A 46,645-nucleotide genomic window follows, 5' to 3' on the forward strand; every position below is an offset into this window, starting at 1 on the left:
CGGTACAGCTCCTCGCGCGCGACCGTCCGGCCCGGCGCGGTGAGCGATTCGGCGGGGACCGGTTCCGCGGCCAGCGACTCGGAGATCACCCGGTTCAGCGCGACCTTGTGCTCGTGCCGGTGGAGCTGCCAGAAGCCCAGTTCGATCATCGTCGGGATGAGCGCGAGCATGATGAGGGTGAGGATCACCCACTGCCGGGACAACAGGAAGCGGTACACCCCACGACCGTACAACCGGGGCGCGGGGTGCGTTCGGTCGGGTACCGGGTCAGACCCTGTCGACGATCCCCGCTTTTCCCTCCGCCCGGGCGCAGTGCGCGCCGCAGTACCAGTGCCCCCCGGCGTCGACGCCCTGCCCGACGATCTGGACCCGGCAGTGCTCGCAGAGGGGTGCCATGCGGTGGATCGCGCAGGCGAAGCAGTCGAAGACGTGCACCGCGCCCTGCGCGTGCACCTCGAAGGTCATTCCGTAGCTGTTGCCGCACACTTCACATGTCGCCATGCGCCACAGGGTGGGCCGTCGCGGCGGTCCGGGCGAGGGGGCCGCGGGCGAGTCGCCCGGCAATCACCCGTCCGTACGGTCACTTCCCGTACGGTCATTTCTCCGACGCCGGTTCCACGTTCCCCAGGAGCTGTCCGAACGCCGCCTCGTCGACGACCGGCGTGCCGAACTGGCGCGCCTTGACCACCTTGGACGTACCCGAGTCCGGGTCGTTCGTGACGAGCAGGCTGGTCAGCCGGGACAGGCTCGTCGCGACGTGCAGCCCCGCCTCGACCGCACGGTCCTCCAGGAGGTCGCGCTCGGTCGAGGTGTCGCCGGAGAACGCGACCCGCATGCCCTGCTTGAGCTGCTTGCCCTGCTCGTACCTGCCGGGGTTCGGGAACGGGCAGGCGGGCCGCTTGCGGGAGGGGCGCCAGCTCCCCGAGGGATGGCCGCCGGGGGAGTGGCCGCCGGCCGGCCGTCCGGTGCGCGGCACCGCCCGGTCCGTCCACTCCGTCAGCGGCAGGCACTCCAGGAGCGGCAGCCGTACGCCGTCGCGCGCGGCGGCCCGCAGACTGGGCCGGAACGCCTCGGCGAGCACGCGCGCGTCGTCCAGCGCGTGGTGCGCGCGCCGCTGCACGACGCCGAAGTGCGCGGCCAGCGACTCCAGCTTGTGGTTGGCCAGCGGCAGGCGCAGCTCCTTGGACAGCGCGATGGTGCACAGCCGCTGGCGGACCGGCGCCTCGCGCTCCACGCGCGCGTACTCCCGCGCGATCATCGACCAGTCGAAGACGGCGTTGTGCGCGACGAGTACCCGCCCCTCCAGCCGGGACGCGAACTCCTCGGCGACGTCCCGGAACAGGGGCGCCCCTTCGAGGACGTCGCTCGTCAGGCCGTGGATCCACACCGGACCCGGGTCCCGCTCCGGGTTGACCAGCGTGTACCAGTGGTCCTCGACCTCGCCGCGCGCGTCCAGCCGGTAGACCGCGGCCGACACTATGCGGTCGTCGCGGGCCAGTCCGGTGGTCTCCACGTCGACGACCGCGTACCCCGGTGGGTACGAGGCCGGCCACGGGACGGCGGACGGTGCGGTCTGACGGTCTTCGAGCATGGTCACCGAGGATAAGGGGCGCGACTGACATTTCTCTCCCCGGATCCGGACCCGGGGACGCCCCGGGGACGCCCCGGAACCGGATTCCGCGCCGCCCCCGCCCGCCCGCACCCCGGTCACCAGCGCCTTCGCCGGACGGACGGACCGTCCGCCCGAACCCGTGCGGTTCGTGCCCGCACGGCTATGGACCATTGCCGCGCCCGGTGCGACCGTGCTGCGCGCCTGGAATGCACGCGACGCGAAGGGCGGTACGGCATGGCACGCGTACGGTACGGGGCGCGGACCGGGGCGGAGACCGCCGCCGCGCGCGCCGCCGCGTCCCGGTTGCCCGACATCTGGTCCACCGGGGTGGTGGCCGTCTGGGAGAGCGACCCGGACGCGGTCGCGGCGGTCCTGCCGCCTCCCCTGGAGCCCACGGGACGCCCGCTGGTGCGGGCGAACATCAGCAGGGTGGACCTGCCCGGACAGCCGCTGGGCGCGGGGTCGTTCGCGGTCGCCGCCGCGCACGACGGGATCGAGGGCTGGTACCCGCTGGTCATGCCGATGACCCGGGAGCGGGCCCTCGTCGGCGGCCGCGAGGTCTTCGGCGAGCCCAAGAAGCTCGGCGAGGTGACCGTCGAGCGCGACGGCCCCGCCGTACGCGCCGTGCTCGCCCGGCACGGCATCGCGTTCGTGGAGGTGCGCGGCGCCGTGAGCGGGCCGCTGCCGCTGCCCGGACCGGCGCGGAGGACCGACTTCTACTTCAAGTTCCTGCCCGCGGTGGACGGTTCGGGCGCGGACGGTTCGGGCTTCGACGCCGGTCCCGTCCTCGTGCACTGCGTGCGCGACGAGAAGGTGCGCAGGCTGGAGCGGATCACCGGGGAGGTCGTCCTGCGGGAGTCGGTGTACGACCCCGTCGCGGACCTCCCGGTCCGCGCACTCGTCGGCATCACCCTGGGTGAGAGGACGACGGACCAGAAGGGCACCGTCGTCGCACGGGTGGACGCGCGGGCGCTGCTGCCGTACGTCCACCAGCGGTACGACGACCCCCGCCAGCTCCTCGACGCGCCCCCTGCGCCCCCGGTGTCCCCTGCGCCCCCGGTGTCCGCTGCGCCCGCCGAGGGAGGTGCCTGATGGACCTGCGGGAAGGACAGGTCGCCGTCGTCACCGGTGCGGCGAGCGGCGTCGGGCTGGCCATGGCGCGGCGGTTCGCGGCCGAGGGGCTGAGGGTCGTCCTCGCCGACGTGGAGGAGGCCGCCCTGGAGGAGGCCGCCGCCGGACTGCGCGGGGACGGGGCCGCGGTGCACGCGCGCGTGGTGGACGTCGGGGAGCGCGAGGAGGTCCTCGCGCTCGCCGAGGAGACGTACGGGAGGTTCGGCGCCGTGCACGTCCTGTGCAACAACGCCGGAGTCGGTTCGGGCGCCGAGGGCCGGATGTGGGAGCACGACCCGAACGACTGGAGGTGGGCGTTCGCGGTCAACGTGTGGGGCGTCTTCCACGGCATCCAGGCATTCGTCCCGCGGATGCTGGCCGGCGGCGGACCCGGCCACGTCGTCAACACCTCGTCCGCCGACGGCGGCATCGCACCCCTGCCCACGGCGTCCGTGTACGCCGTCACCAAGGCGGCCGTCGTGACGATGACCGAGTCCCTGTACGCGCACCTGAGGGCGGACCGCGCGCCCGTGGGGGCCTCCGTGCTCTTCCCCGGGCCGCACATGCTCCGTACGGGACTGTGGGAGTCGCACCGCAACCGGCCCGCGCGGTACGCCAAGCAGCGGCCCCGCAGGACCCCGTACCGCAGCCTCGGGCAGTGGGAGGCCGCGATGCGGGAGGCGGGGCGCGAGGTGCGGTTCACGCCGGTCGAGGAGGTCGCCGCCCTCGTCGTGGACGGCATCCGCGCGGACCGCTTCTGGCTGCTGCCCGAGAGCGAGCACGGCGACGCGCAGATCCGCGCGCGCTCGCAGTCGATGCTCGACCGCGCCGATCCGGCGTACCTGGAGAACTTCATCCTGGACTGAGGAGCCCCTGTGGCCACTGCGACGGAGCCCTATCTGATCATCTCCTCCGACTGTCACGCCGGACTGCCCACCGAGGAGTACCGGCCCTATCTGGAGGCCCGTTTCCACCGGGACTTCGACGAGTTCCTCGCGGGAGGGCGCCGCCGCCGCGAGGAGATGACCCGTCTCGGCATCCGCAACGAGGTCTTCGCCGACCGGTGGTTCCACGACAACGAGGAGGGCCTGCGCGGCGGCTGGGACACCGCGCAGCGCCTCAAGGAACTGGACGGCGACGGCGTGGCCGCCGAGGTGGTCTTCCCGGACGCCGACGCGGTGGACAGCCGCACCGCCGCGCCCTTCGGGGTGGGCCTCGGACTCTCCGGCGACCACGACCCCGACCTGGGCATGGCGGGCGCGCGGGCCCACAACCGGTGGCTCGCCGAGTTCGTCGGCGAACACCCCGAACGGCACTGCGGAGTCGCCCTGCTGCCCGTCACGGCACCCGTCGACCGGGTCGTCGCCGAGGTGCGCCGGGCCAGGGAGTCGGGCCTCGGCGCCCTGATGATCCCCTCCATGTGGGTCGACAAGGAGCCCTACCACGACCGCCGTTACGACCCGGTGTGGGCCGCGGCGGCCGAGTGCGGCATGCCGGTGCTCACCCACTCCGGGGCCGCGCCGCGCCACGAGTACGGGGACCACCTCGGCATCTACGTGAGCGAGGTGACCTGGTGGCCCGCCCGGCCGCTCTGGTTCCTGCTCTGGTCGGGCGTCTTCGAACGGCACCCCGGACTGCGGTTCGGCGTGGCGGAGTCGGGGTGCTGGTGGCTGCCGAACCTGCTGTGGTTCATGGACCGGCTCTACCTCGGCGCGCACGGCGGCAAGAAGCTGTCCCCCTTCGCGGAGCTGCGGCGCCCGCCGCACGAGTACCTCGACCGCCAGGTCTTCGTCTGCGCGACCAACACCAAACGGCGCGAGCTGGCCCAGCGCTACGAGATCGGCGTCGACAACATCCTGTGGGGCAGCGACTTCCCGCACCCCGAGGGCACCTGGCCCGACACGCGCGGATGGCTGGCACGGACCTTCCACGACATCCCGGTGGCGGAGACCCGCCGCATGCTGGGCCTCGCCGCCGCGGAGGTCTTCGGCTTCGACACCGGCAGGCTGGCCCCGCTCGCCCGGCGCATCGGCCCGACCCCGGCGGACCTCGGCCAGTGCGCGGACCAGCCGGCGGTGGAGGCGTCCTGGGCGCGCTCGCGCGAGGTGGGCCGCCACTGGCTGACGGACCACGACTTCCCGGTACTGGGGGTGACCCCGTGAGCGCGGACCGCCGTGAGCCCCCGGAGCGCCACACCGTCGTCTCGGCCGACTGCCACGCGGGCGCCGACCTCCTGGACTACCGGCCGTACCTGGCGAAGGGGTTCCACGACGAGTTCGACGCCTGGGCGGCCGCGTACGTCAACCCGTACGAGGACCTGACGGCCGACACGGCCGACCGGAACTGGAACTCCGGCCTGCGCCTCGCCGAGCTGGAGCGGGACGGGATCGTCGCGGAGGTGGTCTTCCCCAACACCGTCCCGCCGTTCTTCCCGTCCGGCTCCCTGATGGCGCCGGCCCCGACGGCCGGGGAGTTCGAGCGGCGCTGGGCCGGCCTGCGCGCCCACAACCGCTGGCTGGCGGACTTCTGCGCGGCCGCGCCCGGCCGCCGGGCGGGCGTCTTCCAGATCCTCCTGAACGACGTCGGGGAGGCGGTGAGGGAGGTCCGGTGGGCCGTCGCGGCGGGCCTCAAGGGAGGGCTGCTGCTGCCCGGCACCCCGCCGGGTTCGGGGCTGCCCGAGCTGTACTCGTCGGCGTACGACCCGATCTGGGCGGTGTGCGAGGAGCTGGGCGTGCCGGTGAACCACCACGCGGGCTCGGCCTCGCCGCCGCTCGGCGAGGAGCCCGCGGCCCGGGCGGTCTTCATGGTCGAGACGACCTGGTTCTCGCACCGCGCGCTCTGGCACCTGATCTTCGGCGGCGCCTTCCGCCGCCACCCCGGTCTGCGGCTGGTGCTGACCGAGCAGGGCTCGGGCTGGATCCCCGGGGTGCTCGACATGCTGGACTACTACCACGGCCGCCTGGTGGCCGGGGCCTCGAAGGCGGTCACCGCCGAGTCCAGGTTCGGCGCGGGGCTCGCCGCCTCGATGGGCGAGGGTCCCTCGCGGGTGTGGCGGGACAACTGCTTCGTCGGCGCGAGCTTCATGCGCCCGCACGAGGTGCCGCTGCGGCACCGCATCGGCCTGGACAAGATCATGTGGGGCAGCGACTACCCGCACGACGAGGGCACGTACCCGTACAGCAGGGAGGGCCTGCGGGCGGCGTACGCGGGTCTGCCGGCCGCGGAGGTCGCGGCGATGGCCGGCGGCAACGCGGCCCGGGTGTACGGCTTCGACCTGGACCTCCTGGACGCCGTGGCGGCCGAGGTCGGCCCGACGGTCGAGGAGATCGCCGAACCGCTGGAGGAGCCCCCGGCGGACGCGACGAGTCCGGTGTTCGCACGGGGAGGAGCGGTGCGGGTGTGGTGACCGGGCCGGACGCCCACCGTGTTCCCGCGGGTGCCCGCCGGCGGGCGCTCACCAGCGGATCGGCACCGGCACCGCCGTGAGCACGGCCGAGACCCCCGTCACCAGGCCCAGCACCACGACCTCGGCCCGCGCGGGGGCGTAGGCGGTGAGCGGGTCCGGTGCCCGGTGCAGACGGCGGCGGGCCCACAGTGCGAGGAGCGCGACGGCGGCCACGAGCAGCACCTTCGCGAGCAGGACCCGCCCGTACGCCGTCGTCGTCAGCTGCTCCAGGACCGTGCCGGACGGCATCCGGCGCAGCGTGCTGCACACCCCCGTCGCGGTGATCAGGGCGAGCAGGACGGCCGCCACGCGCGCGTAGAGGCCCAGCAGCGCGGCGCCCGCACCGGGAGCGCTGTGCCGCCACCGCAGCAGCGTGCGCAGCACGTACAGCAGTCCGCCCGTCCACAGGGCCGCGCAGACGAGATGGACGAGGGTCAGGGCCGAACCGGTCAGCGGGCCGTACTCGGTCGTCGGATGGGCGCGCAGCGCCTCCGCGACGGCTATGGCGGCCAGCGGCCACACCTGGCGGGCCGGACGGCGCGACAGCGCACACAGGCCCAGTGCGGCGAACGCGTTGACCTCCAGCAGCGCGAGCATGCCGTCCCTGGACTGGTAGAGCCCGCCGACGTCCATGTCGGAGGGACTGCGCGGCACCAGGTTCCCGGTGGCCACCACCGAGGCGAGACCGAGCGCGGCGACGAAACCGGCGGCGGCCGCGGCCGGGGCCCAGGCGCGCGGCACGTCCCCGTGCGGCGCGCCGGGCACCCTGCGCGCCAGCCGGGTGACGAAGACCTCACCGGCCGACACGCCGACCGCCGTGAACAGGACCGTCCGCAGCAGTGCGATCCCGGCCGCCCCGGGCGCGGCGGCCTCCCCCGTGTCGCGCAGCGCCAGCGACGGGCCGAGCAGGGGGATCAGCGCGGCCAGGGCCACCAGGACGAGGACGGTGACGGAGCGCCGTACGGAGACCGCGCCCGCCCCGCCGTCCGTTCCGGCAGCCGGTCCTGTCGAACTCACCTTGAGATCCTCCGCGGTCGTTGCACCCTTCCATACGCTTGCGGCCGCCCCGCGACTCAGGTCCAGCGCGCCGGATCCGCGTTCCCGGGCGCCGGGCGGCAGGACGGAGGGGCCGGGCGGCACACGGCCGCCCGGCCCCTCACGGTGCGCTCTTCGTGCTTTCCGTGCTTTCCGTGCCTTCCGTGCTTTCCGTAGTTTTCGTGCTTTCAGTGCGCTGGGTTACCTCGTCACCGCGTCCAGCGCGTCCGCCGTGCCCCAGCCGTAGAAGCCGTTGCGGTTCTTCGAGCCCTCGCAGACCGCGTCGATCTTGCCGTCGCCGTCGATGTCGTACGGGTCCGTGCACGGGGTGGCGTCGGCCTGCGCGTACAGCAGCGCCTTGACCAGGGCCGCCGAGGCGCGCGGGTGGGTCGACTTGATGAGCGCGGCGACGCCCGCGACGTGCGGCGACGCCATCGACGTACCGGCCATGTACCCCCATGAGCCGCCCGGCAGCGGGCCGAGGATCAGGCCGCTGGTGGCGGGCGGGGCCGGGGTCTGGTAGCTCGTCGAGTCGCCGCCGGGGGCCGCGATGTCGACGACGCCCAGGCCGTGGTTGGAGAAGGATGACTTGATGCCCTTCGCGCCGGTCGAGGAGACCGTGACGACACCCGGGAGCTGGGTCGGGATGTCGAGGCACTCGGACGGGTCGATCACGCGCTCCGCGGGAGTCGTGTCGTTGGGCGAGGACGGGTCGGTGATCTCGTCCGCGGCCAGGTCGTAGTTCTCGTTGCCCGCCGCCGCGACGTTGACCGTGCCCTTCTTCTCCGCGTACCGCGTCGCCCGGGTGAGGGCCTCGACGAGCGCCTTCTGGTCCGGGTCGTTCTTGCAGTTGAAGTACCACGGGTCGGTGTAGTAGCTGTTGTTCGTGACGTCCACGCCGTGCTCGGCCGCCCACATGAAGCCGCACACCACGGCCTCCGTGTAGAAGAAGCCGGCCGTCGTGGAGACCTTGATGCCGGACACCTTCACGCCGGGCGCGACCCCCGTGACACCGACGCCGTTCTTCGCGGCGGCGATCTCGCCCGCCACGTGCGTGCCGTGCGGGCTCTCCTCGGCGCTCGGCCGCCAGGCCCCGTCGCCGGTGTCCGGCTTGCCCGTCACGCAGTTGACCGACGCCTCGCGGTCGAAGTTCGGCGCGATGTCGGGGTGGGTGTCGTCGACGCCGGTGTCGATCACGGCGACCGTGACCTTCCTGCTGCCGAGCGTCTTCTGGTGCGCCTTGTCCGCCTTGATGGCGGGCAGGTCCCACTGGAGCGGTTCCAGCGGGTCCTGGCCGGCCGCGGCCGCCGCCCCGGCGGCGGCGACGTCCTGTGCGCTGAGCGCCTTCGGGGTGCCGACGTCGGTCGTGGACTGCGCGGGCAGCGGCGCCGTACGCGTCGAGCCCGCCGACTCCACCCCGCGCACCTTGCGGACGGTCTTCGCGAAGTCCGCGTTCGACGAGTGGACGACGATCACGCCGATCCGGTCGTACGACGTCACGATCGTGCCGCCGGCCCGGGTGATGGCCTTCTTCACCTGGGAGGACACCCCGTGCCCGGCGCGGACGTTGACGACGTAGCTCAGCGGGGTGGCCTCCGCCGAGATCTTCCCGGCCGCGTCGGCCGCGTCGGCCGCCGGAGCCGCGGACGCGGTGACGTTCGGCAGGAAGGCGAGAGCCGTGGCCAGGGCCATCCCCAGCGGGATGGCTATGACGCGGCGCGAGCGCGTGGTGGACGCGGTCATGCTGTCTCCAGTTCGTTTTTTCGCGGATTCGTGCGGACGCCCCGGCAGGGGCGGTCGGACAGGGGTTACTTGACCGCCTTCAGCGCGTTGACGATGCCGAAGCCGTAGAAGCCGTTCACGCGCTTGCCGCCCTCGCAGGTGGCGTCCTGCGTGCCGTTGCCGTCCTGGTCGTAGGAGTCCGGGCAGCCCGGGTTGTCCGCCTGCGCCTTCAGCAGCGCCTGCAGCTGGGCCGGACCCGCCCACGGGTGCTCGGACTTCAGCAGCGCGGCGACACCGGCGGCGTGCGGCGACGCCATCGACGTGCCCTGCAGGAAGCCGTACTGGTTGTTCGGCATCGTGGAGAGGATGCGGCCGTTCTTCGACGGGGTGTCCGGGATCTGGTAGCGCCCGTCACCGCCCGGGGCGGCGACGTCGACGACACCCTTGCCGTACGTCGAGTAGTACGACTTGAGGTTCTGCACGCCGGTCGCGCTCACCGTGACGACACCCGGCAGCTGGGTCGGCACGTCGAAGCACTCGTGCGGGTCGATCGTGCGGGTGACCGGCGTCGTGTCGTTGGGGCTGCTGCTGTCGACGATCGCGTCCGAGTCCAGGTCGTGGTTGGAGTTGCCGGCCGACGCGAGGTGCAGGGTGCCCTTCTTCTGGGCGTAGAGCTGGGCCCGGTTCACCGCGTCGACGATCGCCCGCTGGTCGGGGTCGTCCATGCAGTTGTAGAGCCACGGGTCCACGTAGTAGCTGTTGTTCGTGATCTCCACGCCGTGGTCGGCGGCGAACACGAAGGCGCAGACCACGTTCTCCGGGTAGAAGAGGCCGTTGTCCGGGTCGCTGACCTTGATGCCGGCGACCTTCACACCGGGCGCGACACCGGCCACCCCGACCCCGTTGCGGGCGGCGGCGATCTCACCGGCGACATGCGTGCCGTGGTAGTCGTCGGCGGTGTACGGACGCCAGGCGCCCTCACTGGTGTCGGCCACGCCGCCCACGCAGTTCGCGGACTGCTTCGCGGAGAAGTTGGGGGCGAGGTCCGGGTGCGTGTCGTCGACGCCCGTGTCGATCACGGCGACCGTGACCTTCCTGCTGCCCGGGTTGATCTTCGCGGCCTTGTCGGCGCCGATCGCGCGCAGGTCCCACTGGTCGGCTTCCAGGGGCTCGCTGTCCGGGACGGCCGCGGCCTTCACCCGGGCGGCCTCGGCGGCCGACAGGTAGTCGGCGGCCCCCTGGTCCGTGGTGCCCGCCGCGGTCAGCGGGGCCGTGCGCGTGGCACCGGCGGACTGGACGCCGCGCACGGCGCGCATCCGCGGCCCGAAGGCGGGATCGGCCGAGTGGGCGACGACGACGCCGATTCTGTCGTACGTGGTGACGACGGTGCCGCCGGCCTCGACGACCGCCTTCTCGACCGACGCGATCGTGCGGCGGTCGGTCTTCGTGTTGACCACATAGGCGAGCTCCGGTCCGTCGGCCGCGGTGACGGCGGGCGCGGACTGCGGGGCGGCCGACGCGACGCCCGGAAGGAAGGCGAGCGAGGCGGTGAGGGACAGCGCGACGGGCACGGCCAGGGCGAGACGGCGGCTGGAGCGCAGATGAGCCATGGGGTCTCCACATCATCCGGAAAAGGGACCGGCCCGAACACAGGTGGTGCCCGGGCAGGTACATGACGGGGTGGTGCTGGGCCGAAACTATCTCCCGTCATCCCTGGCCAGCAATGACTTACGAGGACGTCTTGTGGAAGAGCGTGCGTGAGTTCCGAAAGAAGTGTCCGGAGTTGAACCGCTCCCCGTGCGCCGCCGTGACGTTGAGCAGGGAGCACGAGCACCGTCGAGCTCCTGTCGGATCGCGCCCGGGGCACTTGACACCGCCTCCCGGACCACGTGATCCACGTCACCGTGAGGTCAGAAACCAGCCATGTCCGTACCCAGTCCGTCCCCCGACCCCGACACACCCCCGTCCCACCCCGACACACCCACGTCCGACGCCGCACCGGCACCCGCAACGCGAGGAGACTCCGTGGCCACCGACGCATCGCCCCCCTCGAAAACCGAACCTCGTCTCCCGAGCACACAGGAGTTCGTAGAGGTGCAGGAGAGCGCCGAGTTCGGTGAACTGCGCCGCGCCCACCGCTCCTTCGCCTTTCCGCTGACCGTCGGCTTCATCAGCTGGTACCTGCTGTACGTCCTGCTGTCGATCTACGCCGACGACTTCATGGGCACCAAGCTGTTCGGCAACTTCAACGTCGCCTTCGTCCTGGGCCTCGCCCAGTTCCTCACCACGTTCCTCATCGCCTGGTGGTACGAGCGGCACTCCTCCGCCGAGCTCGACCCCAAGGCCGAGGCGATCAAGTCCCGGATGGAGGGCGGCGCATGAGCCCCGCGATCACCCAGGTCCAGCTCGCGCAGACGCAGTTCGCGCAGACGCACCTCGCGGCGGGGGAGGCCAGCGAGCACCGGCCGCTGATCATCTCCCTGTTCGCGGTGTTCGTCGTCGCCACGCTCGTCATCACCGTGTGGGCGGGCCGCCAGACCAAGGACGCCGCCGACTTCTACGCCGGCGGCCGTCAGTTCAGCGCCTTCCAGAACGGGCTCGCGGTCTCCGGCGACTACATGTCCGCCGCCTCGTTCCTCGGCATCGCGGGCGCCATCGCCCTCTTCGGGTACGACGGCTTCCTGTACTCCATCGGCTTCCTCGTCGCCTGGCTGGTGGCGCTGCTCCTGGTCGCCGAACCGCTGCGCAACTCCGGCCGGTACACGATGGGCGACGTGCTCGCCTACCGGATGCGCCAGCGCCCGGTGCGCACGGCCGCCGGCACCTCCACGATCGTCGTCTCGATCTTCTACCTGCTGGCCCAGATGGCGGGCGCGGGCGTCCTGGTCTCGCTGCTGCTCGGCATCACCAGCGACGCGGGGAAGGTCGGCATCGTCGCCCTGGTCGGCGTCCTGATGATCGTGTACGTCACCATCGGCGGCATGAAGGGCACCACCTGGGTCCAGATGGTCAAGGCCGTGCTGCTCATCGGCGGCACCCTGCTCATCACCTTCCTGGTGCTGCTCAAGTTCGACTTCAACGTCTCCGACCTGCTCGGCTCGGCCGCCAAGAACAGCGGCCAGGGTTCGGCCTTCCTGGAGCCCGGCCTGAAGTACGGGCTCACCACCACCTCCAGCATCGACTTCATCTCGCTGGGCATCGCCCTGGTGCTGGGCACGGCCGGTCTGCCGCACATCCTGATCCGCTTCTACACGGTGCCCAACGCCAAGGCCGCGCGGAAGTCCGTCAACTGGGCCATCGGCATCATCGGCGGCTTCTACCTGATGACCATCGCGCTCGGCTTCGGCGCGGCGGCCCTCATCTCGAAACAGGAGATCGTCGAGTCCAACCCCGCGGGCAACACGGCCGCGCCGCTCCTCGCCCTGCACCTGGGCGGCGTCGACTCGGCCTGGGGCGCGATCCTGCTCGCCACGATCTCCGCGGTGGCCTTCGCGACGATCCTCGCCGTGGTCGCCGGTCTGACCCTGGCCTCGTCCTCCTCGTTCGCCCACGACATCTACGCGAACGTCATCAAGAAGGGCCAGGCCACCGAGAAGGAGGAGATCAACGCCGCCCGCTACGCCACCATCGGCATCGGTGTCGTCTCCATCGGCCTCGGCGCCCTCGCCCGCGACCTGAACGTCGCCGGGCTGGTCGCCCTCGCCTTCGCGGTCGCCGCCTCCGCCAACCTGCCGACGATCCTCTACAGCCTCTTCTGGAAGCGGTTCACCACCCAGGGCGCGCTGTGGTCGATCTACGGAGGGCTCGTCACGGCGGTCGGCCTGGTGCTCTTCTCGCCGGTCGTCTCCGGCAAGGCCACCTCGATGTTCCCGGACGTCGACTTCCACTGGTTCCCGCTGGAGAACCCGGGCATCATCTCGATCCCGGTCGGCTTCCTGCTGGGCTTCGTCGGCACCCTCCTGTCCAAGGAGAAGGCGGACGCCGGCAAGTACGCCGAACTGGAGGTCCGCTCCCTCACCGGAACCGGGGCGCACTGACCCTCACGCATCGACGGTCACGCACCGCGGCCGCGCCGTAGTCCCTACGGCGCGGCCGCGGTGCGTCCGGTGGAATCGGGCCCCCGTGTTGTCGGTGCCGTCACGTAGGCTCATTGATGTCGGATCGACCGATCGTTCGAAGCTGCCGGCTCCGCGCCGCGGTCTGCATCGTCAGCGTCGTCTGTATCGTCCGTATCGAGGGAGGGGCCCTACGTGCTCATCGACACCTACGGCCGGGTGGCCACCGATCTGCGCGTCTCGCTGACGGACCGGTGCAACCTCAGGTGCACGTACTGCATGCCCGAGGAGGGCCTGCAGTGGCTGGCCAAGCCCGACCTGCTCACGGACGACGAGATCGTCCGGCTCATCGACATCGCGGTGACCCGGCTGGGCGTCACCGAGGTCCGCTTCACCGGCGGCGAGCCCCTGCTGCGCCCCGGCCTCGTGGGCATCGTGGAGCGCGTGGCCGCCCTCGGACCCCGCCCCCAGATGTCCCTGACGACCAACGGCATCGGCCTCAGGCGGACCGCGACCGCCCTCAGGGCGGCGGGCCTGGACCGGGTCAACGTCTCGCTGGACACCCTGCGCCCGGACGTCTTCAAAACGCTGACCCGCCGCGACCGCCACAAGGACGTCGTCGAGGGCCTGGAGGCGGCCCGCGCGGCGGGGCTGACGCCGGTCAAGGTCAATTCCGTCCTGATGCCGGGCCTGAACGAGGACGAGGCGCCGGACCTCCTCGCCTGGGCCGTGGAGCACGACTACGAACTGCGGTTCATCGAGCAGATGCCCCTCGACGCACAGCACGGCTGGAAGCGCGAGGGCATGGTCACCGCCGGCGACATCCTCACCTCGCTGCGCACGCGCTTCGAGCTCACGGAGGAGGGGTCCGAGGAGCGGGGCTCGGCGCCCGCCGAGCGCTGGATCGTGGACGGCGGACCGCACCGGGTCGGAGTGATCGCCTCGGTCACCCGCCCGTTCTGCTCGGCCTGCGACCGCACCCGCCTGACCGCCGACGGCCAGGTCCGCACCTGCCTCTTCGCCTCCGAGGAGACCGACCTGCGGGCGGCGCTCCGCTCGGAGGCGCCGGACGAGGAGATCGCCCGGATCTGGCGGCTGGCGATGTGGGGGAAGAAGGCCGGCGCGGGCCTGGACGACCCGTCGTTCGTCCAGCCGGACCGCCCGATGTCGGCGATCGGGGGCTGACCGGCCCGGCGCACGGACCGGGACCGGGACCGGGACTGGGGGAAGGGAAAGGTGAGGGGGAGCCGGAGGCTCATTCCGCGGGCGGTCGCTCCGCGGCCTCCCACTCCGCCAGGAGCACCACGTCCTTCAGGAACCCGCGGACGTCCAGGAACTTCGACAGGTGGTCGCGGTGCTCCTCGCACGCGAGCCAGGTCTTGCGCCGCTCCGGTGTGTGCAGCTTCGGGTTGTTCCACGCGAGCACCCACACCGCGTCGGCCCGGCAGCCCTTGGCGGAGCAGACGGGGGAGGACGGGGCCGAGGGGTCCGGCGGGTCGGAACCGGGGACGTTCAGGATCACGTCCCCGACACTAGCCGAGTCCCGGCAGGCCCGGAACAGGCCCGGAACGGGTCCGACGACAAGTCTCTGATAAGCCTCTGACAAGTCTCAAAAGGCGACGCCGAGCAGCCACGGGGGGAGCTGCCCGGCGTCGGTCTGTCGCTCCGACGGGGGATGCGGAGCGCGTGCCAAGTATGTCACGGGTGACCCATCGCCCTGCAACGGAACAACATGATTGATCTGAGCTTTTCCTGAGCTTGGCAGAGGGGTCGGATTCCGCTTCCGGCGGGCTCTCCGGTGCTCAGATCCGCCCGTGCGGCTCGTCCCGCGGACGTGTCCCGGGGCCGGCCGTCAGGTCCTCCGGGACGGGTTCCGCGACGCCCCCGGCGTGCGGTCCCGCGAGCATCGGACGGACGGGCGCGGTCATGAAGGAGGACGGCAGCGACGGCGCGTTCTCGCGGCCCGCGTTGGCGATCACCACCGAGATGTAGGGCAGCAGTACGCCCAGCACCAGGGCAACGACGGCGACATGCCGTTCGACGTTCCACAGGGTGGCCGCGAGGACCACGGAGACCGTGCGGACGGACATCGAGATGATGTAGCGGCGCTGCCGGCCGCGCACGTCGTCGGCCAGCCCTTGTCTGGCCCCCGTGATCCGGAAGACCTCGACGTCGTTCTGCTTCCGCATCACGTTCCACCACCTGCCCGCATCGGACGCTTCCACGGCCCGTACGGGAACAACGGTACGCCGTGGCTGCGCCGTGAACGAGACCGGGTCGGCTCCGGCCCGGGGCGGGACGGCTGCGCCGTACCGCGTACGGCCGTGCCCGACATGCGCCGTACGGGATGCGGACCGACACTGGGCGTAATGCTCGGACAGAGCCGTAGAGGAGGCAGCCATGGGCTGGTTGTGGGCGATCATCGTGGGACTCGTGCTGGGTTTGCTCGCCAAGGCGATCATTCCGGGCAAGCAGCACAGTCCGCTCTGGCTCACCACGATCTTCGGAATCATCGGCGCGATCGTGGGCAACGCGATCGCCCGCGGCCTCGGCATCGACGAGACCCGCGGCATCGACTGGGGCCGGCACATCCTCCAGCTCGTCGCCGCGGTGGCCGTCGTCTTCCTGGGCGACATGCTCTACACGGCGATGAAGGGCAGCAAACGCCGAGCCTGAACGAACGGGAGGGTGCGGCCCCGCAACGGACCCGCACCCTTCCCGCACGCCTGCTCAAGGGGGATCTCCAGGGGCGCGGGGAACGGCGCGATCTTCTGCCTTCAAGGGGCGCGGGGAACTGCACGACCAGCCGCAACGCACCCGCACCCGCACCCGACGAACTCCCGCCCCCGGAACCCGCTCCCCGGAGGGGAAGCGCTAGGGCGCGACCTCCACGGCGGCAAGGCTCTTCTTGCCCCGCCGAAGCACCAGCCACCGCCCGTGCAGCAGATCCTCCGCACCGGGAACGGCATCCTCCGAGGCGACCTTCACGTTGTTCACGTACGCCCCGCCCTCCTTCACCGTCCGCCGCGCGGCGGACTTGCTGGCCGCCAGCCCGACCTCGGCGAACAGGTCCACCACCGACACCGACCCCGGCCCGGCGATCCGCACCCGCGGCACCTCGGACAGCGCCGCGTCGAGCGTGGCCTCGTCGAGGTCGCCCAGCTCGCCCTGCCCGAAGAGCGCCCGCGAGGCGGCGATCACGGCCTCCGCCTGGTGGTCCCCGTGCACCAGCGCCGTCAGCTCCTCGGCCAGTGCCCGCTGCGCGGCCCGGGCCTGCGGCCGCTCCTGCGTCTGCCGCTCCAGCTCCTCCAGCTCCTCCCGGGACCGGAAGGACAGGATCCGCATGTATGTCGAGACGTCCCGGTCGTCCACGTTCAGCCAGAACTGGTAGAACGCGTACGGCGTCGTCAGCGCGGGGTCGAGCCAGACGGCCCCGCCCTCGCTCTTGCCGAACTTGGTGCCGTCCGCCTTGACCATCAGGGGCGTGGCGATGCAGTGCACGCGGGCGTCCGGCTCCAGCCGGTGGATCAGGTCCAGGCCCGCCGTGAGGTTGCCCCACTGGTCGCTGCCACCCTGCTGGAGCGTGCAGCCGTGCCTGCGGTACAGCTCCAGGAAGTCCATGCCCTGGAGCAGCTGGTAGCTGAACTCCGTGTAGCTGATGCCCTCCTGGGACTCCAGACGCCGGGCGACCGAGTCCTTGGTGAGCATCTTGTTGACGCGGAAGTGCTTGCCGATGTCCCGCAGGAACTCGATGGCCGACAGCCCGGCCGTCCAGTCCAGGTTGTTCACCATCACCGCGGCGTTCTCGCCCTCGAAGGACAGGAACGGCCTGATCTGCTCGCGCAGCCGGCCGACCCAGTCGGCGACCGTCTCCGGGTCGTTCAGGGTGCGCTCCGCCGTCGGGCGCGGGTCGCCGATCTGGCCGGTCGCCCCGCCCACCAGGGCGAGCGGGCGCAGGCCCGCCTGCTGGAGGCGGCGCATGGTGAGGACCTGCACCAGGTGCCCGACGTGCAGCGAGGCCGCGGTGGGGTCGAAGCCGCAATAGAACGTGACGGGACCGTCCGCGAGCGCCTGGCGCAATGCGTTCTCGTCGGTGGACAGGGCGAACAGCCCGCGCCACTTCAGCTCGTCGACGATGTCCGTCACGGTTCTCGTGTCTCCTCGGATGATCTTCACTGTGCGCGGTCGGCCGCAAGGAACGGCCGACCACGAGGCTATCGAGCCTATACGCCCTGGCTGACCGAGCTCATGTTGAAATCCGGCACCCGCAGCGCGGGCATCGCGGCCCTGGTGAACCAGTCGCTCCACTCGCGCGGCAGCGTCTTCTCCGTCCGCCCGGCCTCGGTCGCCCGCCCGAGCAGGTCCACCGGCGACTCGTTGAACCGGAAGTTGTTGACCTCACCGGTGACCTCGCCGTTCTCCACGAGGTAGACGCCGTCCCGGGTCAGCCCGGTCAGCAGCAGCGTCGCCGGGTCGACCTCGCGGATGTACCAGAGGCAGGTCAGCAGCAGCCCGCGCCCGGTGGCGGCGACCATCTCCTCCAGGGACCTGTCCTCGCCGCCGTCCAGGACGAGGTTGCCGATGCCGGGGGCCACCGGCAGTCCGGTCAGGGCCGCGCTGTGCCGGGTGCTCGTCAGCCGCCTCAGCTCGCCCTCCCGGATCCACTCCGTGGCTTCGATCGGCAGCCCGTTGTCGAAGACGGAGGCGTCGTCCCCGGAGGAGTGCGCGAGCACGAAGGGGGCGCTCTCCAGCCCGGCCTCGTGCGGGTCGCTGCGCAGGGTCAGCGGCAGGTCGGTGAGCCGGTCGCCGACGCGGGTCCCGCCGCCGGGCCTGCTGAACACCGTCCGGCCCTCGGCCGCGTCCCGGGCCGCCGCCGACCACATCTGGTAGATCAGCAGGTCCGCGACGGCGGTCGGCGGCAGCAGCGTCTCGTACCGCCCGGCGGGCAGGTCCAGGCGCCGCTCGGCCCAGCCCAGCCGGACGGCCAGCTCGGCGTCGAGCGCCGCCGGGTCCACGTCCTTGAAGTCCCGCGTGGACCGGCCGGCCCAGGCCGAGCGCGTACGGTCCGGCGACTTGGCGTTCAGCTCCAGCGTCCCGTTGGGCTGGTCGTGGCGCAGCCGCAGCCCGGTGGACGTACCCAGGTAGCTGGAGACGAGCTCGTGGTTGGCGAAGCCGTACAGCTCCCGGCCGCCCCCGCGCGCGCGTGCGAACGATTCGCCGAGCGCCGGGGCGAAGTCCGTGAAGACGGCCGGCGAGGTCTCGGCCGGCGCGTCCGTGAAGTCGGGGGAGGCGGGCACGCCCTCGACGAGCGGCTGCGCGTCCTCGGCCGGACCGGCGCCGCGGGCCGCGGCCTCGGCGGCCCGCACCAGCGGCTCCAGCTCGTCCGCGGTCACCGCCGAACGCGAGACGACGCCGGAGGCGGTGCCCTCGCGGCCGTCGACCGTCGCGACGACGGTCAGCGTGCGCCCGCGGGTGACGCCGTTCGTGGTCAGCGCGTTGCCCGCCCAGCGCAGATTGGCGGTCGACCGCTCGTCGGCGATGACGACGCAGCCGTCCGCCCGGGACAGCGCGAGGGCGCGCTCGACGATCTCGTGCGGCTTGTTCGTACGGGCGCTCATCGACCGGCCTCCTGGGTGGTGTTGAGGATGTTGACGCCCTTGAAGAGGGCCGACGGGCAGCCGTGCGAGACCGCCGCGACCTGGCCCGGCTGGGCCTTGCCGCAGTTGAAGGCACCGCCCAGGACGTACGTCTGCGGGCCGCCGACGGCCGCCATCGAGCCCCAGAAGTCGGTGGTCGTCGCCTGGTAGGCGACGTCCCGCAGCTGGCCCGTGATCCGCCCGTTCTCGATCCTGAAGAACCGCTGGCCGGTGAACTGGAAGTTGTAGCGCTGCATGTCGATCGACCAGGACCGGTCGCCGACGACGTAGATCCCGCGGTCGACGCTCCCGATGAGGTCCTCGGTGGACATCCCGGCGGGGTCCGGCCGCAGCGACACGTTCGCCATGCGCTGGACGGGCACATGGCCGGGGGAGTCGGCGTACGCGCAGCCGTTGGAGCGCTCGAAGCCGGTCAGCCTCGCGATCCTGCGGTCCAGCTGGTAGCCGACGAGCGTGCCGTTCTTCACCAGGTCCCAGGACTGCCCGGCGACGCCCTCGTCGTCGTACCCGACGGTCGCGAGCCCGTGCTCGGCGGTCCGGTCACCGGTGACGTTCATCAGCTCGGAGCCGTACCGCAACTTGCCCAGCTGGTCGAAGGTGGCGAACGACGTCCCGGCGTACGCGGCCTCGTACCCCAGCGCCCGGTCCAGCTCGGTGGCGTGGCCGATGGACTCGTGGATGGTCAGCCACAGGTTGGACGGGTCGACGACCAGGTCGTACACCCCCGCCGTGACGCTCGGCGCACGCATCTTCTCGGCGAGCAGTTCCGGGAGCCGCGCGAGCTCCGCCTCCCAGTCCCAGCCGGTGCCCGTGAGGTACTCCCAGCCGCGCCCGACGGGCGGCGCGATCGTGCGCATCGAGTCGAACTCGCCGCTCGACCCGTCGACGGCCACGGCGGTCAGCTGGGGGTGCAGCCGGACCCGCTGCTGCGTGGTCACCGTGCCCGCCGTGTCCGCGTAGAACTTGTTCTCGTGGACCGTCATCAGCGAGGCGTCCGCATGGCTGACACCGTCCGCGGCGAGCAGCCGCGCGCTCCAGTCCGCCAGCAGCCCGGCCTTCTCCTCGTCCGGCACGGAGAACGGATCGATCTCGTACGAGGAGACCCAGGTCTTCTCCGTGTGCACGGGCTCGTCCGCCAGCTCCACCCGCTCGTCGGAACCGGCCGCCCTGATCACCTGCGCCGACAGCTTGGCCATCGCCACGGCCTGCGACGCCACCTTCGCCGCGGCGTCCATCGTCAGGTCGACGCCGGAGGCGAACCCCCAGGTCCCGCCGTGCACCACCCGCACCGCGTACCCGAGGTCGGTCGTGTCGGACGACCCCGCCGGCCGCGCGTCCCGCAGCCGCCAGGACGCGCTGCGCACCCGCTCGAACCGGAAGTCCGCGTGCGCGGCGCCCAGCGCCCGGGCCCGGGCGAGCGCCGCGTCGGCCAGGGCCCGCAGGGGCAGTGCCAGGAATGACTGATCGACCTCGTGGGCCATGATGCGGCCTCCCCTTGTCACACATTGTTGAGATGTCCTGCAGTGAATCATGCAGTGCCGCCACCGTGACATCCAGCGGACTCACGCCAGGCGGAGTGCCGTACGAGGCCGCGGTCTGGGCCCGGACCGAGACACAGCGATGGCCGTCTCCCGTACTTCCCGGAGGCGGCCATCAGCGTTTGCGTCGGGTTCAGAGCTCCCCGGAGATCACACCCTCGCGGAACGCGGCCCACTCGGAGGCGGTGTACCGCAGGGGTTCGGCCTCGGGCCGCTTCGAGTCGCGCACGGCTTTCGCGCCGCCGGGGAGGTCGGTCACCTCGACGCAGTCGTGCTCCGCTCCGCTGGCGGAGGACTTCCGCCATATCGCGGTGGAGAGGTTGTACGCGTACAGCTCCGCCTTCGAGTCGTTCACTTCCTGTGCCCTTCTTCCATGTGGGTGATCCGTGCGAGCGAGTCCTCCACCGAGAGGGCCGTGGCGCGGATGCGTTCGAAGGCTTTGGCGAAGGGCGCCGCGTCGTCGCCCTCAACGTAAGCCGCGCCGCTGAGGTTCTCCAAAAGCACGACCACAGGCACAGGCCGAGGGAAGCTGGCAAGGCTGAAGCCACCCAGCATGCCGGGGTGCGTCGTGCAGTCCAGCGGCATCAGCTGAATGGTGACGTTCGGCATGTCGGCTGTGTCCAACAGGCGTCGCAACTGGTCCCGCATGGTTGCCGGGCGGACAGCGAAGCGCTGAAGGAGCGCGGCTTCGTGAATGATCGCCCAGAGTTCGAGGGGCGCACCAGGCCGGGTGAGTACTGACTGGCGGGCGAACCGGACCTCCGCCAGCGCGGCGACTTCCTCCGGAGTCCGGAACGTAGTCACACCGGCGATTGTCTCGCGCGCATACGCGGCGGTCTGGAGGAGCCCCGGGATGACCAGCGGGGACCAGGTACAGATCGACTCCGCGTCGGACTCCAAGGAGATGTAGTCCGCATAGGACGGCGAGACGATCCCGCTGTAGGTCTGCCACCAGCCTTTCTTGCCGGCATCCCTTGCCAGGTTCTCCAGCGCGGTGCGCAGCTCCGGATCGTCTATGCCGTACGCCTTCAGTAGGGCTGACACGTCGCCGGGCCGAATGGCCTGGTTGGCACTCTCGATCTTCGACAGCTTCGGTCCCTTCCACTTCATGGTGGCCGCCGCATCGTCGAGCGTCATCCCGGCGTCGTTGCGCAGGCGCCGCAGAGCTGCTCCCAGACGCCTGCGGCGGACGGTCGGAACCAGTGGAGAGTTGGGCATGTCGGCAGTTTCGCACGGCGAATCCAAGTGCTGAGCACACTTCCTGACGACCGTTCACTCCATTGGGTCGAAAACTTGCTACCCCAGGGAGAAGTGGCCACTATCGAAGGGTGCTGCGAAGCCGAGCAGGCGGGTGTGCAGCGCGACTTGTGCCGTTTGGCACCCATGCGCATCTCCAGGCCGGAGGCCTCATGCCCGACCCCACCGCAATCCCCCTTCCCGTCGTCGCCGACCATCGCGACCCCGTTGGTGACGTCGGCCCCCGGCGGGACCTCCACCCCCTCCCTCCACCCGTCCCGGGTCTCTATCTCCGCCGCCGGAACCAGGGTTTCGTCGCGCACCTCACCGCGTCCGCCGGAGGCTTCCGCCTCCTTCGGGGGCTGATCGTCCGGGTGCTGGCGGACCACGGCGCGGACGCGGAGGCGGCCGAGGCGGCACAGCTGGTCGTGTCGGAGCTGGTCGGCAATTCGGTGCGGGCCTGCGGGGAGCACGTACCGCTGGTCGTGGAGGCGTATGTGGCCGTGTTCGGGATCGCGGTCAACGTCCACGACCCGGACCCGTGCGTGCTGCCGAGATCGCGTGGCGTCGAACTGTGCGACCCCGAGGCGGAGTCGGGGCGCGGACTGGGGCTGCTGGACCTGCTCGCACCGGGTTGGCACGTGTGCCGGTCGCCGGTCGGGAAGCAGATCCGGTGCCGGGTTCCGGCGGGGCGCCCCGCCTGAGGTGTCGGCCCGCCGAACTGGCCCGGTCCCGTTCGGCGTGCGATTTCGGTGATTGTCGTACCCCCAGGGGCATGGTCGTGCGTCGCGAGTTGTCTGCGGTGGATCATCCGGAGAAGGAGGTCCGCGCGGTCCTCGACCGACTGGTCGTCCAGGGCTGGAAGCTGCGCAAGGAGGGGCACCGGGGGCGGCTGTACCGCCCCTGTGGGGGCGGTGCCTGACGAGCCCCGTGCCCGGCACCCCGCAGAACGCTGATCGCGCGGCCCGGAGGATCGCGGTGAGAGCAAAGCTCTGCCCGCGGCCGGCATGGTGGAGTGACGGGACGGCGCGGCGACCGCGCCGACTGTAGGGTCCCGACAGCGGGCACGGTGAGCCACTGTCGGTGCCCGATTCTCCGCAGGGCCGACGGTACCGATAGGTTTTCGAGGTACCAGACCGGCTATCGAAAGGGTGATCCGTTGAGCCGCTCGGTTCTCGTCACCGGAGGAAACCGGGGCATCGGCCTCGCCATCGCCCGCGCTTTCGCCGACGCGGGCGACAAGGTCGCGATCACATACCGTTCGGGCGAGCCCCCGGCCGCCCTCACCGAACTGGGCTGTCTCGCGGTCAAGTGCGACATCACCGACAGCGAGCAGGTGGAGCAGGCCTACAAGGAGATCGAGGCCGAGCACGGCACGGTCGAGGTGCTCGTGGCCAACGCCGGGATCACCAAGGACCAGCTGCTCATGCGGATGTCCGAGGAGGACTTCACGTCCGTCCTGGACACCAACCTGACGGGCACCTTCCGGGTCGTGAAGCGCGCCAACCGCGGCATGCTGCGCGCCAAGAAGGGCCGCGTCGTCCTGCTCTCCTCGGTCGTCGGCCTCCTCGGCTCGGCGGGGCAGGCGAACTACGCCGCCTCCAAGGCCGGTCTGGTCGGGTTCGCGCGCTCGCTCGCCCGTGAGCTGGGCTCGCGCAACATCACCTTCAACGTCGTCGCGCCCGGTTTCGTCGACACCGACATGACCAAGGCGCTCACCGACGAGCAGCGCGAGGCCATCGTGAAGCAGGTGCCGCTCGGCCGGTACGCGCAGCCCGAGGAGATCGCCGCGACGGTGCGGTTCCTCGCCTCGGAAGAGGCCTCGTACATCACTGGAGCCGTCATCCCCGTAGACGGCGGACTGGGAATGGGTCACTGATCACCATGAGCGGAATTCTCGAGGGCAAGCGCGTCCTGATCACCGGTGTGCTGATGGAGTCGTCCATCGCCTTCCACACCGCGAAGCTGGCCCAGGAGCAGGGCGCGGAGATCATCCTGACCGCGTTCCCGCGGCCCACGCTGACCGAGCGCATCGCCAAGAAGCTCCCCAAGCCCACCAAGGTCATCGAGCTCGACGTCACGAACGACGAGCACCTCGGGCGGCTCGCCGAGGTCGTGGGCGCGGAGCTGGGCAGCCTCGACGGCGTCGTGCACTCCATCGGCTTCGCCCCGCAGGACGCCCTGGGCGGCAACTTCCTGAACACGCCGTTCGAGTCGGTCGCCACGGCCATGCACGTCTCCGCCTTCTCGCTGAAGTCGCTGACCATGGCCTGCCTGCCGCTGATGCAGAACGGCGGCGGCTCGGTCGTCGGCCTCACCTTCGACGCCCAGTACGCCTGGCCGCAGTACGACTGGATGGGCCCGGCCAAGGCCGCCCTGGAGGCCACCAACCGCTACCTGGCCCGCGACCTGGGCAAGCAGAACGTGCGCTCCAACCTCATCGCGGCCGGTCCGATCGGTTCGATGGCCGCCAAGTCCATCCCGGGCTTCAGCGAGCTGGCCGCCGTCTGGGACGACCGCTCGCCCCTGGAGTGGGACCTGAAGGACCCCGAGCCGGCCGGCCGCGGTGTCGTCGCCCTGCTCAGCGACTGGTTCCCGAAGACCACCGGCGAGATCATCCACGTCGACGGCGGTCTGCACGCGATCGGCGCGTAAGCGTTCGCGCACACGGATGCGCAAGGGTTTGCGCATCCGTGTGCGTACGGTGTCGGCGCCCCGTCCCCCGCAGCCGCGGAGGGCGGGGCGTCACCCGTTCGGCCCCGCCGGCCGGGCGGCCGAAGGGGGGAACGGCTCACCCTGGAGGAGGAGTTCTCCTCCGAGACGCCTCCAAAGCCCAGCCGAGGAGGTTTCTTTGTGCGCCCCTCCCAGGCCCGATGCAGCCGTCGGCTCCCCAGGACCGGCTTCACGGCGCTCCCCGTCGCCCTGTTCGCCGCGCTGACCCTCGTGCTCGCGGCGCCCTGCGACGCCGCCCCGCACCCCGCGGGAACCGTCGTCCCCCGGGCGCGCACGCCCGTATCCGCACCCGGCGAGGAACGGCCCTTCGGGGCGGTGTGCCGGACCGTCGTCGACGGTTCGCGCGTGACGGCGGACTGCCGCAACCCGTACCCCGAACCCGACCGTGTCGGCCTGCACGTCGAGTGCGAGCGCTGGTGGGACCTCGACGCCGACGGGGCGCGGGTCGAGGCGGGCCCCGCGCAGCACGTCCGGCTGACCGGCCGCTGCTGGAAGGAGGTCCGCTCGGCGTGGGTCAGTCACCGGAGGTGACGTCCTCCGGGGTCTCGGGGTTCCCGGGGCTTCCCGGGCGGCACGGGAACGGATAGCCGGCCGCCTCCGAGGCGGCCGTCGACGCGTCGCCCGCACGGATCGCGTCCACCAGGCGCGAGTGGTCCATGTACGTACCGGGCGTCAGCTCCCCGCCGATGTCCCCGCGCAGCCAGTCGCGCACGACCTCGCCCAGGTCCGCGTACATCGCGGTCATGACGTCGTTGTGGGACGCGGCGACCACGGCGAGGTGGAAGGTCGTGTCGGCGGCCACGAACGCCTCCGCGTCACCCGACGCCCACGCCTCCTCCCGGCGTACGAGAAGAGCGTCCAGGTGCTTCAGATCGCGCTCGGTGCGGCGCCCGGCGGCCAGCCGGGCCGCGCTCGACTCCAGCGTGGAACGCAGCTCGGCGATGTGCCGCGGGTCCGCGTCCGCGAACCGGCGGTGCATCACACCGGCCAGCTCACTGGTCGCCACGACATAGGTGCCCGAGCCCTGCCGGATGTCCAGCAGGCCGTTGTGCGCGAGCGCGCGGACGGCCTCCCGGACCGTGTTGCGGGCGACACCGAGCTGCTCGACCAGTTCCGGCTCGGTGGGGATGCGGGAGCCCACCGGCCATTCGCCCGAGGTGATCTCGTTCCGCAACGCGGCGATGACCTGCTCGGACAGTGCCGAACGGCGGGGGTGGCTCAGCGGCATGACGGTCCTTCGTGCCAGAGGGCTTAGTACCGGAAGGTTGGACAACCAATCATCCCATGATTCTATGATGGGGTTCATGACTGGCGAGGAAACCCGGACGATCATGTCCCCACCGATCCGCAGACGCAGTTCCGCGCAGGACGCGGACGTCCGCCCGCCCGGGGCGCGCGCGTGGGCGACGCGCCTGGTGATCGCGGGCATCGTCCTGACCGCCCTCAACCTGCGGCCCGCCATCACCAGCCTCGGCGCCCTCCTCGAGGAGGTGCGCGACGGGCTCGGCATGAGCGGCAGCGTCGCCGGACTCCTCACCTCGGTACCGTCGCTCTGCTTCGCCGTCTTCGGTGTGATGGCGCCCCGCCTCGCCCGCCGCTTCGGACTCGCCGCCGTGGTCTGCGCCGGCATGCTGGCGATCGGCACCGGCCTGGTGATCCGGCCCTTCGCCGGGAACACGGTGGGCTTCCTGGCCGCCAGCGCCCTCGCGCTCATGGGCATCGCGGTCAGCAACGTCCTCATGCCGGTGATCGTCAAGCGCTGGTTCCCGGACCGGGTCGGCTCCATGACCGGCCTGTACTCCATGGCCCTCGCACTCGGCACCGCTTCCGCGGCCGCCGCCACCGTGCCCGTGACCCGCGCCCTGGGCGGTGGCTGGCAGCCGGGCCTCGCCGTCTGGGCGGGGCTCGCGGCCCTCGCCGTGCTGCCGTGGCTCCCCCTCGTGCGGGCCAAGGGCACCCCGCTCTCCGCCGAGCCCGCTGCCGGGCCCGCCGCCGGACCCGGCCCGGCGTCCGAAGAGGCCCGGGAGACCGCCCCGCTGCGGATCACCCGCAGCCGTACCGCCTGGGCGCTCGCCGTCTTCTTCGGGCTGCAGGCCACCGCCGCGTACATCACCATGGGCTGGATGGCGCAGATCTTCCGGGACGCGGGCGTGTCGGCCGGCACCGCCGGACTGCTGCTCGCCGTCACGATGGTGATGGGCGTGCCCCTGGCCTTCGTCATACCCCGGCTGGCCACGCGCCTGCCCCGCCAGGGGCCGATCGTGATCGCCCTCGGCCTCTGCGGGTTCACCGGCTACGCGGGGCTCTACCTCGCCCCCGCGGGTGGCGCCTGGGCCTGGGCCCTGCTGCTCGGTGTCTCCAACTGCGCGTTCCCGCTGGCCCTCACGATGGTCGGCATGCGGGCCAGGACCGGCGCGGGGGTCGCGCAGCTCTCGGCCTTCGCGCAGAGCACCGGCTACCTCATCTCGATCCCCGGCCCGCTGCTGGTGGGCGTCCTCTACCAGCACAGCGGCGGCTGGGGACTGCCGATCGCGCTCATGGCGGGCCTGATGGTCCCGCAGATCGTGATGGGCGTCCTGGCGGGCCGCGACCGCACCGTCGAGGACGAGGCCGGCCGGTGACCGCGCCGGGGGCCCGCCGACCCCACCGCCGGGGAACGGGGCGAGGAGTGCGAGACTTGCCTCATGCCCGTGCTCGAACCGAACCCCAAGAACGGCCAGAAGAAGATGCTGCTCGTCTTCGGCGCGTTCTTCCTCATCTTCGTGGTCATCGGCGTCATCGCGTCGATCGCCGCCCCCTGAACACCTTCCCCCGGCGGGAAGCGGCCGCCGTGCGTCGCGTGCCGCGGGGTGGGGTTGTCCCCACCATCCCCTAGGGGGTGAGTGTCAGGGTCAAGTGGGTGGATCACCGGATGGGCCGCGGGGCCCCGGGTCCGTACCTTCGAGAAGTGACCGCGAGGACGCGGACCACGGAGCACTCGAAGCCCCACGGAGGCGGCATGTCGGCCCCTACGCACACCCCGTCCCACCCGGCGACCGGGCGCGGCGTCGAAACCCGGCTGCCCTGGTGGGCGCTGCTCCTCCCGGCGCTCGCCTTCGCCGCGCTCCTGCTGCTGATACTGAACCCCGCGGACGCCCACGCGGCGGGCGCGGACCCGGCGGTCGGCGACCTCTTCACGCGGATCCAGCAGCTGGTGCTGCACCAGGGCTCCTGATCCCCCCGGCCCTCCGGTAGGTCCTCCCGCCCTCCGGCGGCGCTTCCCGCCCTCCGGCGGGGCAGCGCACCAACTCCCTGCGCCCCATGGAGTGTTTCGTGCGAAGCTGGGACGCATGAGCGTCGCAGAACCCCGCAGGATTGTCCTTTTCCGGCACGCGAAGGCCGACTGGCCGGACGTGGCCGACCACGAGCGTCCGCTCGCCGAGCGGGGCCGCAAGGACGCCGCCGTCGCCGGACGCAAGCTGGCCGACAGCGGCATCCCCTTCGACCTGGCCCTCTGCTCCACCGCGACCCGGACCCGCGAGACCTGGAAGCTCGCGGTCCAGGAGTTCCCGCACCGGCCGAAGACGGTCTACGAGGAGCGGCTCTACGAGGCGTCCCCGGGCGAGCTGATCGCCGTGCTCAACGAAACCCCGGACGACGTGCGGACCGCCCTCCTGATCGGCCACAACCCCGGGGTGCACGGCCTCGCCGACATCCTGGCCGGCCGGTTCGAGGGGGACGCGCGGGAGCGGATGAGCCGCCGCGAGTTCCCCACCGCCGCCTTCGCCGTGCTCTCCTTCCCCGGCCCGTGGAAGAGCCTGGAGCCCGGCGCGGCCACCCTGCTCGACTTCTGGGGCCCCTCCGAGTGACCCGCCACCGGCGCGCGTCCACGTGACCCGCCGTGAGTGCCGGTTCGCGTGAGCCGGCGTGAGCGCGGACGGGCCCGGCACCGTGGCGGTGCCGGGCCCGTCCGCGTCGGGGACGCCCGGTCCACGTGGCCGGGGACGCCCGGCCGACATGGTCGGAGCCGCTCAGTCCACGTGCATGTCCGCCGCCTCGACCTCTTCGCGCGTCACGCCCAGCAGGTAGAGGACCGTGTCCAGGAAGGGGAAGTTCACCGCGGTGTGCGCGGCCTCGCGCACCACCGGCTTGGCGTTGAAGGCGACCCCGAGACCGGCCGCGTTGAGCATGTCCAGGTCATTGGCGCCGTCGCCGACCGCCACCGTCTGGGAGAGCGGTACGCCCGCCTCCGCGGCGAACCGGCGCAGCAGCCGCGCCTTGCCCGCACGGTCCACGATCTCGCCGACGACCTTGCCCGTCAGCTTCCCGTCGGTGATCTCCAGCGTGTTGGCCTGGGCGAAGTCGAGCCCGAGCCGTTCCTTCAGGTCGTCCGTCACCTGGGTGAACCCGCCGGAGACGACACCCACCTGGAAGCCGAGCCGCTTCAGCGTGCGGATGAGCGTGCGGGCCCCGGGGGTCAGCCGCACCTCACTGCGCACCTTGTCCACAACGGAGGCGTCGAGCCCCGCGAGCAGTTTCACGCGCGCGTGCAGCGACTGCTCGAAGTCCAGCTCCCCGCGCATCGCGGCCGCCGTCACCTCGGCGACCTCGGCCTCGCAGCCGGCGTGCGCCGCGAAGAGCTCGATGACCTCGTCCTGGATGAGGGTGGAGTCCACATCCATGACGACCAGGCGCTGGGCGCGCCGGTGCAGCCCCGCCGCGACCACCGCGATGTCCACGCCGAGCGCCGCGGCCTCGGTCACCAGCGCGGTCCGCAGCCCTTCCGGCTCCGTGCCGGACACGGCGAACTCGACCGCCGTCACGGGGTACTTGGCCAGCCGGAAGATACGGTCGATGTTGCCGCCGGTCCCGGTGATGCGGGCGGCGATGGCGGCCGTCGACTCCGCGGTGAGCGGATGCCCGAGGACGGTCACCAGCGACCTGCCGTGTCCGCGCGGCCGGTTGTCGCCGTGCCCGGAGATGATCTCGGCCTGCAGCCTCATCGAGTCCGCCCAGCTGTGCACCGTGGCGCGCAGATCGCCCTCCAGACCGGCCGGCGGATGGCTCACCAGCGCGCACAGCACGATCCGGCCACGGGTGACGACCTGCTCGATGTCGACCACGTCGACCGAGTAGGCGGCAAGGGTGTCGAAGAGCCCGGCGGTGATGCCGGGACGGTCCTTGCCGAAGATCTTGACGAGGAGGGTGGGGACATCGGAGGTCTGCGATGCGGGGCTCATGGTGCCTACACCGTATCCGGCACCCCGTGCCGTACGCCTCCGAGGTCCGCCTGACGGACGGGGAACAGTACATGTCGCCCGGATGTCCCCCGCCTTCCCGGGCGGTGTCCGCCGCGCCCTCCCCGCACGGTCAGCGCCGCCCGCCCGGTTCGCGGGGCGGCGGGGGCGGGAGGTCGTCCGGCGGGGGCGGCGGCCCGTCCTGCGAGGACCGGCGCNTCGCGGGGCGGCGGGGGCGGGAGGTCGTCCGGCGGGGGCGGCGGCCCGTCCTGCGAGGACCGGCGCCGGGGTCCCCGTCCGGGAGGACCCGGACGGGCCGGGGGCTCCGGACGGGCCGGGGGTTCCGGACGGGCCGGGGGTTCCGGACGGGCCGGGGGCGTGACGGGCCCGATCACCGTCCGCGCCCCGTAGATGTCGTCGGGAGCCCGGCCCTCCGGCCCCCGCCCCGTTCCGGACCCCCGCAGCTCCTCCGGCAGCCGTAGATACGGGTTCGTCTCCGGGTTCGCCGGCCGGAACGGTGTTCCGGGCCGGTAGGGCCCGGCCTCCCCGGCGGTCTCCGCGTGGTGCGGGTGGTACGGGTGGTGCGGAGCGGCGGCGTCCGCATGTCCGGAGGCCGCCTCCCAGGCGCCCGCGTCACCGAGTGCCAGCGGCACAGCCTGCCGCCCGGCGGCACCCGTGGCGGACGCCAGCAGCGCGCCCGCCGCCCCCGCACCCGCGCCCCACACCGCACCGAGCAGCAGCGCCATGCCGAACCGCCCGCGCAACTCGATCCCGGAGTCGAACGCGTCGATGCCGAGCACGGACAGCGAGGCGTCCACGGACACCTCCGTCAGCGCCGCGAGCAACGGCAGCGCCAGCGCGGTCACGACCGCCAGCCGCAGCGCGCAACGGCCGGCGAACCCGAGGAGGCCCAGGTCCCGTGCGCCCCGGCCCCGTACCAGCGGGGTGCGCACCGCGTTCAGGACGCCCGCGAACAGCATCATCAGCGCCGCCGCGACGCCCAGCAGCCAGACCCTGCTGTCCAGTTCGGCCAGCCGGCCCAGCGTGACGGGCCGGTCGGAGAACTTCAGGAGGTCGTCCATCGGGTCCGGCAGGAACTGCAGGAACGGACCCGTGGCCTTCCCGTCCCACGGCACGAGGAGCCCGACCGGGATGCCGAGCCACACCCCGTTGGGCGCCCCGAGCAGGGCGGCGCCGGCGATCCGCCGCGGGTGGTCGTCGCCGACGGCCGCGTACGCCGCCGCCGCGAACCCCGCGAGGACCGCCACCAGTAACACCGTGACCAGCGCGGACACCGCGGGCCGCACCAGGCGGTGCACGGCCGTCCAGCCGCTCGGCAGCGGGGTGCGGCGCGAGGCCAGCAGCGCGATCAGCAGGACGCCGAGCACCCAGCCGAGGCCCCCGAGGAGCGTCGGCACGGCGTCGACGGTGAACCCCACCTCGGCGTTCGCGTCCGCGAGGTCCCCGAGCCGGTCCGGCAGCACGCCGCCGCCGATGTCACCGAGGTCGCCGAGATCGCCGAGGTCACCGAGCCCCGGCACCTCCACGCCGTCCGTCCCCCCGCCGTCCGTCCCCCCGCCGCCCGGCAGCTCGTCGAGTCCCAGCGAACCGCCGTCGATCGTGACGACGTCGTGTCCGGCCCAGGCCAGACCGCCGAGCATCGCCACGAAGAGGGCGGCCACCGTACCCGCGCGGGCCGCCAGTTCGGCGGGCGTGATCACCGCGCCCGCCCCGCGCAGGGAGCGCAGGAAGAACCAGGACAGCAGCAGGGCGCCCACCAGACCCACCCCGAGTGGCGTGATCTGGAGGGCGGTGTCGGCCCGCGCGCCCTCCAGGCCGAACGCCGACATGTCGCCCGAGGGCGTGACCGAACCGCCCGCCCCGAGCGCCACGACCGCCGCGGTCATCGGCCCGAGCGAGGCCGTCGCGTCCGCGTCCAGCAGGTGCAGCCCCAGCGCCGCCACGCCCGCCATCCCGATCAACGCCCAGCTCACGGCGGCGATCGAGGACAGCAGCACCTCACCCACCGGTACGCGCCTGCCGTACCCCGCGGACCCGTCGCTCATCGTCAGCCCCCCGACTCCGCATCGCGGTACTTCCGCCGCCGTGTCCCCCTCGCGGGGGATTACCACTCTCCGGGCCGGTTTCAACCCCGTCAACGGAAACGGACAAGACGCCCGTACACCGTCTTCGCGAGGCCCGACTTTCGGTCAAGGGGCTCCTACTGAAATAGTTCCTCACGATGTTCGACATCCCTAGACTCCCTGTGCTGGGGATACATCGGGGGACAACAAGTGGGGCATGGAGTGCCGGAACTCGTACTGGAACTGAACGGACAGACCTGGACGCTCGACGCGTCCAGGTCATACACCCTCGGACGTGATCCGCAGGGGGACGTCGTGCTCGACGACGCCAGGGTGTCCTGGCGTCACGCCACGATCAGCTGGGGCGGCCGCGGCTGGGTCATAGAGGACCACGGCAGCACCAACGGCACCTTCGCGCAGGGGCAGCGGATCCACCACATGGAGATCGGCCCCGGCTCGGCCGTGCACCTCGGCAACGCGACCGACGGGCCGCGCCTGAGCCTGACGGGCGCCGCGTCCGCACCTCAGCAGGCAGCCGTACCGCAGCAGGCCGCCGCTCCGCAGCAGGCGCAGCCCCAGCAGCAGCCGTACGCCGCCCAGGGCGCGCCCGCCGCCGGCTGGGCCCAGCAGGCCGCGCCGCAGCAGGCCCCGCAGCAGCAGGCACCCCAGCAGGGCCGGCCGCAGCCGCAGCAGGGCGGGCACATCCCGCGGCAGCAGGGACCCGGTGGGGGCGCGGGGGCGCCGCCGGTCTACGGCGACCGCAGCCCGACCACGTTCCACCAGATGTCCCTCGGCCGGGTCATGCGCATCGGCCGTGCGCTGGAGAACGAGCTGGTCGTGTCCGACCTGCAGGTCTCGCGCCACCACGCCGAGTTCCACGCGACGCCCGACGGCCGGGCGGAGATCCGCGACCTGGGCTCGCACAACGGCACCTACGTCAACGGCATGCCGATCGCCAAGGGCGGCTCCGCGCTGCTCGGCCCGAACGACATCGTCGGCGTCGGCCACTCGACGTTCCGCCTGGTCGGCGACCGCCTCGAGGAGTTCGTCGACACCGGTGACATCTCCTTCTCGGCCCGCCACCTGACCGTCACGGTCGACGGCGGCAAGCAGATCCTCAAGGACGTCTCCTTCGGCGTACCGGAGAAGTCGCTCATCGCGGTCATCGGCCCCTCCGGCTCGGGGAAGTCGACGCTCCTGAAGGCGCTCACGGGCTACCGCCCCGCCAACCAGGGCGACGTCCTCTACGACAACCGCAACCTCTACAAGCAGTTCGCCGAGCTGCGCCAGCGCATCGGCCTGGTCCCGCAGGACGACATCCTGCACAAGGAACTGAGCGTCAAGAAGGCCCTCAAGTACGCGGCCAAGCTGCGCTTCCCCGCGGACACCACGGAGGCCGAGCGCTCGGCCCGGATCGACGAGGTGCTGCGCGAGCTCAAGCTCGACGTCCACAAGGACAAGAAGGTCACCTCCCTCTCCGGCGGCCAGCGCAAGCGCGTCTCGGTGGCCCTGGAACTGCTCACCAAGCCGTCGCTGATCTTCCTGGACGAGCCGACCTCCGGCCTCGACCCGGGCATGGACCGCGACGTCATGCAGCTGCTGCGCGGCCTCGCCGACGACGGCCGCACCGTCCTCGTCGTCACGCACTCCGTGGCCGAACTCGCCATCTGCGACAAGCTCCTGGTCATGGCGCCCGGCGGCTCCGTGGCGTACTTCGGTCCGCCCGAGGAGGCACTGAACTTCTTCGGCTACGACACCTGGGCCGATGTCTTCTCCGCCTTCGAGAACTACCGCGACTACGACTGGGCGGGCCGCTGGAAGGGCTCGCAGCACTACCAGATGTACGCCGCGGACATCGACGCGGTCGCCCCGCAGTCCGTGCACATGCCGCCGCCGCAGTCCATGCGCCCGCCGAAGCCCCAGGGCTGGCTCTCGCAGCTGAGCACCCTGGTGCGGCGGTACGTGTCGGTCATCGTGTCCGACAAGGGCTTCCTCGCCCTGACGGTGATCCTGCCGGCGGTCCTCGGCGCGGTCAGCCTGCTCATCGAGCCGGACCGGACGCTGCTGGTCAACGAGAAACTCCAGCCGAACGGCCTGCCCGTCCCGAACGGCACGGCCGCGACCGTGCTGCTGATCCTCGCGGTGGGCGCCTGTTTCGCGGGCGCCGCGAACTCGGTCCGTGAGCTGATCAAGGAACGGGTCATCTACGAGCGCGAGCGCGCGACCGGCCTGTCGCGCTCCGCGTACCTGATGTCCAAGGTGATCGTCCTGGGTGTCATCACCATGGCCCAGGGCGCGCTGGTCGGCGCGATCGGCTTCATGAGCCGGACGATCCCCGACGAGGGCCTGATCCTCGGGGGCTCGGTCGCGCTCGAACTGTCGCTGCCGATCATGGCGCTCGGCTTCACCTCGATGATGTTCGGCCTGGTCATCTCCTCGCTGGTGAAGACCGCCGAGAAGACCATGCCCCTGCTGGTCATGTTCGCGATCATCCAGGTCGTGTTCACGGGGTGCCTGTTCCCGCTGAACGGCTCCCCGGGCGTCAACGAGTTCTCGTACCTGATGCCGTCGCGCTGGGCGGTCGGTGCCGCCGGCTCCACGCTCGACTTCAACAGGATCAACCCGCACAACTCGACGGACAGCGATCCGCTCTGGGACCACGGGGCGCTGACCTGGGCCCTGGACATGACCGTCCTGTTCGCCCTCGCCGCGGTCTGCGCCTTCTTCGTGGCCCGCTTCCTGCGCCGCCACGAGCCGGAGGTCATGCGCAAGTAGCCCCGCCTGCTCCGCGCCTGCGGAGAAGTACGCGAAGGGCGGCACCCCTCTCAGGGGTGCCGCCCTTCCGGCGTACGGGGCAGAGGTCCGCGCAGACCTCAGTACGCGCTGTCGACGTTGTCGATCGAGCCGTACCGGTGGGCCGCGTAGTTGGCGGCGGCGGTGATGTTGGCGACCGGGTTGTACTGGCTCTTGACCGTGCCGGCGACGTGGTAGGCGTCGAAGGTGGGCTTGATGACCTGCAGCAGGCCGATCGAGGGCACGCCGTTGACGGCGTTGATGTCCCAGTTGTTGATCGCGTTCGGGTTGCCCGAGGACTCCCGGATGATGTTGCGGTGCAGACCGCTGTACGTACCCGGTATGCCGTGCTTCTCCATGATGTCCAGCGACTGGCGGATCCAGCCGTCGAGGTTGTTCGCGTAGGTCTTCGCGGCGGCCGGCCTGACCGCGGCACGCGCGGTGGACCGGCTCGCGGTCTCCTTCGCCCGGCGGGCGTCCGCGGCCTTCTTCTCCGCGGCGGCCTCCGCGGCCGTCTTCGCGGCGGCCGCGTCGGCGGCCTTCTTCTTCGCGGCCGCGGCCTGGGCGTCGGCCAGCTGGCTGCTGAGGCCGACGGTCCTGACCTCCAGCTGGCCCGAGGCCAGGGTGGCCGGTGCGGCGGGGGCGGAGAGCGACTCGGTGCCGGCGTCGGCGTCGGCGGGCGCGAGGGAGAACACCAGGGCGGCGGCGCCGAGGGTGGCGGCACCGGCGAGCGAGAGCTTGTGGGTCTTGGTCAGCGCGGAAGTGTGACCGGGAGTGCGGTACTGCTCGGGCATGGCTGAGGGACCTCTTCGGATAGCGCGGAGGCCGCTCTCGTCCGGTGGGGACAGTGTTTCCGGAGCGAGCGCCGTGGGTAGACACACAAGCGCCGAGCGACGAGAGCCATTGTTAGCGGCCGCAATTTTCCGTGGCAAAGGTGTGACGTACGAACCGGGATAGTGGACCGCACAGGTCAAAACGGGACAGACCGCTACGTCTGTCCCGCTCATGAGGAGTGTCGCTGCCTCCTATGTCCGTTCGTACGTGATGTGTGCCCTATGTGCGGGCTCACATCGGCCGCGCTCCGATCTCACCAGCAGTTGCTGAAGCAATGCTCTGCGTGAGGAGTTTCCGGCTGCCCGCCCTCCTCGGGGAGGAGAAGGTGCACGTCGCCGAACTCGTGCCACAGGTAGCGCTCCCGCAGCGCCTCCTCGTACCCGCGCTCCACGGCCGCCCTCCCGGCGACCGCCTCCAGCATCAGCAGGTGCGACGCCTGCGGCTCGTGCAGCCCGGTGAGCAGCCCGTCGAAGACCCGCACCCCGCGCTCGGGCGTCACCACGAGCCCGGTCCAGCCCTCCGCCGCGCGCACCACCCCGTCGGGACCGGCCGCCGACTCCACGGCGCGCACGGCCGTGGTGCCCACCCCGATCACCCGGCCGCCACCGGCCCGCGCCGCCTCGACCAGCCGCGCCGAGGATTCCGTTACCGCGAAGCGCTCCGGGTACGGCGGCTCGTGCGCCTCGGGCGAGGCGACCCCCGTGTGCAGCGTCACGGGCGCGAACTGCACCCCCCGGCTCACCAGCTCCGCCACCAGCCGCGCGGTGAAGGGCCGCGCCGCGCTCGGCATCTCCGCGCTCCCCGACCCGTCGGCGGACGGCAGCGCGAACACGGTCAGGTACACCGGCAGCGGCTGGTCCCGGTTCGTGTAGGAGTAGCGGACGGGCCTCCCGTACCGGCGCAGCATCCCCAGGACGTCGGGGTCCGAGGCCCGCCCCCACCACAGCCGCGCACCGCGCCGGGACAGGGGCTCCTCCAGGAGGAGGCGTACGTCCCCCGGCAGCCGCACCTCCGTCCCCGCGGGCCCGCCCGCACGCGCGCGCGTGGTGCCCCTTCCGTCGGGCTCCCGCAGCTCCACGGCCCAGCGCCCGTCGTCGCCCCGCGTGGAGAAGTGCACCACCACGCGCGCGTGCCCGATCTCCGCGTCCACCGCGGCCGCCAGCGTCATGGACGTGTTCACGACGAGCAGGTCCCCGGCCCGCAGGAGGCCCGGCAGATCACCGAAGGCGTGGTGCGACACCCGCGTCCCGCGGGAGACCAGCAGCCGCACCGCGTCGCGGTCGAGTCCCGGCCCCCGCTGCTCGGCCGGCACCCGGGCCGACAGCTCCGCGGGGACCTCCCACCCCGCCCGGACGGTAGCGGTGCGGTTCACCGGGCCGCCTCCAGCAGGGCCGGCGCCGTGTACCTGCCGCCGGCCGGACGCTCGTCCAGCAGGCGCAGGAAGGCGGGCACCACACTCGCCGGGTCGGGCCGCGGGCCGTCGTCGCCGGGCACGGCCGCCGCGTACAGGCCGGTGTCCATGTCACCCGGGTCGACCGCCCAGACCCGCAGCCCCGGTTCCTCCTCCGCGAGCACCGCCGAGAGATGGTCGAGCGCCGCCTTCGAGGCCCCGTAACCGCCCCACGTCCCGTACGCCTCCACGGCCGCGTCCGAACTGACGTCGACCACCGCGCCCGCCGGTGACTCCCGCAGCAGCGGCAGCGCCTCCTGGACCAGCCCGAGCGCCGCGACCACATTGACCTCCAGCGCGCGCCGGAACCCGTCCAGGTCCAGCGCCGCCAGCCGTACGAGCGGTTCCGCGCCCAGCGCGCTCGCGTTGTTCACCAGGAGATCGACGCCGCCGAGCTCCCGGGCCGCCGCGACCAGGGCGGCCCGGTGCGCGCCGTCCGTGACGTCCCCGGGCAGCGCGCGCACCCGTGTCCCGTACCCGCCGAGGTCGGCCGCGGCCTCCCGCAGCGGCCGCGGCGTCCTGGCGTCCAGCACCAGATCCCAGCCGCGCCGCGCCAGCGCCCCGGCGAGCGCCCGCCCCAGCCCCTTCGAAGCCCCCGTGATGATCCCTACCGGCATGACCGTCCCCTCGTCCCGTGACCACCGCCGCGGCGGCCGTCCCCAACGTAGGAACCCGAAGGCCCCCGCCGCCTCGTACGCGAGCCGCGGTGCACCGGGGCCCTTCGTCCTAGGACCGGCGGACCGGGCCGGTCCGCCACAGGTCGGATACGCGCTGTCACACCCCGCCGGTACCGTGGGGCCATGAGTCAAGGACCCACGGCGGGCCTGTCCGCGGTGAGCACCGCGCTGCTGGCCATGAGCAGGCACCTGGAGGTGCGCGACGTCCTCAAGACGATCGTCGCCTCGGCCCGCGAGCTCCTCGACGCGCGGTACGCGGCCCTGGGGGTCCCCGACGACCACGGAGGCTTCGCCCAGTTCGTCGTCGACGGCGTCAGCGACGAGCAGTGGAAGGCCATCGGCCCGCTCCCGCGCCAGCACGGCATCCTCGCCGCGATGCTGCACGAGGCCCGGTCGGAGCGGATCGCCGACGTGCGTAAGGACCCGCGCTTCGAGGGCTGGCCCGCCGCCCACCCCGACATGTCCGACTTCCTCGGCCTGCCCGTCCGTGACGGCGACGAGGTCATCGGGGCGCTGTTCCTCGCCAACAAGGTGCGTCCCGCGCGGGGGAACCCCCCGCACCCGCCGTGCGCGGAGCCGGCGGGTGACTGCGGCTTCACCGAGGACGACGAGGAACTGCTGAGGATCCTCGCCCAGCACGCCGCGATCGCCCTGACGAACGCCCGCCTGTACGAGCGCAGCCGCGAGCTCACCATCGCCGAGGAGCGCTCCCGCCTCGCCCACGAACTGCACGACGCCGTCAGCCAGAAGCTGTTCTCCCTGCGCCTGACCGCCCAGGCCGCCGCCGCCCTGGTGGACCGCGACCCGGCCCGCGCCAAGGACGAACTCCAGCAGGTGACGGCCCTCGCCGCGGAGGCCACCGAGGAGCTGCGCGCCGCCGTCGTCGAACTGCGCCCCGCCGCCCTCGACGAGGACGGCCTGGTCGCCACCCTGCGCACCCAGACCCGGGTCCTCGACCGGGCCCACTCCGCGCGCGTGACCTTCGAGAGCCGCGGTGTCCGCGCACTGCCCGCCGCCCAGGAGGAGGCCGTGCTGCGCGTCGCCCAGGAGGCGCTGCACAACGCGCTGCGGCACTCGGGCGCGGCCCGTGTCGCCGTCACCCTGGAGCGGCGCGGACCGGGCGCCGTCCTGCGGGTCGGCGACGACGGCGGCGGCTTCGAGCCCAGGACGACCCGCCGCGCGGGCCGTCACCTCGGCCTGGTGTCCATGCGGGACCGGGCGAACGGCGTCGGGGGCACGCTCACGGTGGACTCGGCGCCCGGGAAGGGCACCACGATCGAGATGGAGGTCCCTGGTGGCTGACGCAATCAAGGTGCTGCTCGTGGACGACCACCAGGTGGTCCGCCGGGGGCTGCGCACCTTCCTGGAGGTGCAGGACGACATCGAGGTCGTGGGGGAGGCGTCCGACGGCGCCGAGGGCGTCGCCCGCGCCGAGGAGCTGAGGCCCGACGTCGTCCTCATGGACGTCAAGATGCCGGGCATGGACGGCGTGGAGGCCCTGCGCAGGCTCCGCGGACTCGACAACCCCGCGCGCGTGCTCGTCGTCACCAGCTTCACCGAGCAGCGCACGGTGGTTCCGGCCCTGCGCGCGGGCGCCGCGGGCTACGTCTACAAGGACGTGGACCCCGACGCCCTCGCCGGGGCCATCCGCTCCGTCCACGCGGGGCACATCCTGCTCCAGCCCGAGGTGGCCGGCGCGCTCCTGTCCCAGGAGGAGACCTCCTACGGGCAGGGCAGGGGCGGTTCGCTCACCGAGCGGGAGCGCGAGGTGCTCGGCCTGATCGCCGACGGCCGCTCCAACCGCGAGATAGCCCGTGCCCTCGTCCTCTCCGAGAAGACCGTCAAGACACACGTCTCGAACATTCTGATGAAACTCGACCTCGCCGACCGCACCCAGGCCGCGCTGTGGGCCGTACGCCACGGTGTGGCGGACCGGTGACCTGCTGATCCGCGGAACGGACGGCCGCCCCGCACGGCCCGGCGGTCGGCCGTGCGGGGCGCCTCCGCCGGACTGAGATTCATACCGTCGTGAAAATGTCCCCCGAATGGCGCAACCTTCGCGGATCCCCGCCGTTCTCCAGTGCGTGCTGCGGCGCTCTGCCGCGGTGGTCCACAAGGAGAGGGCTCGAACGTGAAGAACCTGAAGAAGGCCGCAGCCGTCACGATGATGGCCGGCGGCCTCGTCGCCGCCGGTGCCGGTTTCGCCGGCGCCACCGAAGGCGCGCACGCGAGCGGCCACGCCGTGGGCTCGCCGGGCGTCGCCTCGGGCAACGTCGTCCAGGTCCCGGTCGACGTGCCCGTGAACGTGGTCGGCAACACGGTGAACGTCATCGGCGTCCTGAACCCGGCGTTCGCCAACTCCGGCCTCAACGCCTGACACCCGCCCCGCGTCCCGGCAGCGCCCACCGGCCCCCCGGCGTGACCGGGGGGCCGGATCCGCGATCACGAGGGGGAGCGCCGGGTCGCCGGGGACGGCGCCGGCGCGACCGGACCGGCGCCCCCTCGCCCGCACCCCCGGCGGGCCTCAGCGCGCCCCCCGCTCCCGTTCCTCCACGAACGCGTTGTACGCGGCCACCTGCGCCCGTCTGGCCGTGCGCTCGACCGGGCGCAGGGCCTCCGCGCGCGCGGCGATCTCCGACGCGCTCACGGCCCCGCCGTGCCCGGTGCCGTACGCCAGGGAGACGAGCAGCCCGACCCGTCCCGACAGCGCCAGCACCCGGACCGCCCGCGGCGGATAGCCGGGAGCCAGCACCTCGCCGTCCCGCTCCGCCCGCGCCCGGTACGCGTCGACCGCCGCCTCGGCGACCGGCCCCGAACCCGCCACGTCGAGCCGCGACAGCACGTCGGTCGCCTCCCGCAGCGCCTCCGCGAGCTCCCGCTCCGCCTCGCCCAGGGACGGCACGTCGGCGGGCGGCGCCTCGCGCACGGGCAGACAGTGCCAGAGGACCTCCGCATGGACGTCGCCCTCGGGACCGGCCTCGTGCACCTCGGGCACCAGGCCCAGCGCGGCCCCGTGGCAGACCACCGCCTCCCCCGCCTCCAGGGCCCGGGCGTTGAACTCCGGCGGCCCGCTCAGCCCGAGCGGATGCCCGGGCGCGGGCAGCGCGACCCGCAGACCGGTCACCCCCAGCGTGCGCAGCCGCCCCAGGGCGAGCGAGAGCCCGACGGGCCCCGTCTCCCCGGGCAGCCCCCCGACCCGGTGCACGGCGTCCTCACCGACCATGGCGACGACCGCGTCGTCCGGCGAAACAAGACCGGCCAGCAGGGCGTTTCCCCATGCCGCCAGTCGTCCTGAGCGTGGTTCCGAAAGCATGCCCCCACCCTAAGGACCGGCCGATGGACGGGGCGGGTCGGCCGGTGGCGTAGGTTTTCCCTGGGGGCTGCGTCCACAGACGTCAGCGACGGCCGAGACTGCAATGGGAGACAGCGCGCTCATGAGCGATGTTCTGGAGCTTGAGGACGTATCCGTGGTCCGAGAGGGCCGGGCTCTGGTGGACCAGGTCTCCTGGTCGGTCAAGGAGGGCGAGCGCTGGGTCATCCTCGGACCCAACGGTGCCGGGAAGACGACCCTTCTCAACCTCGCCTCCAGCTACCTCTTCCCCAGCCAGGGCACCGCCACCATCCTCGGCGAGACCCTCGGCAGGGTCGACGTCTTCGAGCTGCGCCCGCGCATCGGCATGGCCGGCATCGCCATGGCCGAGAAGCTCCCCAGGCGCCAGACCGTGCTGCAGACGGTGCTGACCGCCGCGTACGGCATGACGGCCGGCTGGCACGAGGACTACGAGGACGTCGACGAGCAGCGCGCCCGCGCCTTCCTCGACCGTCTCGGCATGACCGAGTTCATGGACCGCAGGTTCGGCACGCTCTCCGAGGGCGAGCGCAAGCGCACCCTCATCGCCCGCGCCCTGATGACCGACCCCGAGCTGCTGCTCCTCGACGAACCCGCCGCCGGCCTCGACCTCGGCGGCCGCGAGGACCTCGTACGCCGTCTGGGCCGCCTCGCCCGCGACCCGATCGCCCCCTCCATGATCATGGTCACGCACCACGTCGAGGAGATCGCCCCGGGCTTCACCCACGTCCTGATGATCCGCCAGGGCAAGGTGCTCGCGGCGGGCCCCCTGGAACTCGAACTCACCTCGCGCAACCTCTCCCTGTGCTTCGGCCTCCCGCTCGTCGTCTCCCGGAACGGCGACCGCTGGACCGCACAGGGACTGCCCCTGTCCTGACATCCCCTCCCTGACAACCGGAAACACCCGCCCCAACCGGATCGGCGCCCTGTCGGGGACGGGACCCGCGGACCTACCATGACCACGTGGACGACATCGACGCATGGGTGTGGTGGCTGATCGGCGCGGCCGGGCTGGGGATCCCGCTGGTCGTCACCGCGATGCCGGAGTTCGGAATGCTCGCCGCCGGCGCCGTCGCGGGCGCCGTGACCGCGGGGGTCGGAGGCGGTGTCGTCCTCCAGGTCGTGGTCTTCGCCGTCGTCTCGGTCGCGCTCATCGCGGTCGTACGCCCCGTCGCGGCCCGGCACCGCGCCCGGGGACCCCAACTGGCCACCGGCATCGACGCGCTGAAGGGCAGGCAGGCCGTCGTCCTGGAGCGGGTCGACGGATCCGGCGGCCGCATCAAGCTCGCCGGCGAGACCTGGTCCGCACGCTCCCTCGACACCGACCGCACCTACGAGGCCGGTCAGGTGGTGGACGTGGTGGACATCGAAGGGGCCACGGCGATCATCATGTGACTCCTCACGATGTGACTTCTCACGGCGTCCGGTGAACGGAACGTCCCACGCGGCGAGTTGTGGTCTGACACACTCGTCCAGCAAGATCTTCGACAACTGCACGATCTTCGGCAAGCACAGGATCTTCCGGAAACACCGAGGCGGAGAAGGGTACGGGGAGCCACGATGGAACCGATCATCATCGTCCTGATCATTCTGGTGGTGTTGGTCTTCATCGCGCTGATCAAGACCATCCAAGTCATCCCGCAGGCCAGCGCCGCCATCGTCGAGCGGTTCGGCCGCTACACGCGGACGCTCAACGCGGGCCTCAACATCGTCGTCCCGTTCATCGACTCGATCCGCAACCGCATCGACCTCCGCGAGCAGGTCGTGCCGTTCCCGCCCCAGCCGGTGATCACCCAGGACAACCTGGTCGTGAACATCGACACCGTCATCTACTACCAGGTGACCGACGCCCGCGCCGCGACCTACGAGGTCGCCAGCTACATCCAGGCGATCGAGCAGCTCACCGTCACCACGCTCCGCAACATCATCGGCGGCATGGACCTGGAGCGGACCCTGACCTCCCGCGAGGAGATCAACGCCGCACTGCGCGGAGTCCTCGACGAGGCCACCGGCAAGTGGGGCATCCGCGTCAACCGCGTCGAACTCAAGGCGATCGAACCGCCCACCTCCATCCAGGACTCGATGGAGAAGCAGATGCGCGCCGACCGTGACAAGCGCGCGGCGATCCTCACCGCCGAGGGCATCCGGCAGTCCCAGATCCTCACCGCGGAGGGCGAGAAGCAGTCCGCCATCCTCCGCGCGGAGGGTGAGGCCCGGGCCGCCGCGCTGCGCGCCGAAGGCGAGGCCCAGGCGATCCGTACGGTCTTCGAGTCCATCCACGCCGGTGACGCGGACCAGAAGCTCCTCGCCTACCAGTACCTCCAGATGCTCCCGAAGATCGCCGAAGGCGACGCCAACAAGCTCTGGATCGTCCCCAGCGAGATCGGCGACGCCCTCAAGGGCCTGAGCGGCGCCATGGGCAACTTCGGCCCGATGGGCGGCAACCAGGGCGGCGGCACGGAACGCCGCGAAAAGCCCTCGGTGGACTGACCTCCACCCCGACCGGGGCTCACCTCACAGAGGAGAGCCCCGGCCCTCTTCCAGGGGCGCGGGGAGCGGCGCAGTCCTTTGTCTTCCAGGGGCGCGGGAAACTGCGCGACCGGCCACGACGCACCCGCACCCGACACCGCACCCCGCCGAGCCAGACCCAGCCCAGCGGAGCGCTCACGCGGACTGGGCAAGCCACTCCGGCAACGCCTCGAACTCGTCCCGCCCCAGCGCAAGCAGCATCGCATCGGCCGGCGTCGGCTCGAACGGCTCCCGCAGCAACGGCATCCCCGCCTGCGCGGGCGTCCGCGCGGCCTTCCGGTGGTTGTCCTCCGCACACGAGGCCACCGTGTTCAGCCACGAGTCCTGACCGCCCTGCGCCCGAGGCACCACATGGTCCACGGTCGTCGCCCGCCGCCCGCAGTACGCGCACCGGTGCCGGTCCCGCACCAGCACACCCCGCCTCGACCACGGCGCTCGTCTTCGGAACGGCACCCGTACATAACGGCAGAGCCTGATCACCCGGGGCGCGGGTATGTCCAGCGCGGCCCCGCGCATACGGAGTTCGGGGTGGGCCTGCTCGACGACGGCCTTGTCCTGCAGCACCAGAACGACGGCTCGGTTCAACGTCACCGTCGACAGCGGCTCGAAGCTCGCATTCAGCACCAGCGTGTCACGCATCCAGCCCACCTCCCATGCGCACCGGCCCACCACCTGGCGGGCGTGGATCAACTCTGGCCGGGCACGCCGAGATGGACAACGCAATAAAACTGCCCGCCTCTGGTCAATTCCAAGACCGGAGACGGGCAAACGTTCAGTGAAAGGTCAGCTCTCCGCGGGAGCCGCGTACTCGGCGACGAGCTGAGCCCTCGCGAGCGTGTGGAACCGGAGGTTGAAGCCCACGGCCGCCGGCGAGGTGTCCGAGTCCGGACCGAGCTTCTCCTGGTCCACCGCGTACACCGTGAACACGTACCGGTGCGCCGGATCGCCCGCGGGAGGCGCGGCGCCCCCGAAGTCCTTCGACCCGTAGTCGTTGCGCGCCTGGACCGCGCCCTCGGGCAGGCCCTCGAACTTCCCCGTGCCCGCACCCGTCGGCAGCTCCGTCACCGAGGCCGGGATGTCGAACACGACCCAGTGCCAGAAGCCGCTCCCCGTGGGGGCGTCCGGGTCGAAGCACGTCACGGCAAAACTCTTGGTCCCCGCCGGGAAACCCTCCCACCGCAACTGCGGCGACGTGTTCCCGGCCGCGTGGACCTGAGCGTCCTTCAGCGTCGCGCCCTCCTCGACGTCCTCGCTCACGACGGTGAACGACGGCACGGCGGGATGGAAGTCATGGGGAAGGGGCGGCCTCTTGGACTCCGTCACCTCGACACCTCCTGATCGGTTCCTGCTCGGTGGAAACTCTCGCCCCGAGCCTAGAACCAGTTGCGGCGGCTGCCGACCTCGGACAGCCACTGGTTGAGGTACGCGGCCCAGTCGGTCCCGTGGAAGTCGTTGAGCCCCACCTGGAAGGAGCGGAAGGAGTCGCTGCCCTCGCTGAACAGACCCGGCTTCTTGTCCATCTCCAGGACGACGTCCATCTCGTGCTCGTCCGCGACGAAGGTCAGCTCGACCTGGTGGAGACCGCGGTACTGCTGCGGCGGGAAGAACTCGATCTCCTGGTAGAACGGCAGCTTCTGCCGCGTCCCCCGGATGTGACCGCGCTCCAGGTCCGCGCTCTTGAAGCGGAAGCCCAGCTGGATGAACGCGTCCAGCAGCGCCTGCTGCGCCGGCAGCGGGTGCACGCTGATCGGGTCCAGGTCACCGGAGTCCACCGCGCGCGCGATCGCCAGCTCCGTGGTCACCCCCACGTTCATGCCGCGCAGCGGCTGACCGGAGATGTTCGTGATCGGTGTCTCCCACGGGATCTCCAGCCCGAACGGCACCGCGTGCACCCCGTTCGCCTGCAGTTCGAAGGCACCGCCGAGCTGGAGCTTCGTGAACTCGATGTCCTGCTTGTACTCCTGGTCGTCGTGGCCCTCGACCTCCACCTTGGCCTGCAGCCCGACCGACAGTCCCTCGATCCGCTGGCTCACGGACCCGCCCTGGATCCGCACCTCACCCTGGACGACACCGCCGGGAACGACGTTGACCTCGGTCAGCTCCGTCTCGACCGAAGCCCCACCGGCCCCCAGGCTCGCAAGCAGCCGCTTGAACCCCATGTCTTCTCCTCTTTCGGGCAACGCCCCGTTGTTGTTCCGTCCGGACCGGATCCTTGATCCGTACAAACGCGATCCGGCCGGTTCCGGTTCCGTGCCCTCACCCTGACAAGCCGGACGCTCCCCGACCACCCCGCACACAGCCGGACGTGTGCACTACGCTCGCACGGCATGAACGTCGGCAACCTCGCACGCCCCGCCGAGGAGGTCGCCCCCGAACTGCTCGGTGCCGTCCTCACCCACAAGACACCCCAGGGAACCGTGAGCATCACCATCACGGAGACCGAGGCGTACTCCGGTTCGGCCGACCCCGCCTCCCACGCCTACCGGGGCAGGACACCCCGGAACGCCGTCATGTTCGGACCCGCGGGACACCTGTACGTCTACCGGTCCCACGGTCTCCACTGGTGCGCCAACATCGTCACCGGGACGGAGGGCACCGCCTCGGCCGTCCTCGTCCGGGCGGGCAGGGTCGTCGAAGGGGAGGAGCTGGCGCGTGGGAGGAGAGGGGAGAAGGTCGAGACCGCACGTCTCGCGCGGGGTCCGGGGAACTTCTGCCAGGCGCTCGGCATCACGGCGGAACACAACGGCGTACACCTGCTGACGGACCCCTCGCTCGTCCTGTCCGAGGGCGAGCCGGTACCCGCCGCACTGGTCCGGGCCGGCCCCCGGGTGGGCGTGAGCAAGGCCCACGACTGGGAGCACCGCTTCTACCTCGCCGGTGACCCGACGGTCTCGGCGTACCGCCTGAGCCCGAGAGCCAAGCCGTCCGCCGGAGCCTGATCCGCCGCGGGACCGGGGCCGGGCCGGCTCGTAAACACCGGCTTTCGGCCCGGTACGACAGAGAACCGGCCAAAGGACCGGGCCGCCCGGCGACCGTCCTCGCCGTGGACCGGCCCCCCGACGGCACGGAGGTACGGACGCGGACGCCTTCCGGAGTTCACCGCCGAGCCTCCTCCACGGCACCGTGAACGCCCTCCGACCAGCTATGCAAGGGTCCGCGCACCGGGCTGACCGACGAGGGGGACATCCGTCTGCAGCCCTTCCGGATCGCCGCCGTCCCGACGATGAGCCCTTACCGGGCCCGCACCCCCGGCCCCTGGCGAACTTGACTCGTCCCCGGACGGTACGTAACGTGGCCCGAGCCGCTTGACCCGGGTACTGCGTTCAGCCAGCAGCCGGAAGCGGCCAACCCACTACCTACGACTTCCTCTCAGCGAGGGTCTATTCAGCGTGTCCGCACGTCTGAATTCGAGCTCGCGGAACTCGATTATGAGTTGCCGAGAGGATCGGCTAACGTAGTGAATGTCGAAAGGCCGCGAGGCCAAAAGGCAAATCCCGCCGACTGGGAATCACCACCGGAAACGGTCTGATAGAGTCGGAAACGCAAGACAGCAGGACCGAAGGGAAGCGC

The 46,645-nt window shown here is 71.9% G+C and carries 48 protein-coding genes (1 of these 48 running past the window's edge); 25 read left to right on the forward strand and 23 right to left on the reverse strand.

Going from position 1 to position 46,645, the window contains the following annotated elements; genetic code table 11:
- The 3 genes from KM933_RS22670 to KM933_RS22680 all read right to left on the reverse strand — a co-directional run.
- Positions 1–218: the start of an SURF1 family cytochrome oxidase biogenesis protein gene (locus tag KM933_RS22670; RefSeq protein ID WP_221355032.1), read on the reverse strand. Its footprint begins 574 nt before the window's first position; 218 of the gene's 792 nt are visible here — the first part of the coding sequence; its start codon is at positions 216–218; the stop codon falls past the left edge of the window.
- 49 nt (positions 219–267) lie between these two features.
- Positions 268–501 (reverse strand): hypothetical protein, encoded by a 234-nt coding sequence (locus tag KM933_RS22675; RefSeq protein WP_221355034.1) that lies wholly within the window; start codon positions 499–501, stop codon positions 268–270.
- Between the two features lie 94 nt (positions 502–595).
- A complete protein-coding gene (locus KM933_RS22680; protein ID WP_221355036.1) occupies positions 596–1,591 on the reverse strand; it encodes a DEDDh family exonuclease in 996 nt (331 codons plus the stop codon).
- 255 nt (positions 1,592–1,846) lie between these two features.
- Between KM933_RS22680 and KM933_RS22685 the strand changes: the two genes are divergently transcribed.
- From KM933_RS22685 to KM933_RS22700, 4 genes are read left to right on the forward strand one after another with little or no spacing between them, the layout of a single operon-like run.
- The gene (locus KM933_RS22685) at positions 1,847–2,704 is read left to right on the forward strand and encodes an acetoacetate decarboxylase family protein (protein ID WP_221355039.1); all 858 of its coding nucleotides are present in this window, start codon (positions 1,847–1,849) and stop codon (positions 2,702–2,704) included.
- Entirely contained in the window at positions 2,704–3,588 is an 885-nt protein-coding gene (locus tag KM933_RS22690; RefSeq protein WP_221355041.1) for an SDR family NAD(P)-dependent oxidoreductase, read from the forward strand. The genes KM933_RS22685 and KM933_RS22690 overlap by 1 nt, the downstream gene beginning before the upstream one ends.
- A gap of 9 nt (positions 3,589–3,597) precedes the next feature.
- The gene (locus tag KM933_RS22695; RefSeq protein ID WP_221355042.1) at positions 3,598–4,884 is read left to right on the forward strand and encodes an amidohydrolase family protein; all 1,287 of its coding nucleotides are present in this window, start codon (positions 3,598–3,600) and stop codon (positions 4,882–4,884) included.
- A complete protein-coding gene (locus KM933_RS22700) occupies positions 4,881–6,128 on the forward strand; it encodes an amidohydrolase family protein (protein ID WP_221355044.1) in 1,248 nt (415 codons plus the stop codon). The genes KM933_RS22695 and KM933_RS22700 overlap by 4 nt, the downstream gene beginning before the upstream one ends.
- A gap of 48 nt (positions 6,129–6,176) precedes the next feature.
- Here the strand turns inward: KM933_RS22700 and KM933_RS22705 are convergent, their stop codons facing one another.
- The 3 genes from KM933_RS22705 to KM933_RS22715 all read right to left on the reverse strand — a co-directional run bounded on the left by KM933_RS22705 (position 6,177) and on the right by KM933_RS22715 (position 10,534).
- Positions 6,177–7,184 carry a CopD family protein gene (locus KM933_RS22705; protein WP_221355046.1) on the reverse strand — a complete coding sequence of 336 codons (1,008 nt, stop codon included), beginning with the start codon at positions 7,182–7,184 and terminating at the stop codon, positions 6,177–6,179.
- A gap of 219 nt (positions 7,185–7,403) precedes the next feature.
- Positions 7,404–8,945 (reverse strand): S8 family peptidase, encoded by a 1,542-nt coding sequence (locus KM933_RS22710; protein ID WP_221355048.1) that lies wholly within the window; start codon positions 8,943–8,945, stop codon positions 7,404–7,406.
- Between the two features lie 65 nt (positions 8,946–9,010).
- Positions 9,011–10,534 (reverse strand): S8 family serine peptidase, encoded by a 1,524-nt coding sequence (locus KM933_RS22715; RefSeq protein ID WP_221355050.1) that lies wholly within the window; start codon positions 10,532–10,534, stop codon positions 9,011–9,013.
- Between the two features lie 415 nt (positions 10,535–10,949).
- On the opposite strand from KM933_RS22715, the gene KM933_RS22720 reads away from it, so the two are divergent.
- From KM933_RS22720 to moaA, 3 genes are all read left to right on the forward strand, one after another.
- Entirely contained in the window at positions 10,950–11,306 is a 357-nt protein-coding gene (locus KM933_RS22720) for a DUF485 domain-containing protein (protein ID WP_221355052.1), read from the forward strand.
- Positions 11,303–12,961: a solute symporter family protein gene (locus KM933_RS22725; RefSeq protein WP_221355054.1), complete on the forward strand. Its 1,659-nt coding sequence runs from the start codon at positions 11,303–11,305 to the stop codon at positions 12,959–12,961. The genes KM933_RS22720 and KM933_RS22725 overlap by 4 nt, the downstream gene beginning before the upstream one ends.
- A 213-nt stretch (positions 12,962–13,174) precedes the next feature.
- Positions 13,175–14,164 carry a GTP 3',8-cyclase MoaA gene (gene moaA, locus KM933_RS22730; RefSeq protein WP_221355056.1) on the forward strand — a complete coding sequence of 330 codons (990 nt, stop codon included), beginning with the start codon at positions 13,175–13,177 and terminating at the stop codon, positions 14,162–14,164.
- Positions 14,165–14,234: 70 nt separating this feature from the next.
- On the opposite strand, the gene KM933_RS22735 is transcribed toward moaA, so the two are convergent.
- Both KM933_RS22735 and KM933_RS22740 read right to left on the reverse strand, forming a co-directional pair.
- The gene (locus KM933_RS22735; protein WP_430727355.1) at positions 14,235–14,501 is read right to left on the reverse strand and encodes a hypothetical protein; all 267 of its coding nucleotides are present in this window, start codon (positions 14,499–14,501) and stop codon (positions 14,235–14,237) included.
- A gap of 280 nt (positions 14,502–14,781) precedes the next feature.
- A complete protein-coding gene (locus tag KM933_RS22740) occupies positions 14,782–15,168 on the reverse strand; it encodes a DUF3099 domain-containing protein (RefSeq protein ID WP_221355058.1) in 387 nt (128 codons plus the stop codon).
- Between the two features lie 211 nt (positions 15,169–15,379).
- Here KM933_RS22740 and KM933_RS22745 point away from each other — a divergent pair, with 211 nt between their 5' ends.
- Positions 15,380–15,655: a GlsB/YeaQ/YmgE family stress response membrane protein gene (locus KM933_RS22745; RefSeq protein WP_221355060.1), complete on the forward strand. Its 276-nt coding sequence runs from the start codon at positions 15,380–15,382 to the stop codon at positions 15,653–15,655.
- Between the two features lie 198 nt (positions 15,656–15,853).
- Here the strand turns inward: KM933_RS22745 and tyrS are convergent, their stop codons facing one another.
- The 5 genes from tyrS to KM933_RS22770 all read right to left on the reverse strand — a co-directional run bounded on the left by tyrS (position 15,854) and on the right by KM933_RS22770 (position 21,392).
- Positions 15,854–17,125: a tyrosine--tRNA ligase gene (gene tyrS / locus KM933_RS22750; protein ID WP_221355062.1), complete on the reverse strand. Its 1,272-nt coding sequence runs from the start codon at positions 17,123–17,125 to the stop codon at positions 15,854–15,856.
- 77 nt (positions 17,126–17,202) lie between these two features.
- The gene (locus KM933_RS22755) at positions 17,203–18,597 is read right to left on the reverse strand and encodes a metallopeptidase TldD-related protein (RefSeq protein ID WP_221355064.1); all 1,395 of its coding nucleotides are present in this window, start codon (positions 18,595–18,597) and stop codon (positions 17,203–17,205) included.
- The gene (locus KM933_RS22760; RefSeq protein WP_221355066.1) at positions 18,594–20,117 is read right to left on the reverse strand and encodes a TldD/PmbA family protein; all 1,524 of its coding nucleotides are present in this window, start codon (positions 20,115–20,117) and stop codon (positions 18,594–18,596) included. The genes KM933_RS22755 and KM933_RS22760 overlap by 4 nt, the downstream gene beginning before the upstream one ends.
- A gap of 190 nt (positions 20,118–20,307) precedes the next feature.
- Positions 20,308–20,529 carry a DUF397 domain-containing protein gene (locus KM933_RS22765; RefSeq protein ID WP_221355068.1) on the reverse strand — a complete coding sequence of 74 codons (222 nt, stop codon included), beginning with the start codon at positions 20,527–20,529 and terminating at the stop codon, positions 20,308–20,310.
- Positions 20,526–21,392 (reverse strand): helix-turn-helix domain-containing protein, encoded by an 867-nt coding sequence (locus tag KM933_RS22770; RefSeq protein WP_221355069.1) that lies wholly within the window; start codon positions 21,390–21,392, stop codon positions 20,526–20,528. Before KM933_RS22770 ends, KM933_RS22765 begins: the two co-directional genes overlap by 4 nt.
- A gap of 191 nt (positions 21,393–21,583) precedes the next feature.
- On the opposite strand from KM933_RS22770, the gene KM933_RS22775 reads away from it, so the two are divergent.
- The 5 genes from KM933_RS22775 to KM933_RS22795 all read left to right on the forward strand — a co-directional run bounded on the left by KM933_RS22775 (position 21,584) and on the right by KM933_RS22795 (position 24,674).
- Complete coding sequence (locus KM933_RS22775; protein WP_221355071.1) at positions 21,584–22,114, forward strand: ATP-binding protein; 531 nt, start codon at positions 21,584–21,586, stop codon at positions 22,112–22,114.
- Positions 22,115–22,185: 71 nt separating this feature from the next.
- A complete protein-coding gene (locus KM933_RS39565) occupies positions 22,186–22,332 on the forward strand; it encodes a hypothetical protein (RefSeq protein ID WP_260333997.1) in 147 nt (48 codons plus the stop codon).
- 237 nt (positions 22,333–22,569) lie between these two features.
- Positions 22,570–23,289, forward strand: coding sequence for a 3-oxoacyl-[acyl-carrier-protein] reductase (fabG, locus tag KM933_RS22785; protein WP_221355072.1), 720 nt, complete (start codon positions 22,570–22,572; stop codon positions 23,287–23,289).
- Between the two features lie 5 nt (positions 23,290–23,294).
- Positions 23,295–24,065, forward strand: coding sequence for an enoyl-ACP reductase FabI (gene fabI / locus KM933_RS22790; RefSeq protein ID WP_221355073.1), 771 nt, complete (start codon positions 23,295–23,297; stop codon positions 24,063–24,065).
- A gap of 267 nt (positions 24,066–24,332) precedes the next feature.
- Positions 24,333–24,674, forward strand: a complete 342-nt coding sequence (locus KM933_RS22795) for a hypothetical protein (RefSeq protein WP_221355123.1) — start codon at positions 24,333–24,335, stop codon at positions 24,672–24,674.
- Here the strand turns inward: KM933_RS22795 and KM933_RS22800 are convergent.
- Entirely contained in the window at positions 24,658–25,371 is a 714-nt protein-coding gene (locus tag KM933_RS22800) for a FadR/GntR family transcriptional regulator (RefSeq protein ID WP_221355074.1), read from the reverse strand. The two genes, KM933_RS22795 and KM933_RS22800, sit on opposite strands and share 17 nt — an antisense overlap.
- Positions 25,372–25,447: 76 nt before the next feature.
- Here KM933_RS22800 and KM933_RS22805 point away from each other — a divergent pair, with 76 nt between their 5' ends.
- From KM933_RS22805 to KM933_RS22815, 4 genes are all read left to right on the forward strand, one after another.
- Complete coding sequence (locus tag KM933_RS22805) at positions 25,448–26,764, forward strand: CynX/NimT family MFS transporter (RefSeq protein ID WP_430727356.1); 1,317 nt, start codon at positions 25,448–25,450, stop codon at positions 26,762–26,764.
- Between the two features lie 63 nt (positions 26,765–26,827).
- Positions 26,828–26,944, forward strand: coding sequence for an SGM_5486 family transporter-associated protein (locus KM933_RS39570; RefSeq protein WP_260333998.1), 117 nt, complete (start codon positions 26,828–26,830; stop codon positions 26,942–26,944).
- Between the two features lie 197 nt (positions 26,945–27,141).
- Positions 27,142–27,357, forward strand: a complete 216-nt coding sequence (locus KM933_RS22810) for a hypothetical protein (RefSeq protein WP_221355076.1) — start codon at positions 27,142–27,144, stop codon at positions 27,355–27,357.
- A 115-nt stretch (positions 27,358–27,472) separates the two neighbouring features.
- Positions 27,473–27,991 (forward strand): SixA phosphatase family protein, encoded by a 519-nt coding sequence (locus KM933_RS22815; protein WP_221355078.1) that lies wholly within the window; start codon positions 27,473–27,475, stop codon positions 27,989–27,991.
- 162 nt (positions 27,992–28,153) lie between these two features.
- On the opposite strand, the gene serB is transcribed toward KM933_RS22815, so the two are convergent.
- Together serB and KM933_RS22825 are read right to left on the reverse strand one after the other, a co-directional pair.
- Positions 28,154–29,362: a phosphoserine phosphatase SerB gene (gene serB, locus KM933_RS22820; RefSeq protein WP_221355080.1), complete on the reverse strand. Its 1,209-nt coding sequence runs from the start codon at positions 29,360–29,362 to the stop codon at positions 28,154–28,156.
- 5 nt (positions 29,363–29,367) lie between these two features.
- Positions 29,368–31,425 carry a streptophobe family protein gene (locus KM933_RS22825; protein WP_221355082.1) on the reverse strand — a complete coding sequence of 686 codons (2,058 nt, stop codon included), beginning with the start codon at positions 31,423–31,425 and terminating at the stop codon, positions 29,368–29,370.
- A gap of 228 nt (positions 31,426–31,653) precedes the next feature.
- Between KM933_RS22825 and KM933_RS22830 the strand changes: the two genes are divergently transcribed.
- Entirely contained in the window at positions 31,654–34,218 is a 2,565-nt protein-coding gene (locus tag KM933_RS22830) for an ABC transporter ATP-binding protein/permease (RefSeq protein WP_221355084.1), read from the forward strand.
- A 98-nt stretch (positions 34,219–34,316) separates the two neighbouring features.
- Here KM933_RS22830 and KM933_RS22835 read toward each other — a convergent pair whose 3' ends face one another.
- The 3 genes from KM933_RS22835 to KM933_RS22845 form a co-directional block, all read right to left on the reverse strand.
- The gene (locus KM933_RS22835) at positions 34,317–35,030 is read right to left on the reverse strand and encodes a transglycosylase SLT domain-containing protein (RefSeq protein ID WP_221355085.1); all 714 of its coding nucleotides are present in this window, start codon (positions 35,028–35,030) and stop codon (positions 34,317–34,319) included.
- A gap of 293 nt (positions 35,031–35,323) precedes the next feature.
- The gene (locus KM933_RS22840; protein ID WP_221355087.1) at positions 35,324–36,442 is read right to left on the reverse strand and encodes an S-adenosylmethionine:tRNA ribosyltransferase-isomerase; all 1,119 of its coding nucleotides are present in this window, start codon (positions 36,440–36,442) and stop codon (positions 35,324–35,326) included.
- The gene (locus KM933_RS22845) at positions 36,439–37,137 is read right to left on the reverse strand and encodes an SDR family NAD(P)-dependent oxidoreductase (RefSeq protein WP_221355089.1); all 699 of its coding nucleotides are present in this window, start codon (positions 37,135–37,137) and stop codon (positions 36,439–36,441) included. The genes KM933_RS22840 and KM933_RS22845 overlap by 4 nt, the downstream gene beginning before the upstream one ends.
- A 183-nt stretch (positions 37,138–37,320) precedes the next feature.
- Here KM933_RS22845 and KM933_RS22850 point away from each other — a divergent pair, with 183 nt between their 5' ends.
- The 3 genes from KM933_RS22850 (at position 37,321) to KM933_RS22860 (ending at position 39,574) form a co-directional block, all read left to right on the forward strand.
- Positions 37,321–38,499: a GAF domain-containing sensor histidine kinase gene (locus KM933_RS22850; protein ID WP_221355091.1), complete on the forward strand. Its 1,179-nt coding sequence runs from the start codon at positions 37,321–37,323 to the stop codon at positions 38,497–38,499.
- Entirely contained in the window at positions 38,492–39,136 is a 645-nt protein-coding gene (locus tag KM933_RS22855) for a response regulator (RefSeq protein ID WP_221355093.1), read from the forward strand. Before KM933_RS22850 ends, KM933_RS22855 begins: the two co-directional genes overlap by 8 nt.
- A 192-nt stretch (positions 39,137–39,328) precedes the next feature.
- On the forward strand, positions 39,329–39,574 hold the full coding sequence (locus KM933_RS22860; protein ID WP_221355095.1) for a chaplin family protein: 246 nt from the start codon (positions 39,329–39,331) through the stop codon (positions 39,572–39,574).
- 147 nt (positions 39,575–39,721) lie between these two features.
- Here the strand turns inward: KM933_RS22860 and KM933_RS22865 are convergent, their stop codons facing one another.
- Entirely contained in the window at positions 39,722–40,510 is a 789-nt protein-coding gene (locus KM933_RS22865; protein WP_221355097.1) for a hypothetical protein, read from the reverse strand.
- Positions 40,511–40,631: 121 nt separating this feature from the next.
- Here KM933_RS22865 and KM933_RS22870 point away from each other — a divergent pair, with 121 nt between their 5' ends.
- From KM933_RS22870 to KM933_RS22880, 3 genes are all read left to right on the forward strand, one after another.
- Complete coding sequence (locus KM933_RS22870; protein WP_221355099.1) at positions 40,632–41,423, forward strand: ABC transporter ATP-binding protein; 792 nt, start codon at positions 40,632–40,634, stop codon at positions 41,421–41,423.
- Between the two features lie 86 nt (positions 41,424–41,509).
- Positions 41,510–41,941, forward strand: coding sequence for an NfeD family protein (locus tag KM933_RS22875; protein ID WP_221355100.1), 432 nt, complete (start codon positions 41,510–41,512; stop codon positions 41,939–41,941).
- Between the two features lie 165 nt (positions 41,942–42,106).
- Positions 42,107–43,036, forward strand: a complete 930-nt coding sequence (locus KM933_RS22880) for an SPFH domain-containing protein (RefSeq protein ID WP_221355102.1) — start codon at positions 42,107–42,109, stop codon at positions 43,034–43,036.
- Positions 43,037–43,210: 174 nt separating this feature from the next.
- On the opposite strand, the gene KM933_RS22885 is transcribed toward KM933_RS22880, so the two are convergent.
- The 3 genes from KM933_RS22885 to KM933_RS22895 all read right to left on the reverse strand — a co-directional run bounded on the left by KM933_RS22885 (position 43,211) and on the right by KM933_RS22895 (position 45,234).
- Positions 43,211–43,714, reverse strand: a complete 504-nt coding sequence (locus KM933_RS22885) for an HNH endonuclease (protein WP_149512912.1) — start codon at positions 43,712–43,714, stop codon at positions 43,211–43,213.
- Between the two features lie 144 nt (positions 43,715–43,858).
- Positions 43,859–44,398, reverse strand: coding sequence for a YbhB/YbcL family Raf kinase inhibitor-like protein (locus tag KM933_RS22890; protein WP_221355104.1), 540 nt, complete (start codon positions 44,396–44,398; stop codon positions 43,859–43,861).
- A gap of 50 nt (positions 44,399–44,448) precedes the next feature.
- Positions 44,449–45,234 (reverse strand): sporulation protein, encoded by a 786-nt coding sequence (locus KM933_RS22895; RefSeq protein WP_221355106.1) that lies wholly within the window; start codon positions 45,232–45,234, stop codon positions 44,449–44,451.
- 168 nt (positions 45,235–45,402) lie between these two features.
- On the opposite strand from KM933_RS22895, the gene KM933_RS22900 reads away from it, so the two are divergent.
- The gene (locus KM933_RS22900; RefSeq protein ID WP_221355108.1) at positions 45,403–46,014 is read left to right on the forward strand and encodes a DNA-3-methyladenine glycosylase; all 612 of its coding nucleotides are present in this window, start codon (positions 45,403–45,405) and stop codon (positions 46,012–46,014) included.
- Positions 46,015–46,645 lie beyond the last annotated feature (631 nt).

The organism is Streptomyces beigongshangae, assembly GCF_019710745.1.
In the GTDB taxonomy this organism is placed as follows: Bacteria; Actinomycetota; Actinomycetes; order Streptomycetales; family Streptomycetaceae; genus Streptomyces; species Streptomyces beigongshangae.

What these genes read in the sequence shown, in the direction of transcription:
- KM933_RS22675 (WP_221355034.1), bottom strand. Translation starts at nt 501, where the DNA reads ATGGCGACATGTGAAGTGTGCGGCAACAGCTACGGAATGACCTTCGAG.
- KM933_RS22680 (WP_221355036.1), bottom strand. Translation starts at nt 1,591, where the DNA reads ATGCTCGAAGACCGTCAGACCGCACCGTCCGCCGTCCCGTGGCCGGCC.
- KM933_RS22685 (WP_221355039.1), top strand. Translation starts at nt 1,847, where the DNA reads ATGGCACGCGTACGGTACGGGGCGCGGACCGGGGCGGAGACCGCCGCC.
- KM933_RS22690 (WP_221355041.1), top strand. Translation starts at nt 2,704, where the DNA reads ATGGACCTGCGGGAAGGACAGGTCGCCGTCGTCACCGGTGCGGCGAGC.
- KM933_RS22710 (WP_221355048.1), bottom strand. Translation starts at nt 8,945, where the DNA reads ATGACCGCGTCCACCACGCGCTCGCGCCGCGTCATAGCCATCCCGCTG.
- KM933_RS22715 (WP_221355050.1), bottom strand. Translation starts at nt 10,534, where the DNA reads ATGGCTCATCTGCGCTCCAGCCGCCGTCTCGCCCTGGCCGTGCCCGTC.
- KM933_RS22725 (WP_221355054.1), top strand. Translation starts at nt 11,303, where the DNA reads ATGAGCCCCGCGATCACCCAGGTCCAGCTCGCGCAGACGCAGTTCGCG.
- KM933_RS22740 (WP_221355058.1), bottom strand. Translation starts at nt 15,168, where the DNA reads ATGCGGAAGCAGAACGACGTCGAGGTCTTCCGGATCACGGGGGCCAGA.
- KM933_RS22745 (WP_221355060.1), top strand. Translation starts at nt 15,380, where the DNA reads ATGGGCTGGTTGTGGGCGATCATCGTGGGACTCGTGCTGGGTTTGCTC.
- KM933_RS22755 (WP_221355064.1), bottom strand. Translation starts at nt 18,597, where the DNA reads ATGAGCGCCCGTACGAACAAGCCGCACGAGATCGTCGAGCGCGCCCTC.
- KM933_RS22760 (WP_221355066.1), bottom strand. Translation starts at nt 20,117, where the DNA reads ATGGCCCACGAGGTCGATCAGTCATTCCTGGCACTGCCCCTGCGGGCC.
- KM933_RS22770 (WP_221355069.1), bottom strand. Translation starts at nt 21,392, where the DNA reads ATGCCCAACTCTCCACTGGTTCCGACCGTCCGCCGCAGGCGTCTGGGA.
- KM933_RS22775 (WP_221355071.1), top strand. Translation starts at nt 21,584, where the DNA reads ATGCCCGACCCCACCGCAATCCCCCTTCCCGTCGTCGCCGACCATCGC.
- KM933_RS39565 (WP_260333997.1), top strand. Translation starts at nt 22,186, where the DNA reads ATGGTCGTGCGTCGCGAGTTGTCTGCGGTGGATCATCCGGAGAAGGAG.
- fabI (WP_221355073.1), top strand. Translation starts at nt 23,295, where the DNA reads ATGAGCGGAATTCTCGAGGGCAAGCGCGTCCTGATCACCGGTGTGCTG.
- KM933_RS22800 (WP_221355074.1), bottom strand. Translation starts at nt 25,371, where the DNA reads ATGCCGCTGAGCCACCCCCGCCGTTCGGCACTGTCCGAGCAGGTCATC.
- KM933_RS22805 (WP_430727356.1), top strand. Translation starts at nt 25,448, where the DNA reads ATGACTGGCGAGGAAACCCGGACGATCATGTCCCCACCGATCCGCAGA.
- KM933_RS39570 (WP_260333998.1), top strand. Translation starts at nt 26,828, where the DNA reads ATGCCCGTGCTCGAACCGAACCCCAAGAACGGCCAGAAGAAGATGCTG.
- KM933_RS22810 (WP_221355076.1), top strand. Translation starts at nt 27,142, where the DNA reads ATGTCGGCCCCTACGCACACCCCGTCCCACCCGGCGACCGGGCGCGGC.
- KM933_RS22815 (WP_221355078.1), top strand. Translation starts at nt 27,473, where the DNA reads ATGAGCGTCGCAGAACCCCGCAGGATTGTCCTTTTCCGGCACGCGAAG.
- serB (WP_221355080.1), bottom strand. Translation starts at nt 29,362, where the DNA reads ATGAGCCCCGCATCGCAGACCTCCGATGTCCCCACCCTCCTCGTCAAG.
- KM933_RS22835 (WP_221355085.1), bottom strand. Translation starts at nt 35,030, where the DNA reads ATGCCCGAGCAGTACCGCACTCCCGGTCACACTTCCGCGCTGACCAAG.
- KM933_RS22845 (WP_221355089.1), bottom strand. Translation starts at nt 37,137, where the DNA reads ATGCCGGTAGGGATCATCACGGGGGCTTCGAAGGGGCTGGGGCGGGCG.
- KM933_RS22850 (WP_221355091.1), top strand. Translation starts at nt 37,321, where the DNA reads ATGAGTCAAGGACCCACGGCGGGCCTGTCCGCGGTGAGCACCGCGCTG.
- KM933_RS22865 (WP_221355097.1), bottom strand. Translation starts at nt 40,510, where the DNA reads ATGCTTTCGGAACCACGCTCAGGACGACTGGCGGCATGGGGAAACGCC.
- KM933_RS22870 (WP_221355099.1), top strand. Translation starts at nt 40,632, where the DNA reads ATGAGCGATGTTCTGGAGCTTGAGGACGTATCCGTGGTCCGAGAGGGC.
- KM933_RS22880 (WP_221355102.1), top strand. Translation starts at nt 42,107, where the DNA reads ATGGAACCGATCATCATCGTCCTGATCATTCTGGTGGTGTTGGTCTTC.
- KM933_RS22885 (WP_149512912.1), bottom strand. Translation starts at nt 43,714, where the DNA reads ATGCGTGACACGCTGGTGCTGAATGCGAGCTTCGAGCCGCTGTCGACG.
- KM933_RS22895 (WP_221355106.1), bottom strand. Translation starts at nt 45,234, where the DNA reads ATGGGGTTCAAGCGGCTGCTTGCGAGCCTGGGGGCCGGTGGGGCTTCG.
- KM933_RS22900 (WP_221355108.1), top strand. Translation starts at nt 45,403, where the DNA reads ATGAACGTCGGCAACCTCGCACGCCCCGCCGAGGAGGTCGCCCCCGAA.